Below are 57,671 nucleotides of genomic sequence, written 5' to 3' on the forward strand. Positions count from 1 at the left end.
GCTGACGCCTGTCTGCGATGCCAGCTCCTCGATCGTGATGGCGCGGTCCCAAGAGGCCTCGATGTACTCTTCGGCCAGCCGGACGATGCGCGGCACGACGTCCTTTTCGGCTCTCTCCAACAGCTCGCTGAAGTTGTGGCGGTGAGCCGACAGGAAGGAAACGATGAGAGCCTGCTCCAGTTCGACGAGCACCGTGCGTGGCAGCTCTGTCGCCGCCGCATCCAACTGATGAGCGAGGAACATCGCCAGATCGCGCAAGACCAGCGCGTTCGGCTGCACCGCAGCCGCTATGGGATCAAACTTGAGGACACCGGCTGGCTTTGCACCGAGCAGCGTCGTCAATGTCTGCTCCAACGCCCTCGCGCTTATTCGAAGAATGAGCTGCTCATAACCTGGCTCGAACACAATCTTGTTGGGCTCTCCCGGCGCCACTATGCAGGACTGCCGCTCGGTTACCGCGATCGCCGTGCCATTTAGAATGGTCGCAGCGCTGCCTTTGAGGCCAATTTGCAGGCGCGCGAAGTCGCCCTCCGGGAACTCGACGACTGACCTTGCGCCGCCATATGCACAAAAGCCAAGGCCGATGCTCGCAAGCTGAAGGTAGTTGCCCCCCTGGAAGCCATCTGCTTTGGAGACTGCGAAGCCAGTTGCCCCGTAGACCGTACGCAACGCGTGCTCCATCGCCTCCGGATCGTCTGTACGAATGACGGGAGCGCGGCTCAGCAGGCTCACGGATCGGTCGAGGTTCATCGGAGGATCGGTCCCCACTTATATGGCTTGTGTGAATAATGGAGCGTACGTCTTCCGGGCTGATCCAGGTCAACCTCCGAAACACCTTCGTCAGGCGGCAGGCGCCGCGGTTCCATCAGGTTCCCGTTTCTCACATGTTAATTCGAAAGGGTAATTGGCTAGTGATGCAGCTAATTCTGAGCAAAGTTTGCAGAGATTGGACTTGAGAATGACTTCAAAATCGCCGCGCGACGCGCTTCAATCTCGTTGAGATGAACAGGCCGCAGGTCTTCTCTGCGGCCGCAAGAGAGGAGACGAATGTGGCGGCACGGGACCAGTATTTCGGCCCGACGACGTGGAACTCATGAGGTCCGTGCTGGACGAGGCGGTGATCATCCTGCCCACTGGCACACCGCCAGTGTCTCACGTTTCCTATGGGACACAGTCCTCATGATTGGCTCTCAAGCTTGAGCGGGCGTCGTTCGCGTGCTGCTCGACGGCTTTGAGGGAATGGGGATCAGGTGATCAAGACAAGCGCCGCCCAACCGTCGACGCTGGGCGCTTGAGATACTCGATCTTGCGAAGCAGGTCACCGAAGCGATGAACTTATGACCTTGTCACAACGCGAGCCTGGCAACGTCCACACGCCTGTCGATATGAGGCGATATGAGGTGAGTCCTTATCATGCTTATCAAGACGGTCACGTTGCATTCTATTACTTATCTTGTAGGGATTACCAGTTCAGTGGCAGTGCACCAGGTCATCCCCTCGCCGGGCACAGCGATCATCTTCCAGTCCGGCACGACTGCAATACGTTATCAGCAGGTCGCCAATCGCTCGACCAAAAGCGATAAGTTGCCAATCAGGCACGCAAAGCGTCAACTCAACGTGCCAGGTTCTAAATTCGGAACCGACTGCAAACCGCCAATTGATGTCCCTGGGCGCTGCTTTGCAGACGCCGGAGGAACCCGCAAGGTCGCGTTGTCCGCTCCCGGCCCCCTTCGTGGCATACCGATTGCTTTGAACCAAATCGGTCCTGATGCGACGGGTCTGGTGTAGTCGTGGTGCAGAAAAAAATGACCGATATTCGAGGCGGCGACCTGTCCAATCAGGCTGTATTGAAATCGCTAAGTAGACTCCGCGCAGCAAAGCTGCGCCTCGATCGGCCGACGTCGCTCCAATCGACAGAGGCCACCCTGTTGTCGCAGATCGCGCTTTGCGACGTTCTATTGGACGAAATTCAGTCGATCGCTTGCAGCCTAAAGCGGCCGAGGCCGTACCCCGGTGAGCCGACGGCTGGTCGGAACCGGGCACGGCTGTGGTACCGTTCCTCAAACATGGGGTGCAGCGCCGGCACGCGGCGCAGCGATGCCGCCTTCCATCGCTGGAGACGGGGCCGCGTGCCGTCGATTGACGAGGCCGGTGCGGCCGATGGGTCGCAGGGTCCCCCACGCGCATCGCGGCCGCTCGCCGCAGAGTCTCGCAGCCTCCAAAAACTCCGCTGTCTTCCCGGCGTACGCAGGGACCCATAACCACGGGGGGATTGGTGACATGAGATGGCCCGACGCCCGCAGCCCAGCGGCCTTTCTTTACGGAGGATAGGTCCCGGGTCGGCGCCCCGCCGCCGCTTCGCGCCGTCGTGGCTTGCGCGGGACGACAACGGAGGTTGGCGGGAGAGCGGAGACGCGGATCAGTCGTCACGTAGCCCGGATGAGCGCAGCGACATCCGGGTTCACCGACACGGCACGTGAGACCCCGCATGTCGCTGGCGCCGACGCGCGTCCCGCGCGCCGGCTATCGCTCATCCGGGCTACGCGCCGCACCCAGACAGATCCGCCAGATCCGCGCGAGAAGCGCACCATCTCTCCCCCGTCATGGCGAGCGCAATGAAGCAATCCAGACTGCCGCCGCGGAACGATTCTGGATTGCTTCGCTGCGCTTGCAACGACGATCGGCCCGACGGTCTCGTGCGTCAAGCTGTCATTCGCACCGGGCGGTGGGCACGTCGCTGCGCGGCTTTCGCCGCGTAGCGCCTACACGACTACAACTACACATTCTCCAGATGGCACGCCACCCACTGGTCCTCGCCCTTCAGACGCAGCTCGGGTGCCTCCACTCGGCAGCGGTCGAATGCGAGCGGGCAGCGGGTGTTGAAGCGGCAGCCCTTGGGCGGGTTGACGGGGCTGGGAACATCGCCCTTGAGAATGATCGGGGTGCGCTCGGCGCCGGGCTCGGGAATTGGGACGGCTGAGAGAAGCGCCCTGGTGTAGGGATGGCCGGGGGACGCGAAGATCTGGCGGCGCGGGGCGAGCTCGACGATGCGGCCGAGATACATCACGGCGACGCGGTGCGTCATGTGCTCGACGATGGCGAGGTCGTGGCTGATGAAGAGGAGCGCGAGGCCGAACTCGCGCTGCAAATCCTGCAGCAGGTTGACGATCTGCGCCTTGACGGAGACGTCGAGCGCCGACACCGCCTCGTCACAAACGATGAGATCAGGCTTGGCGGCGAGCGCGCGCGCAATGCCGATGCGCTGGCGCTGGCCGCCGGAGAATTCGTGCGGGCGGCGGTTCACGGCGTCGCGCGGCAGCCGGACGATCTCCATCAGCTCAGCAATGCGCGCATCGCGCTCGGCCGCAGTCTTGGCGAGGCCGAAATTGTTGATCGGCTCGGCGAGGATGTCGCGGATGCGCATCCGCGGATTGAGGCTGGAGAACGGATCCTGGAACACGACCTGCACGCGGCGGCGCATCTCGCGCAGGCGGTGCGGGCCGAGATCGTCGATGCGCAGGCCGTCGAGCACGATCTGTCCGGCCGTGATGTCGAACAGCCGCAGGATGGCGCGGCCGACGGTCGACTTGCCGCAGCCGGATTCGCCGACCAGCGACAGGGTCTCGCCGCGCGCGATCTCGAACGACACGCCGTCGACGGCGTGCACCCGGCTCTTGGCTCGGCCGAACAGGCCGCTGCGGATCGGAAAATGCTTCTTGAGGTCGTTGACCTGCAGCAAGGGAGCGCTCATGCGGCGGCCTGCTCCTTGGCGGCGAAGTGACAGGCAGCGATGTGGTGCAGCGCCTTCTGCTCCAGCCCCGGCGCATATTGCCGGCACACATCGGTGGCGAGCGCGCAGCGGCCGGCGAACACGCAGCCCTCGATGCGCTGCTTGAGGTCCGGCACCTGACCGGGAATCTCCGCGAGCCGCTTGATCTCGCCCGACAGCGACGAGCCGAGCTTCGGCAGCGCGCCGAGCAGGCCCTGCGTGTAGGGATGGCGGGGGCTGCGGAACAGCTCCCTCACCGGCGCTTCTTCGACCTTGCGGCCCGCATACATCACCATCACCCGCTCGGCGACCTCGGCAACGACGCCGAGATCATGGGTGATCAGGATGATCGCAGCGCCGACGCGCTGCTTCAGTTCCAGCATCAGCTTGAGGATCTGCGCCTGGATGGTGACGTCGAGCGCGGTGGTCGGCTCGTCGGCGATCAGGAGCTTTGGATTGCAGGCGAGCGCCATCGCGATCATCACGCGCTGGCGCATGCCGCCGGAGAGCTGATGCGGATATTCGCGCACGCGCCGTGCCGGCTCGGGGATGCCGACCAGGGTCAGCATCTCCACCGCGCGCGCCTCCGCCTGCGCCTGGTCGAGCCCCTGATGCAGCCGCAAGGTCTCGCCGATCTGGCGGCCAACCGTCAGCACCGGGTTGAGGCTGGTCATCGGCTCCTGGAAGATCATCGAGATGTCGTTGCCGCGAAGCGCGCGCATCTCGCGGTCGGAGAGCGTCAGGATCTCCCTGCCCTCGAGGCGGATGGAGCCGGCGATCTTGCCGGGCGGCTCCGGGATCAGGCGCATCATCGACATCGAGGTGACGGATTTGCCGCAGCCGGATTCGCCGACGATGGCGAGCGTCTCGCCGGGATTGACGTGGAACGACACGCCGTCGACGGCGCGGTTGATGCCGGTGGGGGTGCGGAAATGCACCTGCAGGTTCTCGACCTCGAGCAATGGCATCATTTGAGCTCCCGGCGATCTCTGACTGCGCTGCTCATGGGCTCTTCGCCATGCGCGGGTCGAGCGCGTCGCGCAGGCCGTCGCCGACCAGGTTCACCGCGAGCACGGTGACCGACAGGAACGCCGCCGGGAAGAACACGATGTAGGGCTTGACCTGCCACAGCGCGCGGCCCTCGGCCATGATGTTGCCCCAGGACGGAATGGTCGGCGGCGTGCCGGCGCCGATGAAGGAGAGGATGGCCTCGGTGATCATGGCGCTGGCGCAGATATACGTCGCCTGCACCAGCATCGGCGCGGTCGTGTTCGGCAGGATGTGGCGCAGGATGACCATCGGCGTGCGCGTGCCCGAGGCGACGGCGCCATCGACATAGGGCTGCTCTCGCAACGACAGCACGACGCCGCGCACCAGCCGCGCCACGCGCGGGATCTCGGCGATGGTGATGGCGAGGATGACGTTGCCGACGCTGCCGCGCGTCAGCGCCATCAGCGCCACCGCCAGCAAGATCGGCGGGATCGACATCAGCCCGTCCATGCAGCGCATCAGCACGCCGTCGGCCCAGCGCACGAAGCCGGCGACGAGGCCGATGGTGAGCCCGATCAAGGAGGCGCCAAGCGCCACCGCGAGGCCAACCGTGAGCGAGACACGGGTGCCATAGAGCACGCGGGAATAGATGTCGCGGCCGAGCGCATCGGTGCCGAACCAGAAATCCGCCGACGGCAGCCGCGTGCGCTTGGCCGGCGCGATCGCGGTGGGATCGACGGTGAAGAGGAATGGCGCGAACACGCCGATGATGACGAGCAGCAGCAGCAGCGCGCCGCCGATCGCCACCGTCGGATGGTTGCGCAGGAAGCCGATGGCGCCGCGCCGGATCTTCGGCGCGGCCATCAGGTCCGGCAGGACAGGCGCGACGACGAGGCCCGGCGGCGGCGAAATGGATGTCGTGGCGGTCAATAGCGGATCCTCGGGTCGACTAGGGTGTAGGTGATGTCGATCAGGAGATTGACGAGCACGTAGACGAAGCTGAACAAGAGCACGATGCCCTGGATGACCGGATAGTCACGGCGCAGGATCGCATCGATGGTGAGCCGGCCGAGACCCGGAATGGCGAACACGCTCTCGGTGACGACGGCGCCGCCGATCAGAAGCGCGATGCCGATGCCGACCACGGTGACGATCGGCACCGCGGCATTCTTCAGCGCATGAATGAACAGGATGCCGCCCTGCCCCAGCCCCTTGGCGCGGGCGGTGCGGATATAGTCCTGCTGCAGCACCTCGAGCATGGCGGCGCGGGTGATGCGCGCGATCAGCGCGATGTAGACGCAGCCGAGCGCGACCGCGGGCAGGATCAGGTTCTGCAGCCACGGCCAGACGCCTTGGGCCAGCGGCGTGTAGCCCTGCACCGGAAGCCAGTCGAACTTCAGCGCGAACACGTAGGCCAGGATGTAGCCGACCACGAACACCGGCACCGAGAAGCCGAACACGGCAAAGGCCATGATGATGCGGTCGATCCACGTCCCTGCCTTCCACGCAGCGATGACGCCGAGCGGCACCGCGACGATGATGGTGAGGACCAGGGTCACCATCATCAGTGACAAGGTCGGCTCGATCCGCTGGGCGATCAGGGCCGACACCGGCAGGTTGGTGAAGATCGAGGTGCCCAGATCGAAGTGCAGCAGACGCCACACCCAACTGCCGAACTGGACCAGGAATGGCTGGTCCAGTCCGAGATTGGCGCGGATGCGCTCGACGTCGGCCGGACTCGCCTGGTCGCCGGCGATGACAACGGCCGGATCGCCCGGCGCGATGTACAGCAGGCTGAAGACGAACAGCGCGACGATCGCCATCACCGGCAGCGTCGACAGGACTCGTCGGAGCGCATAAGCGAGCATGAGACGTCTTTCGCTTTACGCCGTCTTCGACACGCCCCAGAACAGCGGGATCGGCCCCTTGGTCACGCCGGAGACGTTCTTGCGCCACGCGGTGTAGCCGAGGAAGAAGCCGGTCGGCGCGAACACGACGTCGTCGAGCGCGGCCTTGTTGATGCGCGCGGCAACCGCCTTCTCCTCGTCGAGCGACTTGGCGGCGAACCAGTTGGTGATCTCCTTTTCCACGGGCTCGCTGGTCGGCCAGCCGAACCAGGCCTTGTCGCCATTGGCCCGCAGCGCGGTGTAGGCGGCCGGGTTGATGCAGTCGGCGCCTGCGTGCCAGGTGTGGAACATGTGCCAGCCGCCTTGCGAAGGCGGCGTCTTCTGCGCGCGGCGGGCGCCGACGGTGCCCCAATCGGTGGCGACGAAGTCGACGGTCATGCCGAGCTTCTTCAGGAGATCGGCGGTAACGTCGCCGAACGCCTTGGTGATCGGCTGGTCCTGCGCGACGACGCAGGTGATCGGCTCACCCTTATAGCCGGCCTCCTCGAGCAGCTTCTTGGCCGCCGCGAAATCGCGTTTGCCTTTGAGGATGTCGCCGCCCGCCTCGGTATAGAGCGGCGTGTCCGGCGTGAAGAAGCCGGGCAGCGGCTTCCACAGCGCGTTGTCGTCGCCGACCAGCGCGCGCATATAATCTTCCTGGCTCATCGCCATCAGGATCGCCTGGCGCGCCTTCACGTTGTTGAACGGCGCATGCAGGTGGTTCATGCGGAACGAGCCGACATTGCCCAGGGGATCGCCGATGTCGACGCCGATGTTCTTGTTGCCCTTCAGCACCGGCACGAGATCGGTGATCGGGTTCTCCCACCAGTCGACCTCGCCGTTCTGCAACGCGGCGGCCGCGGTCGCGGGATCCGGCATGATCACCCATTCGACGCGATCGACCAGCACCTGCTTGCCGCCGGCGAGCCAGACCGGCTTCTCCTGGCGCGGCACGTAGTCGGTGAACTTCTCGAACACGGCCTTGGCGCCCGGCACCCACTCGCCCTTGACGAACTTGAACGGGCCAGAGCCGACATATTCCGACATCTGCTTGAACGGGTCGGTCTGCGCAATGCGCTCGGGCATGATGAAGGCGCAGGGCGCATTGCCCTTGCCGAGCGCGAACAGCATTTTCGGATAGGGCTGCTTCAACACCCATTTGAAGGTCTTGTCGTCGACGGCCGTGAGCTCGTTCTGTAGCGCCTTGAGCATCAGGCCCATCGGATCGCGCGCCGACCAGCGCGTGAGGCTGGCGACGACGTCCTTGGCGAGCACCGGCTCGCCGTCGTGGAATTTCAGGCCGGGACGCAGCTTGAAGGTCCAGGTCAGGCCGTCGTCGGACACCTGCTCGGATTCCACCATCTGGCGCTGCGGCACGAACTGGTCGTCGATGCCGTACAGCGTATCCCACACCATCGCGGCCGCGTTGCGCACGACATATTGCGTGCCCCAGATCGGATCGAAATTGGCGAGATTGGCCTGCGGCACGAAACGCAGCGTCCGTGCGGACGCGCCTTGCGCGATCGCCGGCGCCGCGAACCCCGTCAGCGCCAGGCCACTCGCGCCCGCCAATCCCTTCAATACCGTTCTGCGATCCATGTTCTCTCCTGATGCAACTTGCCTGAGTTCAATTGCCGAAATTGTAAGCAAGGCCCATGCCATGCGCGCGAAGGGGATTCATTTGAACGCAAATGAGGCATGAGGCGCAAGGGCGCAGGTGCCGTAGGGTGGGCAAAGGCGATGCGATAATCCCTCCACGTCCGAGGTCACCGTGGCGCCGTGCCCACCATCGCGCCGCACACTCCGCCGCAAGACGGTGCACACGGCGCCATTGCGGTCTCACATTTGGAAACAGCACGGCTGCGCCTTTGCCCACCCTACGCAGTGTGCCAGCTGGCCGCATCACGGCTTGCGCACCGGCGAGCCATCCGCCATCAGCCGCTCGCCCTTGCGTTCGACGATCATGCCATAGGCTTGCGGCTGGCGGTGGACGTCGAAATTGAAGATCGTCTGCTTATAGGATCTGCACAAATCGAGGTCACAGCGCGCCAGCGCGATCTCGTCGCCCTTGGTGGCGCAGGCCGCCACGATCTCGCCCGAGGGTGCGATGATGCAGCTGCCGGCGATGTGGTCGATGCCCTCCTCGATGCCGCCCTTGGCGACGCCGATCACCCAGGTGCCGTTCTGATAGGCACCGGACTGCATCACCAGGCGGTTGTGGAACAGCGAAAGGTCGTCATGCTCCGGTGCGGGCGGATTGTGCACCGGCGTGTTGTAGCCGATCAGCACCATCTCGACGCCCTGCAGCCCCATCACGCGATAGGTCTCGGGCCAGCGGCGGTCGTTGCAGATCGCCATGCCGATCACGCCGCCAAAGGCGCTGGCGACGCCGAAACTTTTGCCCGGCTCGAAATAGCGCTTTTCCAGATGTTGGAACTTGCGCCACGGCTCGTGCTCGGCATGGCCCGGCAGATGCACCTTGCGGTATTTCGAGACGATCGCGCCGGTCTTGTCGACGAGAATGGCCGTGTTGTAGCGGTGTACGATGCCGTCCTCGAGCGCCAGCTCGGCATAGCCCAGGCAGAAGCCGACGCGCAGCTCCTTCGCGAGCGCGAACAAGGCCTGCGTTTCCGGCCCTGGCATCTCGCGCTCGAAATAGAGGTCGATCTCGGCCTGATCGGCCATGTACCAGCGCGGGAAGAACGTCGTCAGCGCCAGCTCGGGATAAACGATCAGGTCGCAGCCATTGGCGTGCGCCTGCCGCATCAACGCCATCAGTCGCGCAACCACCGCGGTCCGTGTTTCGCTCTTGGCAATCGGACCGAGCTGACCAATGGCGACGTTGACGAAGCGCGGCATGTTTCCGTTCCTTATTTCGGAACTAAGTGATCGTTCCGTGGCGCGCAGCTCTTGCACCGATCATGCCATGCCTGCTCAATCGCGCAAGCCCGGCGCGTAGCCGAACGCCACGGCCGGCTCGGCCGCGGTCTCGACCCACACGCTCTTCACCTGCGTGTATTCGTAGAGCGCCTCGACGCCGGAGGAGCGGCCATGGCCGCTGTTGTTGTAGCCGCCGAACGGCGAGGCGACGTTGATGGTCTTGTAGGCGTTGATCCAGAACGTCCCGGCCTTGACCTGTGCTGCGACGCGATGCGCGCGCGCGACATCCCTGGTCCACACCGCGCCCGCGAGGCCGAACTCGCTGTCATTGGCGATCGCGATCGCCTCCGCCTCGGTGTCGAAGCGGATCGCGGCGACGACCGGACCGAACACCTCCTTGCGCGCGATGCCCATGGCGTTGGTGACGTTCTTGAGCACGGTCGGCTTGACGAAATATCCGCCGTCCTGCGCCACGCCATTTGCGCCAGCGACGACCTCGGCCCCCTCGGCCGCGCCTTCACGGATCATCGACAGCACGTGATCATATTGCTTGGCGTTGTTGATCGGACCGATCTCGGTGTCCGCCGACAGCGGATCGCCGCATCTGATCTTCGCCGCGCCTTTCGCGACCAGATCGACGAAGCGGTCATAGACCGCGCCCTGCACCAGCAGCCTGGAGCCGGCGACGCAGCTCTGTCCGGCGCCGCCGAAGATCGCGGCCTGCGCGCCGACGGCGGCGCGTTCGAGATCGGCATCGGCGAACACGATGTTGGCGGACTTGCCGCCGAGCTCGAGCACCGACGGCAACAGCCTGCGCGCCGCAGCCTCGCCGATCAGCCGCCCGGTCGGCACCGAACCGACAAACACGACCTTTTTGACCGCAGGCTGCGCCAGCGCCGCCTGCCCCGTGGTGTGGCCGAAACCCGCGAGCACGTTGACGACGCCCTTCGGCAGGCCCGCGCGTTCGGCGATGCTTGCCAGCGCCAGCGACGTCAGCGGCGTCAGCTCCGAGGGCTTGAGCAGCACGGCGTTGCCCATGCTGATGGCGGGCGCGATTTGCCAGCCCGCGGTGAAGACTGGCGCGTTCCACGGCGTGATCTGCAGCACCACGCCCATCGGCTCGCGACGCGTGTAGTTGAGATGGCTCGAAGGCACCGGGATGACGTCGCCGTGGAATTTGTCGGCCCAGCCGGCATAGTACTCGAACATCTCCGCGACCTTGGCGACTTCGCCCCTGGTGTCGCGGATCGGCTTGCCGGCGGACAGTGATTCCAGATGCGCCAGCGGCTCGGCCGCTGCGAGGATCGCCCGTGCCACCGCCTGCATCACGCGGCCGCGGCCCGCGGCGGTCAGATTCGCCCACTCCGCCTGCCCCGCCACAGCAGCTGCCGCCGCCTTGGCCGCCACATCGGCGCCGGCATCGGCATAGGTGAACAGCAATCTGCCGGTGGCGGGATCATTCACCGAGACCGTCGCGCCATCGCCGACGATGAGGTCACCGCCGACATGGGAGCCAACGGCCTCCAAGTCAGGCCAGAACGGTAGCGTCGCGGCGCGCAGGCGGGGATCGATGAAATGGGTCATGGCGGCAGGCTCACGGCTTCGCCATCGAACCGAGCTGCAGCTCGACGATGCGGTTGAAATCATCAGTGTCGGCAATGCTGGCGGCGCTGTCCGCCCAGATGCGCGCGGTGTCGGCGGCCATCGGCAGCGACAGTCCGAGCTCACCGATGAGCTGCGCCGCGAGCCTGACGTCCTTGCGCATCAGCTGCATGGTGAAGCCGGAATCGAAGGCGCCGTTGAGAATCCAATTGGGCACGTTGACGAGCGTGACGCCGGAGCGGCCCGAGCCGGCATTCAGACCTTCCAGCAGCCGCTCGGCATCGACGCCCGCCGCATCGGCGATGCGCAGCGCCTCCGCGGCGGTGAGCAGGTGCGCGGCGCAGAGGAGATTGTTGACGATCTTGGCGACGTTGCCGGCGCCGACGCCGCCGACATGGACGCGCTTGGCGCTCATGCGATCCAGCACCGGCATCACACGCGCCAGATCCGCGTCGTCGGCGCCGATCACCATGGTCATCGTGCCGCTCGCCGCGCCCTTCGGTCCGCCGCTGACGGGCGCATCGACGAAGCCCATGCCGCGCGCCTTGAGAAGGGCTGCGAGCCGGCGCGAGGTCTCGGGATGCGAGGTCGAGGTGTCGACGATGACGACGCCGGGCCTGGCCTGCGCGAGGATGCCGCCGGCGCCCTCCACGACATCGGCGACGATGCCGGCGGTCGGCAGCGACAGGATGACGATGTCGGCGGCGGCGATCACGCCGCCAATGCCGTCGGCAATCGCGATGCCCTCGGCCGCCAGCGCCGTTCGCGTCGCGGCGAGCGCGTCATAGCCGGTGACGGCAAAGCCGGCGCCCTTCAGCGTCAGCGCCATGCCGCGCCCCATCTTGCCAAGTCCGATGATGCCGATCGCCGTCACGTGGCCTCCTGCCAGGATTTGCCTCGGCAGCGTAGCCGCACCAATCCGGAGCAGACATCAGCGCCCTCCGCCGCTAGTGTTGCCCTGAGGTCAACAGTTTCCGAAGCCATGTCCGCCCTGCTCGATCGCCACCGCCTGCACTATCTGCACGAGGCGATCCGCCTCGGCTCGGTGCGCGCCGCCGCTGAAGCACTCGACGTCAACGCGTCGGTGATCAGCCGGCAGATCGCACTGCTGGAGAAGGAGCTCGGCCTGACCCTGCTCGAGCGGCTCAGCCGCGGCATCCGCGCCACCGAGGCCGGCGCGCTGCTGGTCGAGCGCTTCCGACAATGGCAGGCCGACCAGGCCGACACCGTCGCGAAGTTGCGCGAACTGCAGGGCCTCAAGCGCGGCCATGTCGACATCGTGCTCGGCGAGGGTTTCGTCAGCGACCTGATGTCCGGCCCGCTCGGCCGGTTCTGGCAGCGCCATCCCGACCTCACCATGGCGTTCGATCTCGCCGGCACCAACGAGGTCGTCAATGCCGTTGCCGAGGATCGCCATCACATCGGGCTGGTGTTCAATCCGGGCGCCGATCCCCGCATCCGGATCGCCACCGCGAGCCGGCAGCCGCTGTGCGCGATCATGCCTCCGGATCATGCGCTGGCGCGGCTCGGCCGTCCCTTGCGCCTGCGCGAGCTCGCCGACCACCCGCTCGGACTGATGCATCCGAGCTACGGCACGCGCCAGATCGTGGCGATGGCGGAAGCCGCTGAACGTATCGCTCTGTCGCCGAAGCTGACCACCAGCTCGATCAACGTGCTCCGCCACTTCGTCAAGAGCGGCCTCGGCCTGACGCTCTTGCCCGCCTTCTCGATCGCCGCCGATCTTGCCGACGGCTCACTCGCTGCCGTGCCGGTCGACAACCGCCTGCTGGCCTCGAGCGAAGCCTGCGTCATCACCCGGCGCGGCCGCGAGCTGCCGCATGCCGCCGGTCACCTGCTGCGCTTCCTGAGTGGCCAGATGCGGGCGTTCCGGGTCGGCGGAGCCGCCGGCAAGACCAGGACGCGCGGCGCCGGACGTTGATCCGCGCAGATCACCGCGGATCGTTTTCCGTTGCGCTCGCACGTGGGTTGCGATTGGATGTTGCAACCTCGGGAATCGACCTCATGCGCAACGTTCTCGCGATCGCGTTCGGCCTGTGGGCGGCGACAGCGGCCCAGGCCGAGACCTGCCAGTTCATCGGCAACCAGATCCTGTGCGACGACGGGACCTCGGGGCAGCGGATCGGCAACAACACCTATTGGAACGACGGCTCCTCGTCACAGCAGATCGGGCGCTTCACCTACAACAACGACGGCAGTAGCTCGCAGCAGATCGGCAACCACACCTACTACAGCGACGGCACGTCGGCGCATACGATCGGAAACACGACCTATTTCAGCGACGGCAGGACGTGCCGACGGATGGGCAACCGCGTCTCTTGCGACTAGGCGATTCGGCCAATGTGACCGACGCTGCAACGGCTTCTCGGAGCTGGAAATATTTGAAATAAAGGGAATTGAACCCTTGCATCGGGGCACGTCGGCTCCGGTCGACGGTCGTTCGACTGGCGTTTCACGAAGGTAGCCATCATGGAGTTCCGCTTTTCTTCAACGATCGAAGACGAGGCCTCACACGTCCGCTTCCAACTTGGAAATCTCGAATTCTTTCGAACCGAGAAATATGATGTGACCTGGCCAGATGCACTCAAAGCGGAGATCGAGCAAGGTATAGCTCAGTTTTCAGATGAGAGACTGCGCGACGCGATCGTGCGTCACGACTTGCCGGGCGCCAGTTTGGAGCGCGTCGTGCAGTCATGGCGGCGGGTGGAGGATCGATTTGCTTCCGATTTCGTTGCGCAGCTTACGCGACAGTTGCCAAAGGTCGTGCGCGTCCATGTCACCAAGTTTGGTCCGGGCGGGTCGCACAATGGCGCATCGATGGCGCCGCGGTTGGTCGTAAGCTATCCGGAAATGAAGGGATTGGATTTCAACAGCGTTCTCGTCCATGAGTTCATCGAAGTCTTGCTTTGGACAAGGTTCCACAGCGAAGAAGCCAGACTGGGAAAGAGAGCCGCTCATGCCATCAAGGAAGCTGTCGTCGACAAGTTCTGCTCCTGCGACAACCTGATACCCGTCGTTGGGAGCTACAGAAAACAAGCGAGCTATTCCCAACTGCCTCCGGATTGGGAAGGTTGGCTACCAGCTAAAGGGCTGACGTGGAGTTCGTAGCGACCAGGCCAAATCTAGTGCGGCGTCATGCTGGCTGGCGTTGACGCAGCGGTGGTGACGGCTAACAAGTAAGAGGTCACAGTTCGGGCCGGCAAACAGTCAACCACCCGACGAATTCACTCCACGACCAAACCTTGACCGAAAACCCGGCGCGATGAATTCTTGCGGCGAGCCGGGTTTCGTTTGTTACCAAAACATCAGACTCGTCCGCAGCCGTTGCAGCTATCAGCGCGTCTTCCGCGTGCTTCGTATTTCCTGCCATGTGCGCGACGATTGAGGCGTTGACTGCATTGCGGCCCCAACTGCATTCATCCCACTCTGAAACGTCCCAAATTGCGCCGGTTGTCGATACCTTCCCAGCCAGTCCGTATATCTCCAACAAAGCAGCGCGCTTCGGCTCTGGAGCCAGCGACAGCTCATCGCGCTGAACGTGGGTGCTAACGAGCGTCAATTGACCGTCCGCGATGCGCTCCTGAATCGCTCCGATCACAACCTGATCGGCCGCAACCAGATCATGCACATTACTGTCCAGCATGATTCTCATGGGTCAGTGTTCTATTTGAAAATGAATCGTCAGGTAAAATGGTTGCCACCATACTTGCCACCAAAGAGAACCTACCTTTGGCTAAGTGGCTGAAAATACTGGAGCGGGTGAAGGGAATCGAACCCTCGTATTCAGCTTGGAAGGCTGCTGCTCTACCATTGAGCTACACCCGCATCAGGGCGTTCCCTAACATGGTCCGCGGCGGGTCTCAACCTCTTCGGGGCGGGGTTTCGAAGCGGATGGGTCCCGGATCGGGCCTGATGGAACGGCCCGAAGCGATGGCAGCGCACGACACCGAGACCGCGGCGCGGCACGCCGGCGGCGGCCCGGTTCCGTAATCTGCCCCTACCCTCGCCGGCCGGACCGTCCTATATTGGCGTGACCATCAACAACGAAAGGAGGTGATCCAGTGTCTTTCACCAAGCGCTGTCACCTCGCTGGGATCGCCCGCTGAGCGGCTCTTCATGAGCGACGTTTAAGGGCGTGATTCGTCAGCGGATTGCGCCATCGCGGCTTGGCAATGGGGCGGTCTCGGCCCTGGACCAGCGAGTTCAAGAACGGAAGCGCGGCGGGTCTCACGGCTCGCCGCGTTTTTTATGGCACCTCCGCCCGTTCCCCGGCGGACGGTGCCGGGGGCGCCGGCTCACTGCGGACGAACCGCCGCGCCAGGAAGCCGCCGAAGCCGAGCATCCAGAAATACTGCACGTACTCCGGTGCAAGCGCTGCGATCACGATGCCCGGCACGAACACGATGACGGGAAAGATCGCGCCGGCGATCTCGGCATGGCGGCCGCTTGGAAGCGCGAGCCACCACAGCGCGGCGTTCAGCGACGCAATGATCGTCAGATGCAGGCCATAGAGGACGGCCACCGCGCTGCTCAGCCTGTAGCCGCCGTAGAGCCCGTTGGTCACCGGCAGCAGCACGATCGACAACAGGAAGAACAGATTCAGGATGACCACGGGCCGGCCCGCAAACGGCTGCCGGGCCAGCCGCCGGTGGTGGCTGATCCAGAACACGCCGGCGATGATGAAGCTGAGGACCAGCCCGGCGAGACGGCCGGAATAGGTATGCGCCAGGTCGATCCAGCCGGGCATATGCGCGAAATTGGGCTTCGGCAGGTCGTAGGCGAGAAGCGTCATCGCCACACCGAAGATGGTGTTGGACAGCGATTCCAGCCGGCGCATCTCGAACAGGTGGGACTGAGGCTCTGTCATGTCGAATCGGAAGCGACCGCGGCGGGGAACGGAGATGAAGACTCACGTTCTATAGCAGCTCCGGCGCCGCACCGCCCGACCTCGCTGCCGCCCTTGGGCGGCAGCGGTCACTTCACTCGCCACCCTCCAGACCACAATCGGCGATCGAGCGTCAGCCCTCACCGGCACGCATAGATGTGGCCATCGAAGCCGCGATAGCTGCGCGTCGCCGGGTTGTAGCTGCGGAACTGGACGCAGGCCGGCACACCCGCTGTGCGCAGCCGGGGCTTGTCCTCCGGATGCAGCCGGGCCGCGGTCGGGGTTGCGGCCGCAGGCCTCGCCATCACGATCATCGGCCGGCTGGCGACCATGCGCGATGTCCTGCCGCCATCCTTGACCGCTGCATCCCTGACGGCGACCACAACGGCCTGCGCCTGGGCCGCCTTGCCGGATGACGGCTTGCCCGATGAGGCCCTGGCTGGGGATGGCGTCGTCGCGGGCGGATTGGCCGCGGCCGTCTTGGCGGAGGACGGCTTGGCAGAGGACGGCTTGGTCGCTGCTGCCGCCGTCGACGGCGATTTCACGGACGGCTTGGTCAGGGACGGCTTGCCGGCGACTGGCTCTGCTGCGGCGGCCTTCGGAGCCGCATCCTGCTTGTCCGTAACTGCGGCCTGCTTCGGCTCAGCCGAGGCGGCGGATGTCGTCGCAGCCGCCTCCGCAGCCGCGACAGGCTTGACCTCGGCACTGGCCGAAATGTCGGCGCTGGCAGCCTGGCTCGGAACGGACGGCCCGGGATTGACCGACGCGGTCTTGTCGTCTGCAGGGATCTTGTCCTCGGCAACGGGCGCCTCGGCCGGCTTCTTGTTCAGCTTCTTGCATTCCAGCGGGAACACCAGCTCGCCCGACGCCGTCAACCCGATCGGCTCGCATCCGCCGAACGGCCCGCTGTCCTTGCCCTGATCCTTGGCCACCTCGCCTGCGGATGGTGAGGAGCCGCCCGGCTCGGCGCTTCGCGCAAGCGAAACGCCAACTACAATCTGAAATAGAACAACGCCGCACAACAATCCGGCCCGGCCGGCCTTCCGCCCCAATGTACGCATGACACGCTCGCTCGACGCATGAACTCCGACAAGGCCATCACGCCATTGAGGCAAGTCTGTGAAGGCACGCCGCGGATTCCCGCTGCGATGTCAATTCGATGGCATTGTGTCCTGTTTGCACGACCAACCGTGCCGCAGGAATCCCTCAATGCGGTTGCAATCGGAGCCTAACAGGGTCGCCCGCGTGCGGTGACCGTCGGGCATTGACGGCCTCCGCCAGATGCGAGCGTCCGGACAGCCCCCTTGAGCGCAACCGACTATCGTCCCGACATCGACTGCCTGCGCGGCTTCGCAGTGATCTCGGTGATCGCGTTCCACTACGACATCTCGCCGTTTCGCAGCGGCTATGTCGGCGTCGACATCTTCTTCGTCATCTCGGGCTTCCTCATCACGCGGATCATTCATGCGGAGGCGCGGACCGGAACGTTCTCGTTCGCGGCGTTCTACCGGCGCCGTGCCCGGCGCATCCTGCCCGCCGCCCTCGCGATGCTGTGCGTCACCCTGCTCGGCGCCAGCGTGATCCTGTTGCCGCGAGATGCAGTGTCCGTGGCGCACCAAGCGCTGGCCGTCCTCGTCTTCTGCTCCAACATCCTGCTGTGGTCGCAGCAGGGCTATTTCGACGCCGCCGCCATCACCAAGCCGCTGCTGCACACCTGGTCGCTCGGGGTCGAGGAGCAGTACTATCTGCTGTTCCCCACGCTGGCGCTCGCCGCCTTCGCGCTGCGGCGGTCGCTGATGCTTGCGAGCTTCGCCGCGGTCTGCGCGACCTCGTTCCTGCTCTGTGTGATCCAGACCCGGCTGCAACCCGCCGCCGCGTTCTTTCTGTTGCCGGCCCGGGTCTGGGAGCTCGCGCTCGGCGCGCTGCTGGCCGTGGAAGCCCTGCCGGCACCGCAAAGCCAACGGCTCAGGATTGCGGTGGCAGCACTGGGCTGGATCGCACTCGCCGCCGCCGTCAACCTGTTCTCGCCGCACACGCCCTATCCCGGCACGGCCGCGCTACTGCCGTGCCTCGGCGCCGCCGCCGTGATCTGGGCCAATCCGACCCCGAGCAAGGCCGTGCTGACCGCGGTCAAACCGATGATCGCGATCGGGCTGTGGTCCTACTCGCTCTATCTCTGGCACTGGCCCGTCGTCTCGCTGGCGACGGCCGTCTGGGGTCCGCCGAGCTCGATCGCGGACAAGCTGGCGCTGCTTGGAGCCTGCACCGTGCTGGCGCTGACGAGCTTCTATCTGATCGAGCAGCCGGCGAGGCGCGCGCAGTCGCCGATCGCGGCGCGCGCGCTGGTCGCGAGCGCATCGGTCGTGCTGCTGGCGTCACTCTCGATCATCGGACTTGCCGGCTTTCCCGCCCGCTTCTCGCCGCGGGAGCGGGCGATAGCGGAATTCATCAGCTACGATCATAAGTCCGTCTATGAGAGCGGCACCTGCTTCCTCGATCCGGGCCAGACGTTCGAGGCGCTGCAGCCGTCATGCCTTGCCAAAGGCCCGCGCCCGCGCATCCTGGTGTGGGGCGACAGTCACGCCGCTCACCTCATCCATGGCCTGACGCGAGCCATGCCCCAGGCCTCGCTACTGCGCGCCAGCCTTGCGCAATGCGTCCCTCACGCCGAAGCGGGCCAGTCCGCCGCCTGCACGAATTTCAACCGCCGGCTGCCTCGGCTGGTGCGCGAGCTCACGCCCGACATCGTCGTGCTCTCGGGCAATTGGACGCGCACCGCGACGACGCCGGCCGCACAGGCGAGCCTGCTCGCCACGATCAAGGCGATTGCGGACACCGGCAGCAAGGTGGTGGTGGTCGGGCCGGGCCCGCAATTCGATCGTCCGCTGCCGCATCTGCTGATCGCGGCGAAGCGGTTCGGCGTCGGTACCGACGGGCACATGCTGGATCTGCTCGGCGAGGTCGACGACTTCATGCGCACGCTGCTGACGGACGTGGCGCAGACCGAATACGTTTCGCTGCTCGCGCTGCTGTGTCCGGCAGGAGATTGCGTGCTCCAGACCACCGACGGCGCGCCGCTCGCCTGGGACGATGGTCACCTCACGGCGCAGGGCTCGGAGCTCGCAGGCGCACGGATCGTCGCGGCGTCGCCGGCATTGGCCGCGGCCGCAAGCGCCGCAACCGATAGCGAATAGCGCCACCTAATCGTCCGACAAGAACCTCGCGAACACCGGCGCGGCGCGCTCGCCCATGCGCTGGGCCCCTGCCACGGTGAAATGGCCGGCATCCTGGAACAGCCACACACCACCCTCCACGACCGGGCAATCCTGGTCGCAATAGACCTCCGAGGGCCTGAGCAGCGTCACCTTGGCGAGCGGCCTGATCGCCTCCAACAGGACGGCATCGATGATGCGGTTGGTCGCCACCGCCTCGCTCTTCGGCACGGCATCGCACGGCTTGGCAGGCGCATGCCAGCGCGGCCCGGGCAGCATGCGTAGCTGATCGAAGGCGCAATTCACCGGACGGACCTGGCCGCCGACGACGAGGAAATGCCGGCCCGGCCGGTCGAGCAGACGGATCGTCTCGGCAAGATGACCGGCGACCGCGGCGTTGCGGGCCTGTGCTGCCGGCCCATCGCCGAGATCGAGATAATGCTGCCACGCCTGCCCGATCACGACGAAATCGGCCTGCGACTGCCGGATCCGCGGCAGCTCGCTGTCGCGCAGCTCGGCGCAGACCTGGGCGCGCGGTCCCTCCGCGGTGAGCCCGGCGAGCGTGGGACATCCGCTCATGGTGGAGACGTGCCCAATCATGCCGCGCGCCTTCAGCGTCGCATCGAGCGCGGCGACATATTGCTGGACGTAGGAATCGCCGAGCAGCTCGACGCCGCGCGTGCCGTCGAGATCGCCGAACGCGCAGAGACGGCCGAAGGTGCGGCCGCATTTGTTGAGGCCGAAGCCCTGAAGCTGGAACAGCGCGAGCTGGTCGTCGGGCAGTCGCGACACGACGCCGTTGGCGCGGAACGTCACATGGGTGAGCGCGGCACCCACGATGAGCACGGTCGCAAAGCTCGCCACCTGCGCGACCCTCGGCCACGGCAGCCGCCGCAGCGGCCGCTCGACGATGACGAACATCAGCGTGGTCAGCACCGCCATCAGCGCGAGCTGCGCCGCCAGTCCCGCCGCGGTCTGCGCCGCATCGCCAAAGATGAAACGGACGAAGAAGATCACCGGCCAGTGCACGAGATACAGCGAATAGGAGGCGGCGCCGACGACGCGCACCGGGCGGACCATCACCAGCGATGTCGGCGCGTTGGCCGCAATGATGACGGCTGTGGCGATGCAGGGCAGCAGCGTGGTGACGCCCGCAAGGGACTGATAGCGGCCGATCACGAGGAGGCTGCCGGCCAGGACGACGTCGCCACAGGCGGCGGCGAGCAGGCGTGCGCGCGGCGACGCTGCCAGGCGGGCCTCGAGCGGAATGGCGAGCGCGCCGAGCGCGAATTCGAACACCCGGAACGGCGTCAGGAAGAACACGGCGTCCGGATCGCGCGATGACCAGAGTGCGGCCGCGGCAAGGGACAACAGCCCGATCGCCGCAATGGCACGGAACACATGCCGGCGCGTGCCGAGCCACATCAGCAGCAGCGGCGCCAGCGCGTAGAATTGAACCTCCGCCGACAGCGACCACAAATGCAGCAGCGGCAACTGATCCGCGCTCGGCGCGAAATAGGTGCTGGCCTCGCGCCAATATTGGATGTTGGCGATCGAGAGCAGCCCGTGGGTCGCCTCCTTGGCGAGCTGGCGCAGGGCTTCCGGCGACAAAAACAGCCAGCCGACCGCGAACGTCGCCGCTGTCGTCGTGACCAGCGCCGGCAGGATGCGCCGCGCCCTGCGCAGATAGAACTCCGACAGCGAGAACCGCTGCGCGGCGACGTCGCGCAGGATCTGCCCGGTGATGAGATAGCCGGAGATGACGAAGAAGATGTCGACGCCGGCATAGCCAGCCTCGAAACCCGTGATCTTCAGATGAAAGAGAATGACGATGACGACGGCGATCGCCCGGAGGGCATCGATGTCGGCCCGATGACTGCGTTCCAATGTCGTCCACTCCGCGCATCCCTCGAGGCGGACGAGTTGCACAGACACGGATGGCAACAGCGGGAAACAGTCATGACGTCATCGGACCCATCCGATGACACCGCGCCGGCGGTGGAGTGGCGGACGTGAAGAAGGATTGCTGAAGTCGGCCGCAAGTTCGGCAATTCGTTGAACCGTCTGCTCGAATGCGGCAATCTGGCGGCGCTCAGCGGCAATGCAGGGGCTGATGGTGGTGACGGGACTGTTGCGAGGAGAATGGCGGGCAGCCTTCGCGGGAATAGCTGTCGCGGCGATGTTGGTTGCGGCCACCTCAGCCGCGGCGCAAGCCCAGGCGCCTGCTCCCGACGCGGCAGCCCCGGCGCCCGGTCCCGCTCAGACCACGGTCGAACGCAACGCCAAGGGCGTCGCCGGCAAGCCGATCCAGGTCGGGATCTATCTCAACGTCCAGCCCGACTGCTCGTCCGGCCCCCTTCCCTCCATCCGTCTGCTGACGGCGCCGGGCAACGGCACCGTCACGATCAAGCGCGGCAAGGTCAGCGCGACCAACTACAAGCAGTGCCTCGCCCTGGAAGTGCCGGGCTTCATCGCCTTCTATCAGTCGAAGGCCGACTTCGCCGGCACCGACACGGTCACGCTCGAGGTCAAGTTCCCGCAGGGCCGCACCGAAGTGCAGCGGATCATGATCAACGTCGGCGTCGGGCCGGCGGGGCAGAAGATCTGAGCCGCAGCGCATCGGCGACGCCGCCTCCATGAGAAAAGGGCCGCCTCATGGGCGGCCCTTTGCTTCTGCTTGTCCCAAGCCGGCCGGGTCAGACGTGGACCTGCGTCTGGGCGTGGCTGTTGTCGATGATCATCTTGATCACGTCGTCGCCGGCCGTGAGGTTGCCGCCGGTGTCCTTGATCGTCGCGACGTTGTTCCAGCCGGAGCCGGCGTTGATCTGCAGCGTCAGGTCGCCGTTGTTCAGCACGCCACTGCCGTTGGCCGAGGCCAGGCTGGTGTGCCCGCCGCTGTCGACGAAGCGCACCGCGTCGGCATGGTTGCCGGACACGCTGGCCAAGAGGCCCGAGAGGTCGATGACGTCGCCGGAGGTCCCGGTCTGGAAATCCAGGATGGTGTCGAGCCCGCCGCCGGCGAGATCGCCGGCGTTCCACTTGAACGTGTCGGACCCGCCGTTGCCCGTGAGCTGGTCGGAGCCGGCGCCGCCGATGAGAACGTCAGCGCTGCCCGACCCATTGATCGTATCATTGTAGTTCGAACCGATCACTCCTTCCATATTCTTGTAGCTGTCCGTGCCGAGACCAGGAATGGACACATTCGTTGCGGTCGAGCTCTGAGTCAGCGTCAACGTAAGACCGGCCGTGGCATCCGAGAAGTCGAGCAGGTCGATCCCTGCCCCGCCATCGATGGTGTCGTTGCCGCCGCCGCCGCGGATGATGTCGTCGCCGTCGCCGCCATTGATCGTGTTGGCAGCACTGCTGCCGATCAGGATGTCGTCGCCCGAGCCACCGGTCAAGCGCTCGATATTGGCGATTGAGCCGAAGCCGGTGGCCGTGCCGGCTCCGAGATTGACCGTCACGTCCTCGCCGGTGATGTAGGTCAGCGTATCGCCGTTGTTGCCGCCGAGATCGGCGGTCACCGCCTCGATATTGCTGAGCTTGGTCCCGTTGACGTCGGTGATCACGCCGCCGGCAACCGTGACATAGATCAGATCCTGCGACGACGTCCCCTCGATGACGAACGTGTCGGTGCCGATGCCGCCGTCGACGGTGTCGACGCCGTCGTTGACGCCCCAATAGAAGGTGTCGTTGCCGGAGCCGCCGATGGTGACGTCGTTGCCGCTGCCGCCCCGGATGGAGTCATTGCCGGCGCCGCCGTTGATGTAGTCGTTGCCGGCGCCGCCGAGCAGCGTGTCGTTGCCGCCGAGGCCGTAGATGCCGTCATCGTCGGCGCCGCCGTTGAAGTTGTTGCCGCCGCTCGACCCGATCATCACGTCGTAGCCGTTGTTGGCATTGGCCTCGAGCGTGTTGTCGACCGTGGCGGTGATCGCGTCGCCGTCGTTGGCACTGTAGCCAGACAGCCACGGCGCTGAGCCGACCACCCACGACTTGTCCGACAGCGAGTTGATGGTGAGATTGAGCGCACCATTGTCGAGCGCGTTGAAGGCGAGATAGGTCGACACAGACGACACCGAATCGGTGGCCGTCACCTTGTAGATGTACAGGCCCGCATCGCTGTTGTTCGGATCGCCGGTGAACTGGTTTCCGGTCCGATGGATCCAGCTGTCGTCGCCGGTCGAGCTGTAGACGAGGCTGTAGGTGTAGGTGACCGTCCCCGTTCCGCCTGAGAACAGCGTTGCCGCATTCAGGCTGATCACGTTCGGCGAGTCGGTGTTCTGCGACAGCGCGTAGCGTCCGTCGGCGCTCGTGGTGTCCACGACGGCCAACGGCGCCGGCTCGTTCGTGCCGTTGATGGTCACGTCGATGACCTGGCTGGCCGTGCCGTCGACCGACTTCACGGTCAGCGTGTCGTGCTTGACGTCGCCATTGTTGAGCGCCTGGACGTTGGCGGCCGAATTGTTCAGCGTATAGCCCCAGGCCCCGGTCACCGCGTTGAAGGTGAAGGTGCCATACGTCCCCGCCAGTGAAGCGGGCGTCTGGAACTGGGCTTCCCCACTATCGACGTCGGTAACCGTCAGGGTCCCGCCGGCCGTCAGCGTGCCGTCCTCCTTGACCGTCCCGCTTGCCGTGCCCGCGATCGACGCCGCATCGTTGACGCCGTTCACCGTGACGGTGACGGTCTGCGTCGTCGTCCCGCCGTGACCGTCGTCGATCTTCACCGTGTAGGTCTGATCGATATGGTCGCTGGCGCGCAGCGACTGGATGTCGGCGTCATTGACGGTGAACGTCCAGTTCACCTTGTGGCCGGTATTGTCGACCGTGGCGTTGAACGAGCCGTAGTAGTTGCTGCCGGCCGGTGTCGTGTAGGTCACGGTCTGGGCATCGCCGTCTACGTCGGTGAAGGCGATCGCGCCGGACGCCCGCTCCACTCCCGGTGTCACGAGCGTGCTGGGTTGCACCGAGATGTCGTCGATGACGGCACCACCTGCGCTCGCGAACTTGATCGTCGTCGACGTCGAGGTCGCCGTGAACTGGTAGGTCTGCTCCGTCCAGCCAAAGTTCCAGGCGCTCGTCGTCAGAAGGGTCGTTCCGTCGACACCCGATGTCACGGCCGTACCGTAGGTCATCACGTAGAAGTCGACGGTATAGGTCATGCCGACGACGGTGCTGATGGTCTGGCTCATCGAGCTCGATGCGCCGTAGAAGTCGGCCGAGCCGCCGTCGGTGCGGCCGCCCACGACGGTGACGGCATGGGCGCCCTCGACCGTCCACGCATCCAGCGTGTAGAAGTTGCCGTTGTAGTAGCCGAACGAGCCGTTCTGGATCAGGTTGCCGCTCGGCGCCGCATAGGAGGCGTCCTCGGTGACGCTTGCCGTGGTCGTTCCGGCTCCGAAGGTCGGCGCGTGGTTCGGCGCCGTGACCGAGCCGGTCTGGCCGCTGGTCACGTTCTCGGCAAAGCCCTGGCCGTCGGTATAGGTAACGTTGGCCGAGATCTTGTGGCCGACGTCGTTGGCCCCCAGCGTGTAGGTCGAGCCGGTTGCGCCGTTGATGACGGCGCCGTCCCGCAGCCAGTGATAGACGACGTTCGACGCGGCGCCATCCGGATCGCTGCCGAGATTGGCGGTCAGCGTCTGGCCCTGCGTCGCCGTGCCCGACACCGTCACGCTCGCAGCACCGTCATTGACCGGCGTGATGGTCAGCGTGAAGGCGTCCGAGACGGCATATTCGCCGTCGCTGGCGTAGACCGTGACGTTGACCGTGCCCGCGAAATTGGCCGGCGGGGTGCCGCTGAAGGTGCCGGTCGTGGCGTCGAAGTGCAACCACGTCGGCAGGTTGCTGCCGTCGCTGAGGTTCGCCGACAGCGTCAGCGGGTTCGCGGTGCCATCGAAGCGGCCATCGACATCGGCAAACGTGTTCGACGGGATGGTGAAGCTGAACGGCTGATCTTCCGCCGAGCTGCGGTCGGCCAGCGCGTTCTGCAGGACAGGCGCATCATTGTTGCCGAGGATCTGGATCGTCACCGTCTTGGCGGTGCCGTCCTCCGTGTAGACCGTGAAGCTGTCGGTCAGCGTGGTCTCACCTTCCTTCAGCGCCTGGATTCTCGGGTCGTTGTTATAGATGCCGTAGGTCCACCTGCCATCGCTGCCGATGTCGTACCAGCCGTAGCCGTTGGCCGTGTTCGAGGACGTCGCCTGCCACACATCGTTGTGCCCGTCGACGTCGGTCGCATTGAGGTCGCCACGCGCGATGCCGTAGAGCGGGCTGCTCTGGCTGTTGGCGATGCCGCCCTCCTCGGCGATGGTGCCGGTGGCGTCGCCGCTGATCACGGCCGCGTCGTTGACGCCGGTGACCGTGATCTTGAGCGTCGCCGTGTTCGACACCGCGCCCGACGGATCCTTGTCGGTATAGGTGAAGGTGTCCACCGCGGGCACGCCCGCCGCCAGCGCATCGGCCTTGTCGGCGACATAGGTGTAGGAGCCGTCCGAATTCAGCGTCAGATGGCCGTAGGCGCCCTCGATCGAGGTGCCGACGCCCGCCCCCTGCGTCACGCTGCCGGTGCCGGCCACGACGCCGGACACGACGAGCGAGCTGACGGGGTTGTCGACGTCGCTGTCGGCCACCGAGCCGCCGGTCGAGCCGCGGATGACGCCATTCGCAACTGAGATGTTGAGCGTGTCATCCTCGAGCACCGCATGGGTGTCGGAGTTCGCCACCGGCGGGTGGTTGGCGGGGATGACCTCGACGCTGACCGTCTGGGTGGCACTCAGATTGCCGCCGCCGACATTGCCGTTGTCGTTGATGGTGATCGTGACCGACCCAGGGTGGTCGCTGTTCGGCGTGAACACCGCCGATGCCAGATAGGTATTCAGATCGTTGATCTTGAACCCGCTCATCGCGAGCGTCTGCTCGGCGTTGAAGACGCCGAGCGACGGAATGGACAGCGTGCCGCCGGAGATGTCGAACCTCACGGACTCGACGACATTGCCGTCCGCGTCGGAGAAGGTGATCGTGTTCGCGCCGGTGAAAGCGAACGACGCGCCTTCATCGGCGGTCACGTGCGTCGGGGCATGGATCTCCGGTGCATCGTTGACCGGCACCGCGTTGATCGTCAGCGTGCCGATGTCCGTCTGTCCGGCCGCATCACGCACCGTGTAATCCACGGTATCCGCGCCATAGAAGTCGGCCTTGGGCTTGTAGACATAGGTGCCGTCGGCATTGAAGTGAATCGTGCCGCCCTTGGCCGTCGCGAAGTCGCCCGCCACCACGCTCAGCGTGTCGCCGGTGTCCGGGTCGCGGTCGTTGTGCAGAACGCCCTGCGTCGGATCGGACACGGTCAACGTCGTGTCCTCGTTCACACTGGCCGTGTCATCCACGGCCGTGGGAGCATCCTCGATCGGGTTGATGTTGATCGTGATCGTCTGCGTCGCGCTCAGATTGCCACCGCCGACATTGCCGTTGTCGTTGATGGTGATCGTGACCGATCCCGTCGCATCGTTATCGGCTGATGGCGTGAACACCGCCGACGCCAGACAGGCGTTCAGATCGCTGATCTTGAACCCGCTCATCGCGAGCGTCTGGCTGGCGTTGTAGACGCCGAGAGACGGGATCGCGAACGTGCCGCCGGAGATGTCGAACCTCACGGACTCGACGACATCGCCGTCCGCATCGGAGAAGGAGAACGCGTTCGCGCCGGTGAAGGCGAATGGCGTATCCTCGTTCGTCGTCACCTGCGTCGGCGCATGGATCTGCGGCGCGTCGTTGACCGGGGTCACCGTGACATCGATCGTCTGCAGTGCGGTGTTGACGACGTCGGTGTGGACGTTGCCGTCCGACAACGTAGCCTGGTCGGTGACCTCCGCGACCACCGACAATGAGAACGTGCCGTTGTAGTTCGCGGGCGGCGTGATCTGCAGCGGGTGGCTGTCGAACGCGGCGATCGCGGCGGCGCTATCGATCACCCACTTGCCGGCGTCAGCGCCGGTTCCGGCATGGCCGACCGAGAAGGTCGCACCGGCCGGATAGCCCGAAATCAGCAGCCGCAGGCTTTCGGAGCCGTCGGTGTCGGTGACGGCGGCACTGATGAGCTTCAGGTTGATCGTGGTGTCCTCGGCACCCGAGGCCGGGCCGAGATCCATGAAGCCCAGCGTCAGCGCGTCCGCCTTCGGTGCGACGTCGACCGTGACATGCGCGGTCGCGGTCCCGCCATCGCCGTCGCTGACCGTGTAATCGAAGCCGGCGACGCCCGAGAAGTTCTTGTCCGGCGTGAACACCGGATTGCCGTTGGAGAGCGAAACGGTGCCGTGCGTCGCGTTCGACACGCCGGTGACGGTCAAAGTGTTGTTGTCGACGTCGGTGTCGTTGTTGAGCAGGCTGAGCAGCGCGTTGACGGTGAGCGGGCTATCCTCACTCCCCTGGACCGCGTCGTCATGAGCCACCGGCGGCGTGTTGAAGACGCCCGTGAGCGAACGGGTGCCGTCGGTGAAGGCAAAGCTCTCGTAATTCGTGAACGTATCGGTCAGGCCGTTGTGGGTGACCTGCACGCCGATCAGCGTCACGCCGTCCGTCGCGAACACCTTGGTGTAGGTCGCCTCGGCGAACTTGAAGCCGAACTTCACCGTGTCGCTGTCAGAGCCGCCGTCGGACACAACGCTGGTGTTGCCGGCAAACCGGACGAGATCCAGCGTGTCGTTGCCGGAGCCGCCGTTGAAGACGATGGTCGACGGCGCGATCGCCGTGCCGCTGATATCGGTGATCGTCACCGAGTCGCTGGCGGTGCCGCCGGTGATGGTGATGCGCTCGATCTCGTCGGCGCGGATCGTCGCGCCGTTCGGACCGTCATAGCGCACCAGAATGTCGGTGGCGTTGCTGGCGGACGGATCGTTCAGCGTCGGATTGATCTCGGTACCGGTCGAGGTCTTGCCGATGGTGAAATTGCGCGCATTTCCATCGCCCGTGATCGCGAGCACGTCGTAGTTCGGAAAGGTCGTGCCAGACTCCGAGCCGCCGTCGATGACGTCGCTGCCGTCGCCCACCGTGTAGAGGAAGGTGTCGTTGCCAGCGCCGCCGAACAGCCGGTCGCCACCTCCTCCGCCGATGATGATGTCGTTGCCGGCGCCGCCAAACAGGGCATCGCCGCCCACGCCGTTGCCGCCGACCAGAATGTCGTCGCCATTTGAGCCGTGGGCCTCGGTCACGCCGCCAAGCTTGTCGGTGCCGACCACCTTGTCCGTCACCGCGGCGCGGTCGGTCACGCTGTGAGCCCCGACCGTCTCGCCGAGGACCGTCGCCGCGCTGTCGCCGAGATTGACGAACACAGGCGAGTTCGGCGCGTCATAGCGAGTCGTCGTCACGGTGCCGGCAGCATCGACCCGGACGGTGAAATTGTTGGTGAAGACGTCGTGGTCGCGATCCTCGACCGCGAAGGCGAAATTGAGGTCGAGATACTGGTCGGCGGCGCTCGAGGTCCCGATCGGCGCGGGATGATCGAGCGGCTGCAGCAAGGTGAAGTTGTAGGAGCCGGTGCCGGTCTCCGACAGCGTCACCGTGAACACGGCCGCATCAGCCGCGTTGCCCGTCACCAGACCATTCTGGTCGATGTAGCTGCCACCGCTCATGCGATAGGCGGTCAGCGTGGAGTGATCGGCCGACATTACGTAAGTCAGGCCGAAGCCGAGCGAGGTCAGCCCGGAGAGCTGGTGGTTGGCCGCATCGTAGGCGCGCACCGGCGACGCGCCGAGGAAGGTCACCGACGGACCGGAGCTGTCGCCATCGGCCCCATAGGTGATGCGCAGATCGACCGCGCCGGTCGAGACGCTGCCGGCTGCCTCCGAGATCGCGACGGTGTCGACGTCCTGCGACTGCGGGCTGTCATCGTTGACGGTGACGATGATCTGATCGTGCAGCGCAACGGAATCGCCGTCGGAATCGGTGGCGGTCACCGCCGTCGACAGGTCGAGCGTCAGCGTGTTGTCATGGCCGGTGCCGACGTGGTCCAGCGCGCCCTTCAGACGGAACGAATACTGGCCGGTGTTGGCATCGACCTGGAATTCGAAGATCGTGACGCTGCCAGCCTTGGCGATCAGCGTGTTGTCGCCCCCCATGCTGTAGGTCAGCGCCACGCCGCCCGACGTCAGCGACAGCAGCTCGGGTGCGAGGTTGGTCTTCTCGACCGTATAGGTGCCGGGCTTGTCGGCGCCGAACGACACCAGCGAGCTCAGATTGCCGGTGAAGTAGGAATCGTTGCCGTTGCCGTCGCCGTTGAGGTCGCCGCCATGGTTGCCGGTCGCGGTCACCACCGTTCCGTTCGGCAGCTCGCTCTCGTAGACCGCCGCTCTCAACACCGTCGCGGTCGCGACGGGGCTGTCGTCGTCGATCGTCACGGCGAATGACGCGCTGGTGCTGTCGCCATCCGCATCGGTGGCGGTGAAGCCGAAGGTCAGCTTGACGTCGTTCTCGTTCTGGCCGGCCGGATGATCGACGTGCTTCAGCAGCGTGAAGCTGTAGCTGCCTGCACCGGAATCATCGAGCGAGACCTTGAACACCTGGCTGGCCACCGACGGCGGGTTGCCGTTGGTCGGATTGCTGCCGGTGTAGCCATAGACCGTATTGCCGACGACCCAGAGCTTGACCTGGACGCCCCCGACCGTCAGCGAGCCCGCGTCCGAAGTGGCGTTCTGGCCGTTGATGATGCCGCTGAACGCGACCGCGCGGTTCACGCCGCCGCTGTTGTTGTCGTCGGCGCCCCAGGAGATCGCCAGCGAGCCGTTGGCCGTGACATTGGCACCGGCGACGTCGCCGGTGGCCGCTCCGGTGTTGCCGCCGGAAAGCCCATCCTCGTCGACGGTCCCGGCATCAGACGTGCCGATCGCGGGCCGGCCGTTGCCGTCATTGATGGTGACGGTGAAGTTGCCGCCGGAGGCGATATCGCCATCGGCATCGGTCGCGGTGAAGCCGAGCTTCAGCGACAGTGCATTGGTCTGGCCCGAGCCGACGTGATCGACATTGTCCAGGAGCTCGAAGGTGTAGCTGCCGGAGCCATCGTCGGACAGCGTGATGTGGAACACCTTGCGGTCATTCGTCGTGAGCTGGCCGCCATTGTCGTTGGCGACGCCCCAGATCTCGGTGTCCGACACGCGGATGAACTGCACCGCCGTGCCGTTCGACGTCAGCGTCGGGCTGCCTGCGCCGGTGGTCTTGACCACGTCGCCGGTATGGATCGCGCTATCGAATGCGACGCTGCGATTGGCCGCGCCCGAATTGCTGTCGTCGGCACCCCAATTGATATTGAGCGCGACATCGGCCGCGGTCTGGGTCTGAAACACCTCCGCGCCAGCAGAGCCGGTGGCGTTCTCGGTCAGCGTCGCGGCGGTCGGCGAACCGAGCACCGGCACGTCGTCCTTGACCGAGACGGCGAAGCTGTTGCTGGACGTGTCGCCGTCGCCATCGGTCGCCGTGAAGCTGAACGACAGCTTGACGATGTTCTCGCCGCTGCCGGCGGGATGGTCCAGAGTGCCGAGCAGCTTGAAGTTGTAGGAGCCGTCGTTCTGGTCGCTCAGCGACACTTCGAACACGCGGGCGCCGTGGGCGAGATCGCTGCCGGTGTAGCCGACCAGCACGCCGTTCTCGAAGGTGTACTTCACCGTCTGGCCATCCGACGTCAGCGTCAGATTGCGGCCCGAACTGTCCTCGGCGTCGACATTCGCGCCCGCGCTCGTGTAGCGGAAGCTGACCGAGCGGTCGCCGAGCCCGCCGCCCGAGGTCTTGTTGCTGTCGTCGGAGCCCCAGCTGATGTTGAGGTCGCCGCTGACCGCGGTCGGCTCCTTGGAGACATCCGTGCCGCCCGGCAGATCGTCCTCGTCGACGGTCCTGGCATCGCCGGCCGCCGCCACCGGCGCGGTGTCGAGCACCGTGACCTTGAAGCTGCTGGTGACGCTGTCGCCGTCGGAATCCGTGGCCTTGAAGCCGAACGTCAGCGGCAGGCTGTCGTCGTTCTGGCCGGACGCCGGGTGGTCGATGTTGTCGTACAGCGTGAACTTGTAGCTGCCATCGCCGCTGTCGGACAACTGGATGGTGAAGACGGTGCGGTGATCCGCGGTGATCGCCGTCAGCAAGGTGCCGTCGCCGGAGATGGTGTAGCTGATCGCCGAGCCGTCGGAGGTCAGGCCCGTGGCGCCGGCGGCGGTCGTGAAGGCCACCGCGCGGTTGTGCCCGACACCCGTATTGTTGTCGTCGGCGCCCCAGGAGATGTCGAGGCTGCCGGTCTGGACCGTCGAGTTCGATGCATCCGGATGGCTGGTGTCGTAGCCGTCGGTCGGCAGGCTGACCTCGCTGACGGTCTCGTCCTCGGCGCAGCCGACGGTCGGCACGTCGTCGGTCACCGCCACCGTGAAGCTGCTCGCGGAGCTGTCGCCGTCGGAATCGGTGGCCTTGAAGCCGAAGCTCAGCGCCAGGCTGTCGGTGCCCGACTTGCCATGGTCGAGGTTGTCGAGCAGCGTGAACTTGTAGCTGCCGTCGCCGTCATCGCTCAGCGTGACGGTGAAAACGGTGCGGTGATCGGTGGTGACCGCGCTCAGCGTGGTGCCGTCGGACGAGACCACATAGCTGATCGCATAGCCGTTGGACGTCAGCCCTTCCGGTGCGGTCGTGTCGAAGAACGCCACCGAGCGGTTGTTGGTCGCGCCGGAATCATTGTCGTCGGCGCCCCAGGAAATCGCGAGGCGGCCGGTCTGCACGGTGGAGTACGGCGAATCCGGGAACAGGACGTCGTAGAGATCGGTCGGAAGGTTGGCTTCGCTGACGGTCTCGCTCTCGGCGTGCCCGATCGTCGGGACGTCGTCGACCACGGTGACGGTGAACGTGCTGCTGCTCGAATCGCCGTCGGAATCGGTCGCGGTGTAGTCGAACGTCAGCTTGACGACGTTGCTGCCCTGCCCGGCCGGATGATCGAGATTGCCGAGCAGCTTGAAGGTGTAGGTGCCGGTACCGTCGTCATCGAGCGAGACTTCGAACACGCGCTGCCCGAAATTGAGGCTGTTGCCGGTGTAGCCGACCAGCACGCCATGATCGAAGGCGTATTTCACCTGCTGACCGTCCGAGGTCAGGCCGCTGAGGCCGACATCGCTGCCGTTGGTCACATGGACGTCGGCGGCAGCGTTGGACGTGTTGGCGAAGCGGACCGAGCGATCGGCGGCGCCGCTGTCGTTGTTGTCGGCACCCCATTTGATGTTGAGCGCGCCGGTCACCTGGGGATCGCGGCTGCCGCCATCGTGGCCGCCGAAATCGGGGCCGCAATCGCCGCCACCGGAGTTGAGATCGGCTTCGCTGATGCTCTTGGCCGCCCCGGTATGCGCCTCCGGGCTGTCGTCGTTGACGCTGACCTTGAACGTGCCGCTGACCTGATCGCCGTCGGAATCGGTGGCGACGTATTTCAACGTCAGCGCGATGCTGTCCTCGGTGTTGGGCACCGGGTGGTCGAGATTGTCGAGCAGCGTGAAGCTGTAGGACCCGGAATCGAGGTCGGACAGCTTCACAGTGAACACGGCGGCATTGGCCTTGTTGCTGGTCCAGTTGCCGTTGCCGTCGATGTAGTGCTGTCCGTCGAAGCGGTAGGCCGTGATCAACGTGCCGCCTTCGCTGACGCCGTAGGTCAACGCGACGCCGTTCGAGGTCAGGTGCTGCGCGGCGAGCGTCGTGGTGGCGTCGGATGCGAAGGTGACGGCGCGGTCGCCGTTCACCGATGACGCACCGGTGATCCCGACATTGCCGAGATTGTTGGCGCTGTCGCTGCCCCAGGAGATGCCGAGATCGCCCGTTGCGACCGTGTTCTGGCCGGGAACATCGCCAGGTCCGCCGGCGAGCCCGGTGGCTAGCCCGTCCTCATCGACCACGCCGGTGGCCATCTCCCGGTTCAGCACTGGCGCGTCGTCGTTGATCTTGACCTTGAAGGTGTCGGAGACCGCATCGCCATCCGAATCCGTGGCGACGAAGCCGAGGGTGAGCGTGACGTCGTCCTCGGTGTTGTGGGCCGGATGATCGATGTTGTCGATCAGCGTGAAGCTGTAGGACCCCTGCCCCTGGTCGGACAGCGACACCGTGAACACCGCAGCCGTGGCCGGATCACCGGTGGCATGGCCCTCGCCGTCGACGTAGGTGTGATGCGCTTCATCGTAGCGGTAGGCGGTCAGCATCGTGCCGCCGGCGGACACGGTGTAGGTCAGCGCGACGCCGTTCGACGTCAGATGCTGGGCGGTAAGCGTCGAGACCACGTCGACGGCGAAGGTGACGGCGCGGTCGCCGTTGACCGGCGCACCGTTGATGCCGCCGTCGACATGGCTGTTGGCGCTGTCGGCGCCCCAACGGATGCCGAGAAAGTCGGTCACCGTCAGATTGGCGCCCGCAGCGTCGTTGCCATCCGCGTAGGAATTGCCGGGATTGCCGAGACCATCCTCGTCGACCACGGAGTAGCTGACGCGCTCGCCAAACACCGGGGCGTCGTCATTGACCTCGACATTGAAGCTGCCGTGGATTGCGTCGCCGTCGGAATCGGTGGCAACGAAGCCGAAATACAGCCCTTGATTATCCTCGCTGCCGTGGACCGAATGGTCGAGATTGCCGGTAAGGTTGAAGGTGTAGGAGCCGTTGTCCAGATCCGACAGCGAGACGGTGAACACCGTGGCGCTGGCGAGGTCCTCCGTCGGCTTGCCGTTCGCGTCGACATAGGTCTCGTGGGCGGCATCGTAGCGATAGGCGGTCAGCAGCGTGCCGTTCTCGGAGACCTGATAGCTCAGCGCAATCCCGTTCGACGTCAGCCCCAGCTCCTCGAGCGAGGGAACCGTGTCCGCGGCGAAAGTGACGGCGCGATCGCCCTTGACCGACGCGCCATCAATGCCGCCGTCGACATGGCTGTTGGCGCTATCGGCGCCCCACAGGATGGCGAGCGTCTTGGTCACCGTCAGATCGGCGCCGGCGACGTCGCTGCCTTCCACGTAGCTGTCGCCGGCATTGCCGAGGCCGTCCTCGTCGACCACACCGGCGCTCGGCGCATCGCCGAACACCGGCGCGTCGTCGTTGACTTTCAGGGTGAAGCTGTCGGTCACCGCGTCACCGTCGGAATCCGTGGCGACGAAGCCGATGTTGAGCGTGATGTCGTCCTCGGTGCCGTGCACCGGGTGATCGAGATTGCCCTTCAGCTCGAACGTGTAGGAGCCGTGATCCTGATCGGACAGCGCCACGGTGAACACCGTCGCGTGGGCCGAATCCGTCGGCTTGCCGTCGGCGCCGACATAGGTCTCATGCTCGGCGTCGTAGCGATAGGCCGTGAGCAGCGTTCCGTTGTCGGACACGACGTAGGTGAGACCGAAGCCGTTCGAGGCGAGATTCTGGGCGTCGAGCGTCGCGACCACGTCGGCCGCGAAGGTCACGGCGCGGTCGCCGTTGACCGGCGTGCCATCGATGCCGCCATCGACATGGCTGTTGGCGCTGTCGGCGCCCCAGCGAATGCCGAGCGTATCGGTGACCTTCAGGTCTTCGCCATAGGCGTCGCCGTCATCCTTGTAGCTGTTGCCGGCGTTGCCGAGGCCGTCCTCGTCGACCACCGAATAGCTCGGCTTCTCGCCGAAGCTCGGGGCGTCGTCATTGACCTTCACCGTGAAGGTGTCGGTGATCGCATCGCCATCGGAATCGGTGGCGACGAAACCGATGTTGAGGGTGATGTCATCCTCGGTGCCGTGCACCGGGTGATCCAGGTTGCCCGACAGCGCGAAGGTATAGGAGCCATGACCCTGGTCGGACAGCGACACCGTGAACACCACGGCGCCCGACAGCCCCTCGCCTTCCAGCGGCTTGCCGTTGGCATCGACATAGGTCTCGTGCGCGGCATCATAGCGATAGGCGGTCAGCACGGTGCCGTTCCCCGACACTTCGTAGCGCAGGGCAAAGCCGTCGGAGGTCAGATCCTGCGCCTCGAGCGAGGCCACCACGTTTGCGGCGAAGGTGACGGCGCGGTCGCCGTTGACCGGCGTTGCGTTGATGCCGCCGTCGACATTGTTGTTGGCGTCGTCGGAGCCCCAGCGGATTCCGAGCGTATCGGTGACCGTCAGGTCTTCGCCATAGGCGTCGCTGCCATCGGCGTAGCTGTTGCCGGCATTGCCGAGACCGTCTTCGTCGACCACCGAATAGCTCGGCTTCTCGCCGAAGCTCGGGCCGTCATCGGCGACATTGACGGTGAAGGCGCTGTTGACGGGGTCGCCGTCGGCGTCGGTCGCGACCACCTTGAAGGTCAGCGGCAGCGACGCGTCGTTGGCGCCGTTGTGGTCGATATTGTCGGACAGGGTGAAGGTGGCGCTGCCGGAGCCGGTGTCGGACAGCGACACGGTGAAGATGGTGCGCGCGCCCTCACCCTCACCTGCGGTCGCGATGATCTCGGTGCCGTTAGCCGACAGCGTGTAGGAGATGGCCTCGCCGTTCGAGGTCAGGCCCAGCGCCTGCAAGGTCGCGATCTCGGACGCGTCGAACACCAGCGAGCGGTCGCCGTCGACCACGGTCCCGTTGGAGCCGCCATCGACCTTGCTGTTGCCGTTGTCGGCGCCCCAGCCGATGTGGAGATCCACGCTCGCCGTGGTCGGCTCGAAGCCGTCGCCGCCCACGACCTTGGCGACGAGCTCGCTCTCGCCGCCGCCTTCACTGGCGCCGCCGGTGTGCTCGGCGACATTGATCGCCTCGACGGTGCCGGCGACCGGCGAATCGTCGTTGACGCCGATCACGATCGTCACCGGCGCGGTGTCGCCGCTGCCGTCGATGGCGATGACGTTGATGGTGAGGTTCAGCGTGTCTTCGGTCCCGAAGACCGGATGATCGAGCGGCTGCAGCAGCGTGACCGTATAGGTCCCCGCGATCGTCGCGTTGGCGTCGAGCGTGACGGTGAAGACCTGGTTGGCGACGATCGAGGGATCACTGCCGATATAGCCGATCAGCTCCGGCTGGCCGTTGACGGTGGTGATCGCAAAATGCACCTCCTGGCCGCCGGACGTCAGCCCGGCAAGACCAGGCTGTGACGCCGCAAACGCAAAGGCGCGGCCGATCACGTCGGTGCCGAAGTCGACGTTCAGCGAACCGGTAAAGCTCGTCGCCACGCCGCCGATGTCGCCGCTGCCGCCGGGCCGGCCCTCGGACAGCCCGTCCTCATTGAGCACCACGCTGTCGGCGACGCCGGCAATCGGCGTCGGATTCGGCGTGACCGGATTGTCGCCGAATTTGGTGGTGGTGTCCTCGGCTCCCAGCAGCCCAAGCGGCGTGCCGCCGATCAGCGCATCGATCTTGAACGTCCCGAAGTTCGCTCCGGCAGGCACGCCCGGCGCACCGGGCGTTCCCGCGGCGGGCAGCACCGACTGGTCGGTGGTGATGGGAAACAGCTCGGCGAACTGATCGCCATTGATGATTCGGTCGGGGCCGACCTCGAAGCTGACGTCCTTCAGCGGGGCGCCGTTGGTATCGAAAACCGGGTCGATGGACACCGTCGACTGATTGTCGAACAGGATGATGAGGCGGTTGCCGATCTTGATGAAGGTCAGCCGCTCGCTGGCGATGTCGCTGAAATCGATCTGGCTCTGACCGTCGAGGTGAACCGTAATGGCTTGGTTGCCCGGCGGTTTGCCGATCTTGAGGTGCTTTGCAGAGGCGCTGGATGGCTGCGAGGACGTGCCGGTCAACTGGGCCAGCAGGACAGGAGCATTCATGCGCCAAAACCTCCAAATATGGGGCGCTTTGGTGGCGCTCCCATTTCTATCGTTAAACTATTATTAAACGAGAATACGGGTCAATATTACCGGTTCTTGTTAGTCAGACTTTAGGGACTTTGGGTAAATGCAGTCAAGTGCAGCGGCATTTATGAAGGTAAATTAGTCCGCGCCTATGCTTCCGCGCTACGCATGGCGCAGCCGGAAAGACAAGATTAAATCGGGTTTTGGCCTGGAGAATTACTACTGATCCGCAGTTGTTCCGCGCGCAATACTTGCGGAACACCACGCACGCTGTCGTGAATATGAGCTGAGCGCCATGAAATGGCCGAAATGGAACTCCGCCTCTCGCGAATTATTTGCGAAAGGCGGAGCCTATTCTTGAAAGAGGTTGTGCAGCGGCAGAATGCCTCAGATGCGGCTGACCACGCAGGCGACCGGTTCATATTTGCGCAAATACAACAGCGCCTGGTCACCGATACCATCGAGCCACACGCCGCGGCCTGCGTAGCGATAGCCGTCGCCCATCGGAACGAGACGGACCGGAATCGCGTGGCGAGGATGGAGGTAGAGCTGCGCGGTGACGATCTCGCCCGGCGCGAGCACGGGACGAGAGCGCAGCACGTAACTGCCGCCATTCTCGCAGGCGATCGCAAACGCCGCGCCCGGCAGCACCACGGCGTCGGCCCGCGCGATGCCGATCATCCCACCGATCGCCGACAGGACCACTGCCCCGCAAACCATGACTTGCTTGATATTCACCGCGGCCCCCTGCTCGCCAGCTTCCCGGCGTGCATTAAGACCGCAAACGGCGCCGGCTACAAGTCGTTCGGCTGCGACATTCAGAGCAGCAACGGCCGGCCCGGATCACGGCCGCCGCCGATGTCGGCTTCGGCCGCCGGCGTGACGTCGCTCTCGCTTTCGTGGTGCGGCCGCTCGGCATAGGGCGCCGCGAACAGGCTGACGCCGCGGTGATCGATCGCAAACAACGGCATGAAGGACTGCAGATCTCGTCCCTCCATCAGAGCGGCCCGCCGATTGTCGAGCACGAACCACTTGCCCTCGAGCCGGACTGCGACGACGGCGTGATCCTGCCGCACGGCGAGGTCCCGGACCAGCAGCAGCTTGAGGTCGGATTCCGGCGTTCCCGCCGCCAGCAACAACGCGTATTTCGCGATCGCGTAGTCCTCGCAGTCACCGAGGCCGCTGCGAAAGGTCTGCAGTGGCGAACTCCAGACGTCCGGCAGGCCGTGTTGCTGATCGTCGCTGACGTAGCGCACCGCCTGGTTGACGCCGCGATTGATGATTTCCGCGCGTGCACGACCTTCGCTGGCGGCAGCCGCCGACCGCATCAGCGCGACGAAGAAGCGCTCCGACGCCGAGCAGCGCGCGTCATCGCCGTTGCAGCGCTCGGTCGACATCCGCTCGCTCGCCATCGCAGCCTGGATGCCGTGCCATTTCACCCACAGCACGCCTTCGGGTGCGCGGAACGTCACCAGGCCGAACGGCTCGTCGCTGGGATTAGCGACCGCCGGCCCCTGCGGGGCGTCGCTGACTGATCCGGCGCGGCCGGCCGGGTCGGTCGATGCCACTTCCACAGGCCCGGAGGCCGCGCGACGCAGGCCGTCGTGCTTGGCGAGCACGGCATTGATGGTGAAGAAACGGACGGGCGGCGGCACCGGCAGCGCGCTATCCGCAGTGCCCTGCGGAGATCTACGATTTGAAGTCTCGGCAAACGCAGCGCCGGCACAACCGGCCACGACCGACAACACAAGCGCAAGCCCCAGCGCGCGCGGGAGAGCCCGCGGCCGATCGATCCGCAACATCCGTGACGCCCCGTATGCTCCGGGGCATCGGCCGACGTCATCGCGTCGATCCCTGTCCCGGTTGTTATCGGATCAGGGATAGGGCCGGCGCGGCTTCGGGCCGGTTAAACCGCGGTGATGTTCGCGGCCAAGCTGCGAACGCGACTAACCGCGGCCGACCAAATCGCGTCGCATTTGAACGATTCAGAATTTGGTAACGCAGGCCGGCTCGCTCAGCCGCGGATCAGCGCAGCGACTTCTGGGATCTCACATACTTTTCGCGGAGAACCGGGTATCGCTGCACTCACACGAGCTGGCCGCGCCTGCGCTCAGCGCTCGCGCAGCGCCTCGTCGCGCAGCATGCGGGCAGGCTTGACCAGATAGTCCAGCACCGATTTCTTGCCCGTCAGGATCTCGACGGTCGCGACCATGCCCGGGATGATCGGAAGCGGCTGCTGGGCGGTGCCGAGGTGGTTCTTCTCGGTGCGCACCATCACCCGATAGAAGGTCTCGCCGCGCTCGTTCTTGTCGCCTTTCTCGTCGGTGATGGTATCGGCGCTGATGCGCTCGACGCGCCCGTGCAAGGAGCCGTACACTGAGGAATCATAGGCGCTGAGCTTGACCACCGCCTCGTGGTTGGGACGGATGAAGGCGATGTCCTGCGGACGGATGCGGCCTTCGACCAGCAGCGTGTCATCGAGCGGCGTGATCTCCATCAGGCTGGCGCCTGGCGCGACCACGGCGCCGATGGTGGTGACGTTGAGCCTGTTGACGATGCCGCGCACGGGCGAGCGCAGCTCGGTGCGCCGCACCCGGTCCTGGGCCGACTTGATGTTCTCTTCGAGCACGGCGAGATCGCCGCGCGACTTGGCGAGATCGTCCTCGGCCTGGGCGCGAAACGCCGTGACGATGTTGAGCCGGCGCGCGCGCGCCTCCTGCACGGCGGCCTCGGTCTTCACGATGCTCGCCTGCACCACCGCGAGCTGCCCCCGCATGTCGGTGGCCTGGCGGTCGGCGCGGAGCATCTCGATCTCCGGCACCACCTTCTGGTCGAACAGCTTGCGGGTCAGCCCCAATTCGCGATTGAGCAGTGCCAACGTCTCCGAGAAGCGCTTCTCGGTTGCCCTGAGCTCGTCGATCTCCTTGCTCTTCTGCTGCTCCTGCTGCTGCACGACGTCGATGTCCTGCGCGAGCTTGCGCGCATGGGCGTCGAACACGGCGCGTTCGCTCTGCACCGCGCGCGGGGCGTCCGCGACGAGCTCCTCGGGAAACTCGACCGGGCTGCGGCCCTCGGTTTCCGCCGCCAGCCGGATCACCCGCGCCGCCATCGCGCCGCGGCGCTCGCGGATCTCGCCGAACTGCGACGCAAAATTGGTGTCCTCGATCCGCGCCAGCGGCTGATCCTTTTCGACGATCGCGCCTTCCTGCACCAGGAGATCGGCGATGATGCCGCCTTCCAGCGATTGAACCACCTGGGTCTGGCGCGACGGCACGACCTTGCCATTGCCGCGCTTGACCTCATCGAGCACGGCGAAATGCGCCCAGATCAGGAACGTGAAGAACAGGCCGAGCGAGGCCAGCAGCAGCATCCGCGCCGTCTTCGGCGTGCGCAGTTCGACGGCAGCCCTGATGTCGTTGGAGAACGCGAAATCGCTGAGCGCCATGTCACCGCGTCCCCTGGACCGGCTTCATCGCGGGGCTCGCGGCCGGCGCCGCCGCGGGCTGCTGCGGACGCAGCATGGTGAGGATCTGCGCGGTCGGACCGTCGGCGACGATCTTGCCGGAGTCGAACACCAGGATGCGGTCGACCAGCGACAACAACGAAGGCCGGTGGGTCGAGACGATGATGGACATCTCGCCTTTGGCCAGCGACTTCAGGCGCTCGAGGAATTCGCCCTCGCTGCGGACGTCGAAATGCGCAGTCGGCTCGTCGAGGAACAGCACGCGCGGCTTGCGGATCAGGACACGCGCCAGCCCGATCGCCTGCTTCTGCCCGCCCGACAGGCTGCGGCCGCCTTCGGCGATCATCATCTCATAGCCCTGCGGGTGGCCGGCGATGAAGGTTTCGACGCCGGCGAGCCGCGCTGCCTCGAGCACCTCCTCATCGGTCGCCGCCGGACGGCCGAGCGTGATGTTGTCGCGCAGCTTGCCGTAGAACAGGTCGGTGTCCTGCAGCACGAAGCCGATGCCGGCGCGCAGATCGGCCGGGTCGTACTGCTGGATGTCGATCCCGTCGATCAGGATGCTGCCTTCGGTCGGCGGATAGAACGCAGTGGCGAGGCGGCCGACGGTGGTCTTGCCCGAGCCGACCCGACCGATGATGCCGATCTTCTCGCCCGGCTTGATATCGAAGGAGACGTTGTCGAGCGCCTTGGTCTGGCTTCCCGGATAGGAGAAGCTGACGTTCTTGAACTGGATGCGGCCCTGGTTGATCTCACGCGCGACGTAGATCTTTTCCGGCGGACGCTCACGGTCCAGGGACATCAGCCGGTCGATCGAGCGCAACGCCGACGTCGTCTGGGTGAAGCGCGTCATCAGGCCGGCGATGCCTGCGATCGGACCGAGCACGCGACCCGACAGCATGTTGGCCGCCACCAGCGCACCGACCGAGAGCTTGCCGTCGAGGATCAGGAACACGCCGACCACGACCAGCAGCAGGCTGCAGAACTGGCTGGCGACGCTCGCCGCGGTCATGGCCATCGACGCCCAGAACTGGACGTCCTCGCTGGAGCGCGCCTGCGCCGCCACCGAGCGCTCCCACACCGTCTGCACCCGGCTCTCGCCGGCCACCGCGCGGACCGTCTCCATTCCGTTCAGCGATTCCACCAGAATGCCGTGACGCGCGGCGGACTGCGCCTGCATCTGCCGCATCGCGCGTTCGAGCGGCCGCTGGATCAGCAGCCCGACGGCGATCATCACCGGCAGCATCAGCAGCGGAATCCATGCGATGGGACCCGCGATGATGAACAGCACGATGATGAACACGACCGCGAACAGCATGTCGGTCGCCGACACCACGGTGCCGGAGGTGAAGAACTCGCGAACCGAATCAAAGTCGCGCAGCTGGTTGGCGAGGATGCCGACCGATGGCGGCCGCTTGTCCATCTTCAGCGACATCACGTGCTCGAAGATGTTCGCGGCAAGCACCACGTCGATCTTCTTGCCTGTCATGTCGATGATGCGGCTGCGCACCACCTTGAGCAGGAAGTCGAATCCGATGGCGAGGAGAAGGCCGATGCCGAGTGCGACCAATGAGGGGATCGCGCCGTTCGGGATCACGCGGTCGTAGACGCTCATCGTGAACAGCGGCGCGGCCAGCGCCAGGATGTTGACGATGAACGCGGCGATCGCGACATGGCCGTAATTGGCGCCGAAGCGGCTGACCACCGACCAGAACCAGTGCGTCTTCGGCACCTCGCCGGCGGCCGCCACGCGCGGATCGGCGACTGTGGCGGGCCGCACCAGATAGGCGAAGCCGACATATCGCGCCGCGACCACCTCGAAGCGCTCGATCGCCGGCTGTTCACGACGCGAGGGATCGACGATGGTGAGGCGGCCGGCGGCCTCGTCGATCGTCAGCAGGATGCGCGTGGTGCCGTCGTGAAACATCAGCACGCAAGGCAGCACCAGCGCGGGGATCTCGCTCAGCGGCCGTTCGACCAGTTGCGCCTCGAGCCCGGCCCGCTGCGCGGCGCGCTCGTAGAGCGCGATGCTGAGCACGCCGCTGTCGAGCGGCAGTCCGGATAGCAGCGCGCTGCGGCTCAAGGCGCGGCCATGATGAGCTGCGAGGTAAAGCAGACTGTCGCTGAGAGGATCAGTTGCTGCTGCGGCTGCGCTCATCTGCGGCATCACGTGGGCCGTCTCTTCGAGCTCGAACCTTGTCGGACGAATATTCAACGACGCCTCGAAAACCCATCTGGCCCACCGAGCAGCGCGGACCTGCACCCATTGCTTCTTGCTAATAATTTGCCTTAGCCCAATTCTTTGGCTCGCACCTGGCTTTTTCAAGATTTTTGCAGGTGCTTCTCGACAATCTCAGCGCAAAGTAAATGCGTATGGTGAAAAGCCGGCGCGACATGCACCGGCTTTGTTAGTCTCACCTATTTCGGCGCGTGCCCGTTGGGGCTCTGAGCGAATCCGCCGTACTTTCCGGACGCGACGAATAGCGTCGTATCCTCAGGATCGCTCGAGGCCCACCGATCGCCGAAGGTAATCGGCGCAGGATGCTTCGGCGTACCATCATGCAGGCCAAACATCGGCACCGGACCGGCGGAGCTCAGCGGCTGCGGTCCGGGCGCAGGCGCGCTCAGCCGAACAGGCGCCAGGCTATAGCCGATGAAGCCGCTCGGCGTGTCCACCGGCTCGGTCTCCGGAGGATGCCCGGTCTTCAGGTAGTTGAGCATCTGGCCCATCGCGGCGAGCAGCTGATAGTCAGCGAACACAACCACACCGCGCGCCGACACCAGCGACACGTTGGCATTGAAGTACTGGTTCTGTGAGTTCAGGAGATCGATCAGCGTGCGCTGGCCGAGTTCGTATTCCTTGTTGTAGGCGACGAAGGTGCGACGGGCCGCTTCGACATCGCGTACGAGGGCGGCGACGCGATCGGCGGTGATGATCCGGGCCGCCCAGGCCTTGTCGATCGACTCCAGCGCATCGCGCTGCAGCCGAGCGTGCTTCTGCTGCTCCTGGATCATCCGCTGCGCGGCTTCCTCACGGCGCCAGCTGTTCTGACCGCCGTTGAAGATATCCCAGGACGCAACGACCTTGCCGCTGACCTCGTCGTAGCGATTGGTGTAGGTGATCGATTCCTTGCCGGTCGTCGCGCGGCCTTCGAGCGAAAGCGTCGGCAGGAAGGTGCCGGTCGTCGCATCGAAGCCCCGCTTGGCAGCCGTCACATCCGCCGCGGCGGCGCGCAGGGTCGGATTGAACTTGTAGGCGATGTCGAGCGATTCCGCCTTGTCTCTCGGCATGTCGGACAGCCGGCCCGGGAAACGCAGGTTATAGGGCTCGACGCCGACGACCTTGCGATACTTCGCCCGCGCCACTTCCAGGCTGAGACGGAATTCTTCGAGCACGGCCTGCGCTGCAGCGACCCGCTCCTCGGCCTGCTGGGTGTCGCCCTCGCCGGCCCGGCCGCCCTGGAAACGGGCCAGCACGTTCCTGCGCAGCTCGAGATGAACCTTGAGGTTCTTCTCGGCCAGCGCGACCAGCCTGGAGTAGCGCACCACGTCGACATAGGCCTCGGCGGCATCAAGACCGATCAGCTCGGTTCGCTCCAGCACGCGGTACGCGGCGGCATCGACCCGCGCGGCCTGGCGCCACACTTCATTGATCGAGGAAAAGCCATCGAACAGCAGCTGACGGACCACCACGCCGGCCTCGCGGCCGCGCAGGTAGCGGCCATTATTGGCCGGCGCCGGTGAAACATACTGCTTGAGCATCTCGGGCCCGGCGCTCGCATCGAGCCGGACCTGCGGCAGCAGCGTCCCCTGGGACTGGCGAAGCTCGGCTTCGGTGGCCCGCCGGCTGGCGGCGGCCTCCCCGACACCGGGATTGGTCTTCACCGCCTGGTTGATGGCGTCCTGGATGGTGAACGGCTCAGCGCCCAATGCCGGGCTAAAGCTCATTCCCACAACACATATCAAAATCGGTGTATATATGCTCTTGAACATATGGAACCGATAACAAACGTGAGATCAGCTCGCAACGCGACTCGCCACAGTTGCGACGAAAAACCGCCCGGTTGTGGCAGAATAGCTACGCTCCGCCACATTCTTCGAGGCGAAAGATTCAGGATTCTGAAGCAAAATCAATGTGGTGGGAATGACGCGAAGCCGACGCGGTTGATTTAAAGCCAGCTATTTTTTCTTTCATAAAGAAAATCTCGCGACAGAGAATGTCGCGTTTTCCGTGGTTGCTTCAATATATCGATCGCTTTCGCGGCATTAACTCGGCTGTGGCAGCCGGAACGTCACCCTGCGAGGGCGGACCGGCAATAAGCGATTAGTAGCCTACCGTTGCCAAGCCGGCTTGTCCGGAGCCTGGGTTCTGGCGCGTCGTCATGGCAGCCGTGAGCGATTGCCGCCGAGGGATCGAGGAACAACCAAGGATACAATGGAGGTCACGATCGGTCGTTGGATTTCCGGATCTCGCCATGACCCAGATGCGACCCATTGATTTCGGCGCTCCATCTGCAGGGAATGCGGCGGCAATGCCCAGGGGGTCCCCGATCCTTGCAAAATCTCATCGAGCTGAGAGGCAGTAAATTGGTGGGGGAGGCAGGACTCGAACCTGCGAAGCCATGAGGCGGCTGATTTACAGTCAGCTCCCTTTGCCACTCGGGACACTCCCCCGTATCGACGGCAATTCGGGCCGGCCGCGGAACAGCAGCGTCGGGACCATCAGCGCCATGGAGACGGTAAGACCGCGGGGCCCGGATGAGTGGGCGCGCGCGGCCGGGGTCGTTATGATCGAACCCGCCCCTCGAAGTCAACCAAGGGACGACGAATTTTCCCGTCTCAGCGGTGCCAAATTGCCAGAATCCGCAGGCCGTGACAGAAGCTCGGGCCATGAGCGAACGCGACCGAAAGCCACCTTTTCGCCGTCCGGGCGGTAAATTCTCCGGCAAACCGCGCGGATTCGAGCGCCCCCAGCCGTGGCGGGAGCGCGGTCAGGACTCGGATGGCCCCGTCATTCTCTATGGCTGGCACACCGTGACCCTGGCGCTGGCCAATCCGAAGCGGAGGATTCGCAAGCTTTACCTGACCGAGAACGCTGCCCGCCGGCTCGCCGACGAGGGGATCGAGACACGGGTGACGCCCGAGATCGTGCGTCCCAGCCAGATCGACCAGCGGCTCGGCCCGGACGCCGTGCACCAGGGCCTGTTGGCGGAGGCCGATCCCCTGCCCTCGCCGGACATCGACACGCTCGCCGCCGAGGGGCTGATCCTGGTGCTCGACCAGATCACCGACCCGCACAATGTCGGCGCCATCCTGCGCTCGGCGGCGGCGTTCGGCGTGAAGGCCGTCGTCACCACCGGGCGCCACAGCCCCGAGGCCACCGGCGTGCTGGCCAAGTCCGCCTCCGGCGCGCTGGAACTGGTGCCGATCGTCACGGTGCAGAACCTCGCCCGCGCGCTGACGCGGCTGAACGAACGCGGCTTTCAGACAGTGGGGCTGGACAGCGCGGGCGAGGAGGACATCGCGGCGGTCGCCTTGCGCGAGCCGCTCGCGCTGGTGCTCGGCGCCGAGGGCAAGGGCCTGCGGCAGTTGACGCGCGAGACCTGCAGCGTCGTGGCACGGCTCGACATGCCCGGCGCCATCAAGAGCCTCAACGTCTCCAATGCCGCCGTGCTCGCACTCTATGTCGGCGCGACCCGCATCGGATTGATGCCGAAATGACGAAGCGCCCGCGCGCATGCGGCGCGCGGGCGCTGGCGTGAACGAAGGTGCGGCTGATCAGTAGTAGCGGCGCAGCACGCGCTGGCCGTGATAATAAGGCGAGGCGCCCCAGCGATAGGCGGGGCGGGGCTGGGCATATACCACTTCGGGGGCGACGCGGGTCGCCTCATAAGCATGCCGGCGGTGGTGATAGCGATAGACCGGGAGCGCCTGCTCCTCATAGGCCGGATACGGCGCGAAGGCGCCGGGACCGCTGTAGGTCGGACCCTGGTTGACATAGTAGTACTGCCGCGTCGGCTCGGGCAGCCGCTCATAGCTCGCGCCGCAGGCACCGCAGCCGTGGCCATAGGTGTAGCCGGGCTGATAGAAGTATTGCGGCTGATACGTCACCGTGGGCTGGTAGGTCACGGTCGGCTGATAAGTGACCGTCGGCTGATAGGCGACCTGCGGCGCGCACGGCGTGGCGTAGCCGCACGGCGTGCAGGCGGAGGCGCCGCAGGCGGCGGCCGGCGCGCTGCCAGCGGCGGCCAGACCGGCAATGGCGACAAGTCCTGAAATTATTCCACGCATAACTCTCTCCTGTTGACCTATTTTTGCTTGATTTGACTGTTGATGGCGAGCTGCTCGCTAGCGGCGGTAGGCCGGCGGTGAATTAGAATACCCGCGCGGGCCGCCATCAGGCGGAGCCAGGATGACGGCAGGCGGATACATCGGCACCGCCGGCTCCGGCGGCTGCATCTGCGACTGGGCACCCCATGAGCGCGAATAGCTCTCGGCCGGCTTCGGCAGCTTGCGATCGGCCGGCGGCTCGATCTCCATGCGGCCATAGCCCGGCCTCGCTCCGAGAGTCGGATAGTAATGGCCGACATGGGGCTCGGGCTCGACCGGTCGACCGCCATAGATCGTCGGCTGCATGTAATTGCCCCTGCCAAGACCGTACTGGCCTTCGACAACGGCGTAGGACGCATCGATGCCGTTGATGACGACGGGCACGCCGGGCCGCTGCGGAATGACGATCTCGAAGCCTTCGCTGGCGAGCGCGGCGGAAGACGCTCCAATCAGAATCACAAGAGCCGTTGTAATACGCATGAATTCACGCCCCGGTTGCCATCCTACCAATACCGCAACGCGCGCCCCGATGGGTTAAACGCGCACATCAATCTGCTGGTAAGACTAACGCGCGAGCCACCATTCCGGGTTAAAGCCCCGGTGGGGTTCGAGCGCGAGGGTTAATGACTGATCATCAGCCGAGAGCGACAATACTGCCAGCATCAACCCCGCCTGCCCTGTCCGCGGGACTAACAGCCTTCGGGTCGGAGCAAGCCGGACCGCAACCGCTGCTCCGGCCTCGCAAAGCGATGGCCTCATGTCGTTCCAAAACATTCCCGGCGCGGCGGGAACGACGGGGCCGGCTTGCGCTTAGCAGGTGGGGCGCAACGACGGAGTATTCCATGACACGATTTGCTATTCTCGGGGCTGCTGTACTCGCAACGGCGCTCGCCGGCCCGGCCATGGCGCGCGACATGCATCACCGGCATATGAACCACCAGCAGGAAGGAATGATGCAGCATCGGCACATGGCCCGCCAGGACGGGGCGATGATGCAGCAGCGCACCGATGCCGGGTGGAATACCGGATGGAACAACAACGGCTGGGATCGCCGCAACAGCGGCTTCTGGCCGGCTGACGTCGCCGCTGGAGCGGTCGGCACCGCTGCTGGCATCGCAGGCGCAGCCATCGGAACCGCCGGCGCCATCGCCACGGCGCCGTTCCGGACCGCGGATGCCTATGCCTACAGTCCCGGCCCCTCTTACGGCCAACCGAGCTATGATCGCGGCCCGAACGGCTACTATGGCGACTGGAACAGCTACGCGACCCGCAACGGCCTGGTCTGCCGCCCCGGCACCATGTTCAAGGGCAGCGACGGGCTGATGCACATCTGCCAGTAAAGATCGCGCCGGAGCGGCTTCGATAATCGGCTCCGACAAGGGCGGCCCAACGGCCGCCCTTTTTGCTGGGTTGATGGGAGAGGCGGCCCTCACTCGGGGAGTAGCCGGACTGCATCAACTCTGGTAGGAACACCGCGCTTCGCGAGACCTCGTCGCAATCTGAGGACGAGATCTTCGCCACCAATGTGCATTCGCCGGCTTAGCTCAGCGGTAGAGCAGCGGTTTTGTAAACCGAAGGTCGGGGGTTCAATCCCCTCAGCCGGCACCAGCTTCCGTGAAGTTGGGATTTGCTGCGGCAATCGCTATCACCGGCCTTAGGCGTCAATTCACCCTCGTCCTGACCGCTGGCTTGGCGATACCGGTCGCCGACGGCGGCTTGGGCGCAGTCCACTCTGGATCCGGCAACGGCCCGCCGCCCTCGCCGGTCGCTCCGATGAGTTGGCCGGGCACCTGATCCGTCACCAGCACCCAGCCTTGCGTCGCGCAGAACAGCCCGAGCAGACAGCCCTTGACCGCCAGCATCTTCGGGCTCTCGCGCCAGATCGAGACGGCATAGGTCTTGCCGTCCTCGGCGTTGTAGACCTCGCCGCTGTGGCGGCCGTCGGCGTTCAGCTTCAGGCCGAGCAGCATCTGGTGGCCGAGCAGCAGACGGCCGCGCCTGGCCGGATCCGGATTCAGCCGGTCACGGAACGGCTGCCCCTTGGCATCCGCCGTCTCCTTCATCCAGACGATGTAGCCGCAGACGCGATCGGCCATGGCACCACAACGCTCGACGCGGACGCGGGCGCGGCCGTCCTCAGTCAACCATGTGCCGAGCGGATCGCTGACGGGGGCGGCGTGACCGCGGCCCTCCGCCATCGACAGCAGCAGGCTGACGACGATGCGCAGGCCAACGCGCAGAACGAATCTCAATGTCATGTCCAGGGACCCCGTTGTCTCCACGGCCTCGATCCACGCGCTCGTACGGCGAGATTGACGTCGCCAATGGCTGCCGGACATTTGCCGGTGCCCTCGATGCGAAAGCACGCGAAAGACGGCTGCGCGGCGGGCCGCCTTCTGGGGCCCCTTCGCATGCGTCTGCACTGCTCGCTCACTGGAGCTGCGCGACCAGGGCATCGGCCCCCTTGTCGATCCCGGCTTCTGCGGCCGCGAGCGCGCCGACGCTGGCCTTGATGTCATACGGAGAGGGATATTGCTTGCTGACGAAAGCGTTCAGCAGCCGCCCGCTCGCGGCATCGAAGATCTCGGCCGCGTAGAACACCGAGCCGGTCAGCAGCCCCTCGCCGTCGCGGGCGCTTTGCACACCGTTGTAGACGGCGCCGGCGAGATCGAAGCGCGAGGCGGTGCCGAGCACCGGCGTGTTGGCGACGGCGCCGGTCAGGGTAAGCCGCACGCGCAACGTGGCCGGCCCTCGCTGGCTCACGACCCGGAAGCGCGCCGACAGATTTTCCAGGAACCGCGACCGCATGTAGGCGGCGAGCCTCGCCTTGTCCTGCTCGGACATGTCGCCGAACTGGTGATCCCTGCCGCGATAGATCACGACCGGATCGAGCATCACCTTGTCATAGCTGCGCCAGTCCGCGGCAGCCGCGTAGCGGTACGGCACCCGCCCCGACAGGTCGGCGGAATTCGGCGCCAGATAACGCGCCGAGGCCACCTCGGAATAGGCCACCGGCGTCACCGTATTGCAGCCGGCGCAAAGACCCGCCGCGGCAATCGCCGCAAAGCCGGACACCCGGACTCGAATCGTCATTCCCTTTCTCCTCACCTGCGCGGCTTGTTGCGAAGCACAACCAGCGCCCAATCAATAAAACCGACCAGACGGTTTGTAAAGAAGCTCGGTGAAGATTGCGTTAATGTCTCGGTGGGATGCGACCCGGCGCCTGCCGAAGAAGCGGCTTTCGAGGCAGATCAGCGGTCGGACGGGACGCGGTGCTCGAACCCCGTCCATTGGCGGTCGTCGAGCAGGCGCGCAAACAGGCGGTCCAGGTCCGGCTGCTCCAGCGGCGAGACGCGCAGCATCGTCATCAACGCAAGCCCACGGGCCGCCGCCCATCTTAGGACCGCGAGATCGGCGTCCTCGGCCTCGCCGCGGATCTCGGCTACTCTCTCGGCATCCTTGGCACGGGCATCGGCCAGCAATCCCGGCTCCTGGGCGAGCGCGCCGAGCATGGCCTGCGCCACCGAATATTGCTGGGCGATCAGCTCCCGCGAGATCGCGATCTGCGTCGCGAGCTCGGGCTGATCAGCCGCTTTGCCGGCTTCAGCCCTGTATCTGCTGGCGAATTCGTCGAAATGCAGGAATTGCTGTTCCAGCAGAGCCTTGAGCACCGCTTCCTTGTTGGGGAACTGGTGCATCAGCCCGCCCTTGCTCAGCCCGCTCTCGCGGGCGATGGCGTCGAGCGTCAGCCGCCCCGGACCATCGCGGGCGATGATGGTAAGGGCGGCGGTGAGCGCGGCCTTGCGCGACCGCTCGGAGCGTGAAGGGTTGTCCATCAAAGACTGCGAAGTGCCCGGGCGGCGCACGAAGGTTGCGAGCAGGAAGATGCCCCGACACCGAGGCGGCTCCGTCATAGGGGCGAGCCACCCTCCTCTGTCAAGAAGAGCTCCGGAAAAAACCGCCGCGCCTCAGGAACCATCTGCGCGGGATTGAATTTCTGGTATCACCTTCCGCGGGTGGGGGACGAAACGAGTTCAGACTGTGGCAACATTGTTGTCACATCTCATCTAGAACTCCTGCTTATCCCCAGAAGTCACTGGTCTTCAACTTGATTTCGTCAGCCGCTTTTGTTGCAATTGAGGCATCGGGGGACAAGCGTCATGACGTGGAAGGAAGAGCGTGATGCACTGATCGCGCAGACCATGGCCTTCGTGCAGTCGGTCACCGGAAAGCCTGCCGACTTCGCCCAGTTCGAGCTGCCTGCCGTTCCAGCCGACACCCCCGCTACGCCGCAGCAGGCTGCGGTCGAGCGACCGACGCATGTCACCTTGGAGCGTGTGCTCGCCGCCCGAGCCGAAATCGGGGCATGGCGTGGCGGCAACGCGCAAGGCGAGATCCCCGGCGCGGTCGCGGAGGCTGCAAGGCCGAGTGCGCCCCACTCCATCGCGTCCGAGGCTTCGTCCTCAGCCCTGAGCCCAGCCCCCCCGGAGCGTTTCACGAGCATCGCCTCGCAGCTCGATCTGCAGCGCGACATGCAGGCAGAGATTCGTGCCCGAGTTGCTCGCTTCCGGGCCCACCAGGAGCGCTTCAACCGGGAGCGCCAGGAATATTTCAGCGCGACACTCGCGCGCCTGAAAGCATCGGCCGAACGGAGCGCCCTCCCTGAGGACTAAAGCCGGCCGCGCCAGAGGTGCACAACGGCCGAGAGTGCACAAAAGAACGAATCCCGCAATCGACGCGCCCGCTCACAGCCAGGCGCACAGCAGCGCCACATTGGCGACGAAGGCGAGCAGCAGCCCAAAGGCGAGCGTCAGCTGGATCCGCCCGCAAAAGATGTGGAGATCGGTTCCCATGAGCTTAACCATCTGGCGATTCTAGCCCCGGAGTCCCACGGATTCTTTTTTCAAAAATTTAGGACTCGTTTACGACTCGGCCGCGCCGAAAAGGCCCCTTTCCTGCCCCAGGCGCGCCAGTGTCTCGCTACACGTGCCGTTCATTCTCGGTTCATCCTTCGCTTCTCTGGAGCTGCTTGGAATGCCCTACGCGCTATTTTGCAACGACGCCAAGTTGAGCAAAGCCTATCCGACCGAGGGGGATGTCTGGCGGCTGGCGCGGCAGAGCGGGCTTGTGGTGGACGTGATGATCAATGCGCGATCGACCGCGCATCTGCAGCTCGACAATGATTACGAGATCAGACCCTGCGCCGCCGAGCCCGAGGAAGATCCCTGGCAGAACCGTGCCGAGGCCGAGCAGGAGTTCAACATCCCGTTCGCATCCTGACCGGCTGCGGCGGAAGCCCGCCTTGGGTCACACGCGGCAGAAGAGATGCACGCCGTTATGCCCGTCCGCTCCCGCGGACGGCTTGCTTTCATCAAAGATTTTTCGACAGACAGACCCGCGATCAGCGGGCAGCCGGAGCTGCAGCTGGAAGGTCGCCATGAAGCCCGTTCTCAGGGCGTCGCCGTCGCCAGCGATACCGTCTCGGCCGGAAGGGCGACACAGGCGCGCTTGCGGCTGACACCGCGGATCGCACCGGTCACCTTCAGAACCTTGCCCGACGGGCAGGACGCGGTTTGCACCAGCGCCACCTCGTAGGGGGCCAGCATCAACGGTTCGGACTTCAGAACGGTCTGGGCGGAGCACGGCAAAACAGCCGCCGACAACAACAGCACGGACACCAAGATACGCATGTGGGATGATCCATCAAACCAGCGGACTGATAATATCAACTGATGGCGAAAGTTTCACGAAGGTTTGAAAATTTTTTTGCACTGCGTGAGCGATCCCGAAACCATCGACGGCCAACCGCCGGATAGCAATACACCCGCACCAGATGGCGCGGGCGTGTTGGAAGTGAGGCGTGAACCGGTCCCCGCCGGGAGCCGCCGGCCGCGGGCTCGGTGACCGCGCTTAGTACTTGCTGGCGGCCGGTCCGCCCCAGCCGAAGCGGTAGTTCACGCCGACCTTGACCGTGTGCTCGTCGCTGTTGAAGCGGCTGCCCACAACCGGAGTCGGTCCACCCGTGAAGGTCGTATTGCCGAAATTGTAATATTGATACTCGGCCTTGGCCGACCAGTTCGGTGCGAACATGTATTCGAGGCCGGCACCGACGGTGTAGCCATCCTTGGTATTGCCCGACGTGGTGAAGCCCGTCGGCACGCCAGCGACGCTCACCCCGAGATTGTTGCCGTCCCGCCAGGCGTAGCCGCCCTTGGCATAGAGCAAGGCCGGTCCCCAGGTGTAGCCAAGACGGCCGGTGACCGAGCCGAGCTGGTTGGCGCCGGTCGAGGTCACGACCGCAGCCCCCGGGAAGCCGAAATTGGTCGTGTTGCGATCCATCCAGCTGTACTGGGCTTCGATGCCGAGCACCCAGTTCGGGGCAAACTGGTAGTCGAAGCCGCCCTGCACGCCGCCGAGGAAGCGGCCGTTGTTGCCTTCCAGGCTGCTATTGCCCGCGAAGGCGCCACCAAGGTGACCACCGAGATAGAAGCCGGTCCAGTTGTAGATCGCCTGGGGCGGCGTGTAGACGGGCGCCTTGGTGTAGGTGCGCGGAGGCATGTCGGCGGCGAAAGCCGGGGCAGCCAATGTGGTCAGGGCCACTGCACTGAATAAAAACCGCTTCATGGGACGTCCCCGTTATTCGTCTGCGACATCTATCGAACATCATGGCCGCATTTGGGTTGCCCGGCGGCGGTGACACAGCTGTGATTGCTGCTGCGGTGTCACCAGAGGGCAACAAAGGCCTTTTGTTCCATAGGCTTCCCGAATATTTCGTGAAGCTGACGCCGCGCCCGATATTTGGTCGCCGCGAGGCGGCAAAGCGTTCGGGCCATCCCCGATTTGTGATCGGGCAAGCCGCTTGGCAAGGTGCTGCGACGACGTGGCAGGCGGCCGAAGACGTCGCGGCCTAACGCGTGAGGCCGGCAAGCTCCGGGAATGGCGCGTAGGTCGACCCGGCACAGACCTCGCCTGCATCCTCGACCAGACGATCGAACCGGCCGTCGACGAACACCGCCGCGCGCTCCTGCGCCGGACGGTAGCTGCCGTCGGACTCGCGCGCCGCATAGCGGAGGCAGCTCACATAGCGCAGCCGGCCACCGACCGTCCGTTGCACCGGCTCCGCCATGACGCCGTCGCGCACCCCGACCGGATTGTTCAGGTAGGTCCTGAGATAGGACAGGATCTCGCTGCGGTGGTTGGCCGGAAACGGCTGGCTGCCGACGCCACGATCGCCGGTGTAGGAGATGCCGCGATTGTCCTCGCTCATGAACGCGGCGGGACCTCCGCTGGCGCACCCCGCCAACAGCAGCGCCAGCGCGGTTGCCGGCCACCAGCTCGTTCTCCCCATCCCCAAGGCGCCCAACTCTTGAAAGCCAATCCCGCGGCCGTTCTAGCTCAAAGCCGGAGGCCGGGAAATCCGTCCCGGCTCACGCCTTCGTCAAGCCGCTGCCGCCGGAGCGCTCTGGCGCGCTCCGGCGGTCAACGACCAGATCGGCTCTGCGTGACCTTGGCCGGATCAGCCGCGGCGGGTCGCCGGCGTCACGCGCTTGAAGCTCACCTTGTTGTGATGGCTGAGATGCGCCACGTGGCGATGCTTGTGGCGGACAAGCGAGGCATGCGGCTTGGTCTTCGTCTTGCCGACGGTGGGCTTCATCTCGTTCGCCTTGTCGCCGGCCTGCGTCGCGCCCGGCTTGGTGGCGTCGGTCTTGGCCGCATCGGTCTTGCTCACATCGGTCTTCGCGGTGCCAGTGGTCTGGCTGGACTTCGCGGACGTGTCGGTTTTTGCAGGACCAGCAGCGAACGCGGGCGCAGCCAGGATCGACGCGGCGAGCAGAGCAACAGACATTGACTTCAGCATGGTCGTCTCCGTGATGTGAAGATCTGGAGGCACCATCCAGTCTGGATGGGCTCGTGATCATGGAGGCGACGATAGGGAACCGGCACTGAACCGCCCCTGAAGTAAAGTGGTGTTTTCAGTTCATGGACATGAAGGGATAGTCATCGAAGTGACTGGTCTGTCATCATGTCGTCCGTATAATGCACCGATCGCGGCGCAAAATCCGCGCAAATGGCCGGGAATATTTCGCAGCTGCGGGAGTTCTTCTCCGTACGCAGTCACCTGTTGGATCGACAACTCGGGAGATACGAATGAAAAAGTCTGCGATCAGGATTGCCACGCTGGCGCTGTTCTCGATGGCCGTGGCCTCCGGGCCGCTGCTTCTGTCGAAGGCCTATGCCGCGGGCAGCGATACCCCCTCGTCGCCGCCGGCGTCGGATTCGTCCAAGAAGAAGAAGGACAAGAGCTCGAGCATCGAAGATCCGAAGTTCCTCGCAGCCTATCGCACGGCCTACACCTCGATCTATGATCGTGGCGACTACACCACCGCGATCCAGCAGCTCAAGGCGCTGAACCGCGAGGACGTCGCCGACGTCGCCAATCTGATCGGCTACTCCTACCGCAAGCTCGGCAACTACCAGGCCTCGAAGCAGTACTACGAGCAGGCCCTGGCGGACGATCCGAACCACGTGCGCACCTGGCAGTATTATGGCCTGTGGCAGCTCGAACAGGGCAACCGCGAGCAGGCCAAGTACCACCTCGACAAGGTGGCGCAGCTCGCCGGCACCAACAGCGCAGAATATCGCTCGCTGGCCGACGCGCTCGAGAAGCAGCCGGGCACCGGCCTCGTCTACTAAGACGCGATCGGACCAGATCCGATCTCGACAGTGGCGCAACCCGAAGGGGTTGCGCCATTTTCTTTGTCCGCTGCCCTTCGTCCGCTATGGATGGGATGTCGTGCAGTCCATTTTCATCACGTCTTTTGAACGGGAGATTGCTCGTGGAGTCCTGGCTGGGCGCAGCACTCGATTACATCAAGGATTGGCTGGCCTTTCAGGTCGCCGTTTCGGAGCAACCCGGCTGCATCCTTGCGATTGCCCATCGCGGTGAGATCGTCCTGGAGGCGGCCTATGGCCACGCCAATCTCGACAGCGGCGAGAAGCTGACGCCGCGGCACCGCTTCCGTATCGCCTCGCACACCAAGGCGTTCACCGCCGCCGGAATCATGCGCCTGCGCGAGCAGAAGCGGTTGAAGCTGGACGATCCGGTCGGCGGCTACGTCAAGGATTTGCATCCGGATGTCGCCACAGCAACATTGAACCAGCTGCTGTCGCACACGGCAGGCCTGATCCGCGACGGCAAGGATTCCGGCCAGTTCACCGACGGCCGATCCTATCTCGACAAGGACGAGCTGCTGGCCGAGCTGAAGCAGCCGCCGGCGATCGATCCCAACAGCCGGTTCAAATATTCCAACCATGGCTACGGCCTGCTCGGCCTGGTCATCGAGACGATCACCGGCGAGCCCTACCCGGCCTGGCTGCAGCGCGAGATCATGACGCCGCTGGCCTTGCGCGAAAGCGCGCCCGACATGACGCTGCTCGGCAAGGGTGTCCCGTTCGCGCGCGGGCATTCGCGCATCGTGCCCGTGGGCCGCCGGGTCGTGATTCCCGGCGACAATCCGACCAACGCGATCATGGCGGCCGCCGGCATCGTCGCGACCGCGGCCGACACCGCTCGCTTCTTCGCCCAGCTTGCCCCGAATGCGAAGAAGAGCCTGCTGTCGGTCGCAAGCCGCCGCGAGATGATCCGCCGCCAATGGCGCGTGCCCCAGGACGTCGAAGAGGCCTATTACGGCCTGGCGCTCATGAGCGGGACAACGGCCGGCTTCGACTGGTTCGGCCATGGCGGCGGCTTCCAGGGCTACATCTCGCGAACGTCGGTCATTCCCGCGCGCGAAATTGCGATCACCGTATTGACCAATGCCGTCGACGGCTGGGCGCCCGGCTGGGCCAACGGCGTCAAGTTCATCCTGCAGGCCTTCGCCACCCATGGCGCGCCGTCGCGCAAGACGCGCGATTGGACCGGCCGCTGGTGGACGCTGTGGGGCGCAGTCGATCTCGTCCCGTTCGGCGAGCAGGTCATGGTCGCCAATCCGGTGTTCATCAACCCGTTCCTCGATGCCGCCCGCATCGAGGTGACCGGACGCGACACCGGGCGCATCGTGCAGGCGGCCGGCTATGCCAGCCATGGCGAGGCGGTCAGGCGCGTGCGCACCAAGTCCGGCGTCGGCGAGATCTGGCTCGCCGGCGCACGGATACGGCCCGAGCGCGTCGTGAAGGCCGAGATGGAGCGGAAGTATCCGAAGGGCCGGCGCAAGAAGGACTCATAGCCCGGGTGTCGCTGCACTCATCGGGCCTCCTCCCTGCCCTCCTTCATCAACGCCTCGGCCTCACCGCGGAACGCTTTCCGCGCATCGTCGCGGGAATAGAACATGTGCCCGCCCGGATAGACCACGAGCTTGACCCGCGGCGGTCGCGCGAAGGCCGGCAATTGGTCGAGCAGTATCTTCGAGCCGTAATACGGCGTGGCGAGATCGAACAGGCCGTGGCCGACCAGCAGCTTCAGCTTGGGATCGAGCGCGAGGATCTGCCGGAGCTCGCCGGTGGACTCCGGCGGGCTGATGCTCCGGCCGAAATCCCATGACCGGTTCACGGCCCCGCTCAGCAGCTCGTAGGAGCCGTCGGGGTGCCAGTTCAGCCTGCGCGTCAGCTCAACCGCGGCACTGGTCAGCGGCGCGGTCAGCACATCCCCGGATGGATCGGAGCTGCGTGAACGACTCGAATCCGGATAGGGATCGATGCCAAGCACCGAGCCGTCATAGCGTCCGGCGATGCGGCCGTTCTTGCGGTCGAACTCGCGGCGAAACTCCGAGACGTCGAACCGGCCGGCCAGCCTGCGGCTGACCGCCTGGTCGATGCCGGTGAGGCTCGCGACCCTGTCGGCGAGCCGGTTGGTCGCTTCCGTATCGGCCTCGCCC

The 57,671-nt window shown here is 65.2% G+C and carries 42 protein-coding genes and 3 tRNA genes (1 of these 45 running past the window's edge); 13 read left to right on the plus strand and 32 right to left on the minus strand.

Features of this window, described 5'->3' with window-relative positions:
* Positions 1 to 750: AraC family transcriptional regulator (locus QX132_RS22455; protein ID WP_316162925.1), on the minus strand; the 750-nt coding region annotated here is incomplete at its 3' end.
* 663 nt (positions 751 to 1,413) lie between these two features.
* Between QX132_RS22455 and QX132_RS22460 the strand changes: the two genes are divergently transcribed.
* Positions 1,414 to 1,788, plus strand: coding sequence for a hypothetical protein (locus QX132_RS22460; RefSeq protein WP_316162926.1), 375 nt, complete (start codon positions 1,414 to 1,416; stop codon positions 1,786 to 1,788).
* 988 nt (positions 1,789 to 2,776) lie between these two features.
* On the opposite strand, the gene QX132_RS22465 is transcribed toward QX132_RS22460, so the two are convergent.
* From QX132_RS22465 to QX132_RS22500, 8 genes are all read right to left on the minus strand, one after another.
* Positions 2,777 to 3,751, minus strand: a complete 975-nt coding sequence (locus tag QX132_RS22465) for an oligopeptide/dipeptide ABC transporter ATP-binding protein (RefSeq protein WP_315737560.1) — start codon at positions 3,749 to 3,751, stop codon at positions 2,777 to 2,779.
* Positions 3,748 to 4,737 carry an ABC transporter ATP-binding protein gene (locus QX132_RS22470; protein ID WP_316163001.1) on the minus strand — a complete coding sequence of 330 codons (990 nt, stop codon included), beginning with the start codon at positions 4,735 to 4,737 and terminating at the stop codon, positions 3,748 to 3,750. Before QX132_RS22470 ends, QX132_RS22465 begins: the two co-directional genes overlap by 4 nt.
* 34 nt (positions 4,738 to 4,771) lie before the next feature.
* The gene (locus QX132_RS22475) at positions 4,772 to 5,689 is read right to left on the minus strand and encodes an ABC transporter permease (RefSeq protein ID WP_316162927.1); all 918 of its coding nucleotides are present in this window, start codon (positions 5,687 to 5,689) and stop codon (positions 4,772 to 4,774) included.
* Positions 5,686 to 6,627 carry an ABC transporter permease gene (locus tag QX132_RS22480; RefSeq protein ID WP_315754136.1) on the minus strand — a complete coding sequence of 314 codons (942 nt, stop codon included), beginning with the start codon at positions 6,625 to 6,627 and terminating at the stop codon, positions 5,686 to 5,688. The genes QX132_RS22475 and QX132_RS22480 overlap by 4 nt, the downstream gene beginning before the upstream one ends.
* A 15-nt stretch (positions 6,628 to 6,642) precedes the next feature.
* The gene (locus QX132_RS22485; protein WP_315811504.1) at positions 6,643 to 8,244 is read right to left on the minus strand and encodes an ABC transporter substrate-binding protein; all 1,602 of its coding nucleotides are present in this window, start codon (positions 8,242 to 8,244) and stop codon (positions 6,643 to 6,645) included.
* A gap of 303 nt (positions 8,245 to 8,547) precedes the next feature.
* The gene (locus tag QX132_RS22490; protein WP_316162928.1) at positions 8,548 to 9,504 is read right to left on the minus strand and encodes an N-carbamoyl-D-amino-acid hydrolase; all 957 of its coding nucleotides are present in this window, start codon (positions 9,502 to 9,504) and stop codon (positions 8,548 to 8,550) included.
* 75 nt (positions 9,505 to 9,579) lie between these two features.
* Positions 9,580 to 11,109: an aldehyde dehydrogenase family protein gene (locus tag QX132_RS22495; protein WP_316162929.1), complete on the minus strand. Its 1,530-nt coding sequence runs from the start codon at positions 11,107 to 11,109 to the stop codon at positions 9,580 to 9,582.
* A 10-nt stretch (positions 11,110 to 11,119) separates the two neighbouring features.
* Positions 11,120 to 12,001, minus strand: a complete 882-nt coding sequence (locus QX132_RS22500; protein WP_315776655.1) for an NAD(P)-dependent oxidoreductase — start codon at positions 11,999 to 12,001, stop codon at positions 11,120 to 11,122.
* 108 nt (positions 12,002 to 12,109) lie between these two features.
* Between QX132_RS22500 and QX132_RS22505 the strand changes: the two genes are divergently transcribed.
* The 3 genes from QX132_RS22505 (at position 12,110) to QX132_RS22515 (ending at position 14,253) form a co-directional block, all read left to right on the plus strand.
* The gene (locus QX132_RS22505; RefSeq protein WP_316162930.1) at positions 12,110 to 13,066 is read left to right on the plus strand and encodes a LysR family transcriptional regulator; all 957 of its coding nucleotides are present in this window, start codon (positions 12,110 to 12,112) and stop codon (positions 13,064 to 13,066) included.
* Positions 13,067 to 13,149: 83 nt separating this feature from the next.
* Positions 13,150 to 13,473, plus strand: coding sequence for a hypothetical protein (locus QX132_RS22510; protein ID WP_315754125.1), 324 nt, complete (start codon positions 13,150 to 13,152; stop codon positions 13,471 to 13,473).
* 141 nt (positions 13,474 to 13,614) lie between these two features.
* A complete protein-coding gene (locus QX132_RS22515) occupies positions 13,615 to 14,253 on the plus strand; it encodes a hypothetical protein (RefSeq protein ID WP_316162931.1) in 639 nt (212 codons plus the stop codon).
* A 76-nt stretch (positions 14,254 to 14,329) separates the two neighbouring features.
* Here QX132_RS22515 and QX132_RS22520 read toward each other — a convergent pair whose 3' ends face one another.
* The 4 genes from QX132_RS22520 to QX132_RS22535 form a co-directional block, all read right to left on the minus strand.
* Complete coding sequence (locus QX132_RS22520; RefSeq protein WP_315737550.1) at positions 14,330 to 14,797, minus strand: hypothetical protein; 468 nt, start codon at positions 14,795 to 14,797, stop codon at positions 14,330 to 14,332.
* A gap of 99 nt (positions 14,798 to 14,896) precedes the next feature.
* Positions 14,897 to 14,970 (minus strand) — tRNA-Gly (locus tag QX132_RS22525).
* Between the two features lie 421 nt (positions 14,971 to 15,391).
* Positions 15,392 to 16,012 carry a TMEM175 family protein gene (locus tag QX132_RS22530; RefSeq protein ID WP_315737549.1) on the minus strand — a complete coding sequence of 207 codons (621 nt, stop codon included), beginning with the start codon at positions 16,010 to 16,012 and terminating at the stop codon, positions 15,392 to 15,394.
* Between the two features lie 158 nt (positions 16,013 to 16,170).
* Positions 16,171 to 16,962, minus strand: a complete 792-nt coding sequence (locus tag QX132_RS22535) for a hypothetical protein (protein ID WP_316162932.1) — start codon at positions 16,960 to 16,962, stop codon at positions 16,171 to 16,173.
* 372 nt (positions 16,963 to 17,334) lie between these two features.
* Between QX132_RS22535 and QX132_RS22540 the strand changes: the two genes are divergently transcribed.
* A complete protein-coding gene (locus QX132_RS22540) occupies positions 17,335 to 19,224 on the plus strand; it encodes an acyltransferase family protein (RefSeq protein ID WP_316162933.1) in 1,890 nt (629 codons plus the stop codon).
* A gap of 6 nt (positions 19,225 to 19,230) precedes the next feature.
* On the opposite strand, the gene QX132_RS22545 is transcribed toward QX132_RS22540, so the two are convergent.
* Positions 19,231 to 21,129, minus strand: coding sequence for an acyltransferase family protein (locus QX132_RS22545; protein WP_316162934.1), 1,899 nt, complete (start codon positions 21,127 to 21,129; stop codon positions 19,231 to 19,233).
* A 226-nt stretch (positions 21,130 to 21,355) separates the two neighbouring features.
* Between QX132_RS22545 and QX132_RS22550 the strand changes: the two genes are divergently transcribed.
* Positions 21,356 to 21,850 (plus strand): hypothetical protein, encoded by a 495-nt coding sequence (locus QX132_RS22550; protein ID WP_316162935.1) that lies wholly within the window; start codon positions 21,356 to 21,358, stop codon positions 21,848 to 21,850.
* An 88-nt stretch (positions 21,851 to 21,938) separates the two neighbouring features.
* Here the strand turns inward: QX132_RS22550 and QX132_RS22555 are convergent, their stop codons facing one another.
* From QX132_RS22555 to QX132_RS22585, 7 genes are all read right to left on the minus strand, one after another.
* Positions 21,939 to 36,980: a VCBS domain-containing protein gene (locus QX132_RS22555; protein WP_316162936.1), complete on the minus strand. Its 15,042-nt coding sequence runs from the start codon at positions 36,978 to 36,980 to the stop codon at positions 21,939 to 21,941.
* Between the two features lie 411 nt (positions 36,981 to 37,391).
* A complete protein-coding gene (locus QX132_RS22560; protein WP_315737544.1) occupies positions 37,392 to 37,742 on the minus strand; it encodes a hypothetical protein in 351 nt (116 codons plus the stop codon).
* Positions 37,743 to 37,822: 80 nt separating this feature from the next.
* A complete protein-coding gene (locus QX132_RS22565; RefSeq protein ID WP_316162937.1) occupies positions 37,823 to 38,659 on the minus strand; it encodes a transglutaminase-like cysteine peptidase in 837 nt (278 codons plus the stop codon).
* A 455-nt stretch (positions 38,660 to 39,114) separates the two neighbouring features.
* Positions 39,115 to 40,449, minus strand: coding sequence for an HlyD family type I secretion periplasmic adaptor subunit (locus QX132_RS22570; protein ID WP_316162938.1), 1,335 nt, complete (start codon positions 40,447 to 40,449; stop codon positions 39,115 to 39,117).
* A gap of 1 nt (position 40,450) precedes the next feature.
* A complete protein-coding gene (locus tag QX132_RS22575; protein ID WP_316163002.1) occupies positions 40,451 to 42,634 on the minus strand; it encodes a type I secretion system permease/ATPase in 2,184 nt (727 codons plus the stop codon).
* Between the two features lie 251 nt (positions 42,635 to 42,885).
* Positions 42,886 to 44,415 (minus strand): TolC family outer membrane protein, encoded by a 1,530-nt coding sequence (locus tag QX132_RS22580; RefSeq protein ID WP_315737541.1) that lies wholly within the window; start codon positions 44,413 to 44,415, stop codon positions 42,886 to 42,888.
* Between the two features lie 640 nt (positions 44,416 to 45,055).
* Positions 45,056 to 45,141, minus strand: a tRNA-Tyr gene (locus QX132_RS22585).
* Positions 45,142 to 45,357: 216 nt separating this feature from the next.
* Here QX132_RS22585 and rlmB point away from each other — a divergent pair.
* Positions 45,358 to 46,188, plus strand: a complete 831-nt coding sequence (rlmB, locus tag QX132_RS22590) for a 23S rRNA (guanosine(2251)-2'-O)-methyltransferase RlmB (RefSeq protein ID WP_315737540.1) — start codon at positions 45,358 to 45,360, stop codon at positions 46,186 to 46,188.
* 57 nt (positions 46,189 to 46,245) lie between these two features.
* On the opposite strand, the gene QX132_RS22595 is transcribed toward rlmB, so the two are convergent.
* Both QX132_RS22595 and QX132_RS22600 read right to left on the minus strand, forming a co-directional pair.
* A complete protein-coding gene (locus QX132_RS22595) occupies positions 46,246 to 46,758 on the minus strand; it encodes a hypothetical protein (RefSeq protein WP_315780763.1) in 513 nt (170 codons plus the stop codon).
* A gap of 57 nt (positions 46,759 to 46,815) precedes the next feature.
* On the minus strand, positions 46,816 to 47,277 hold the full coding sequence (locus QX132_RS22600; protein WP_315780761.1) for a hypothetical protein: 462 nt from the start codon (positions 47,275 to 47,277) through the stop codon (positions 46,816 to 46,818).
* A gap of 362 nt (positions 47,278 to 47,639) precedes the next feature.
* On the opposite strand from QX132_RS22600, the gene QX132_RS22605 reads away from it, so the two are divergent.
* Positions 47,640 to 48,137: a hypothetical protein gene (locus tag QX132_RS22605; protein WP_315780759.1), complete on the plus strand. Its 498-nt coding sequence runs from the start codon at positions 47,640 to 47,642 to the stop codon at positions 48,135 to 48,137.
* A gap of 193 nt (positions 48,138 to 48,330) precedes the next feature.
* Positions 48,331 to 48,405 (plus strand) — tRNA-Thr (locus tag QX132_RS22610).
* Between the two features lie 53 nt (positions 48,406 to 48,458).
* Here the strand turns inward: QX132_RS22610 and QX132_RS22615 are convergent.
* From QX132_RS22615 to QX132_RS22625, 3 genes are all read right to left on the minus strand, one after another.
* Positions 48,459 to 49,055, minus strand: a complete 597-nt coding sequence (locus QX132_RS22615) for a DUF2147 domain-containing protein (RefSeq protein ID WP_316162939.1) — start codon at positions 49,053 to 49,055, stop codon at positions 48,459 to 48,461.
* Positions 49,056 to 49,227: 172 nt separating this feature from the next.
* Positions 49,228 to 49,890: a DUF3313 domain-containing protein gene (locus tag QX132_RS22620; RefSeq protein ID WP_316162940.1), complete on the minus strand. Its 663-nt coding sequence runs from the start codon at positions 49,888 to 49,890 to the stop codon at positions 49,228 to 49,230.
* A gap of 158 nt (positions 49,891 to 50,048) precedes the next feature.
* The gene (locus QX132_RS22625; protein WP_316162941.1) at positions 50,049 to 50,663 is read right to left on the minus strand and encodes a TetR/AcrR family transcriptional regulator; all 615 of its coding nucleotides are present in this window, start codon (positions 50,661 to 50,663) and stop codon (positions 50,049 to 50,051) included.
* A 294-nt stretch (positions 50,664 to 50,957) separates the two neighbouring features.
* Between QX132_RS22625 and QX132_RS22630 the strand changes: the two genes are divergently transcribed.
* A complete protein-coding gene (locus tag QX132_RS22630) occupies positions 50,958 to 51,470 on the plus strand; it encodes a hypothetical protein (protein WP_315737534.1) in 513 nt (170 codons plus the stop codon).
* Positions 51,471 to 51,542: 72 nt separating this feature from the next.
* Here QX132_RS22630 and QX132_RS22635 read toward each other — a convergent pair whose 3' ends face one another.
* Positions 51,543 to 51,662, minus strand: coding sequence for a glucose transporter (locus QX132_RS22635; RefSeq protein WP_315737533.1), 120 nt, complete (start codon positions 51,660 to 51,662; stop codon positions 51,543 to 51,545).
* A gap of 169 nt (positions 51,663 to 51,831) precedes the next feature.
* Here QX132_RS22635 and QX132_RS22640 point away from each other — a divergent pair, with 169 nt between their 5' ends.
* Complete coding sequence (locus tag QX132_RS22640; RefSeq protein ID WP_315714645.1) at positions 51,832 to 52,077, plus strand: hypothetical protein; 246 nt, start codon at positions 51,832 to 51,834, stop codon at positions 52,075 to 52,077.
* 170 nt (positions 52,078 to 52,247) lie between these two features.
* Here QX132_RS22640 and QX132_RS22645 read toward each other — a convergent pair whose 3' ends face one another.
* From QX132_RS22645 to QX132_RS22660, 4 genes are all read right to left on the minus strand, one after another.
* The gene (locus QX132_RS22645; protein WP_315737532.1) at positions 52,248 to 52,487 is read right to left on the minus strand and encodes a DUF6719 family protein; all 240 of its coding nucleotides are present in this window, start codon (positions 52,485 to 52,487) and stop codon (positions 52,248 to 52,250) included.
* Positions 52,488 to 52,707: 220 nt separating this feature from the next.
* Positions 52,708 to 53,421, minus strand: a complete 714-nt coding sequence (locus tag QX132_RS22650; protein ID WP_316162942.1) for a porin family protein — start codon at positions 53,419 to 53,421, stop codon at positions 52,708 to 52,710.
* 283 nt (positions 53,422 to 53,704) lie between these two features.
* On the minus strand, positions 53,705 to 54,151 hold the full coding sequence (locus QX132_RS22655; RefSeq protein ID WP_316162943.1) for a hypothetical protein: 447 nt from the start codon (positions 54,149 to 54,151) through the stop codon (positions 53,705 to 53,707).
* Positions 54,152 to 54,313: 162 nt separating this feature from the next.
* On the minus strand, positions 54,314 to 54,655 hold the full coding sequence (locus QX132_RS22660; protein WP_315771107.1) for a hypothetical protein: 342 nt from the start codon (positions 54,653 to 54,655) through the stop codon (positions 54,314 to 54,316).
* Between the two features lie 290 nt (positions 54,656 to 54,945).
* Between QX132_RS22660 and QX132_RS22665 the strand changes: the two genes are divergently transcribed.
* Both QX132_RS22665 and QX132_RS22670 read left to right on the plus strand, forming a co-directional pair.
* On the plus strand, positions 54,946 to 55,491 hold the full coding sequence (locus tag QX132_RS22665) for a tetratricopeptide repeat protein (RefSeq protein ID WP_316162944.1): 546 nt from the start codon (positions 54,946 to 54,948) through the stop codon (positions 55,489 to 55,491).
* 143 nt (positions 55,492 to 55,634) lie between these two features.
* Positions 55,635 to 57,023 (plus strand): serine hydrolase domain-containing protein, encoded by a 1,389-nt coding sequence (locus QX132_RS22670; protein ID WP_316162945.1) that lies wholly within the window; start codon positions 55,635 to 55,637, stop codon positions 57,021 to 57,023.
* 17 nt (positions 57,024 to 57,040) lie between these two features.
* Here QX132_RS22670 and QX132_RS22675 read toward each other — a convergent pair whose 3' ends face one another.
* Positions 57,041 to 57,671, minus strand: the 3' end of a protein-coding gene (locus QX132_RS22675; RefSeq protein ID WP_316162946.1) for a S10 family serine carboxypeptidase-like protein. The gene runs 959 nt beyond the window's last position; only the last 631 of its 1,590 coding nucleotides appear in the window; its start codon lies beyond the right edge, outside the window — the gene reads right to left on this strand; it ends in the stop codon at positions 57,041 to 57,043.

It is taken from the genome of Bradyrhizobium sp. SZCCHNRI20481 (assembly GCF_032485055.1).
GTDB lineage: Bacteria > Pseudomonadota > Alphaproteobacteria > Rhizobiales > Xanthobacteraceae > Bradyrhizobium.

What these genes read in the sequence shown, in the direction of transcription:
- QX132_RS22485 (WP_315811504.1), bottom strand. Translation starts at nt 8,244, where the DNA reads ATGGATCGCAGAACGGTATTGAAGGGATTGGCGGGCGCGAGTGGCCTG.
- QX132_RS22470 (WP_316163001.1), bottom strand. Translation starts at nt 4,737, where the DNA reads ATGCCATTGCTCGAGGTCGAGAACCTGCAGGTGCATTTCCGCACCCCC.
- QX132_RS22630 (WP_315737534.1), top strand. Translation starts at nt 50,958, where the DNA reads ATGACGTGGAAGGAAGAGCGTGATGCACTGATCGCGCAGACCATGGCC.
- QX132_RS22645 (WP_315737532.1), bottom strand. Translation starts at nt 52,487, where the DNA reads ATGCGTATCTTGGTGTCCGTGCTGTTGTTGTCGGCGGCTGTTTTGCCG.
- QX132_RS22515 (WP_316162931.1), top strand. Translation starts at nt 13,615, where the DNA reads ATGGAGTTCCGCTTTTCTTCAACGATCGAAGACGAGGCCTCACACGTC.
- QX132_RS22580 (WP_315737541.1), bottom strand. Translation starts at nt 44,415, where the DNA reads ATGAGCTTTAGCCCGGCATTGGGCGCTGAGCCGTTCACCATCCAGGAC.
- QX132_RS22600 (WP_315780761.1), bottom strand. Translation starts at nt 47,277, where the DNA reads ATGCGTATTACAACGGCTCTTGTGATTCTGATTGGAGCGTCTTCCGCC.
- QX132_RS22605 (WP_315780759.1), top strand. Translation starts at nt 47,640, where the DNA reads ATGACACGATTTGCTATTCTCGGGGCTGCTGTACTCGCAACGGCGCTC.
- QX132_RS22615 (WP_316162939.1), bottom strand. Translation starts at nt 49,055, where the DNA reads ATGACATTGAGATTCGTTCTGCGCGTTGGCCTGCGCATCGTCGTCAGC.
- QX132_RS22620 (WP_316162940.1), bottom strand. Translation starts at nt 49,890, where the DNA reads ATGACGATTCGAGTCCGGGTGTCCGGCTTTGCGGCGATTGCCGCGGCG.
- QX132_RS22465 (WP_315737560.1), bottom strand. Translation starts at nt 3,751, where the DNA reads ATGAGCGCTCCCTTGCTGCAGGTCAACGACCTCAAGAAGCATTTTCCG.
- QX132_RS22570 (WP_316162938.1), bottom strand. Translation starts at nt 40,449, where the DNA reads ATGGCGCTCAGCGATTTCGCGTTCTCCAACGACATCAGGGCTGCCGTC.
- QX132_RS22660 (WP_315771107.1), bottom strand. Translation starts at nt 54,655, where the DNA reads ATGCTGAAGTCAATGTCTGTTGCTCTGCTCGCCGCGTCGATCCTGGCT.
- QX132_RS22575 (WP_316163002.1), bottom strand. Translation starts at nt 42,634, where the DNA reads ATGCCGCAGATGAGCGCAGCCGCAGCAGCAACTGATCCTCTCAGCGAC.
- QX132_RS22640 (WP_315714645.1), top strand. Translation starts at nt 51,832, where the DNA reads ATGCCCTACGCGCTATTTTGCAACGACGCCAAGTTGAGCAAAGCCTAT.
- QX132_RS22495 (WP_316162929.1), bottom strand. Translation starts at nt 11,109, where the DNA reads ATGACCCATTTCATCGATCCCCGCCTGCGCGCCGCGACGCTACCGTTC.
- QX132_RS22555 (WP_316162936.1), bottom strand. Translation starts at nt 36,980, where the DNA reads ATGAATGCTCCTGTCCTGCTGGCCCAGTTGACCGGCACGTCCTCGCAG.
- QX132_RS22635 (WP_315737533.1), bottom strand. Translation starts at nt 51,662, where the DNA reads ATGGTTAAGCTCATGGGAACCGATCTCCACATCTTTTGCGGGCGGATC.
- QX132_RS22665 (WP_316162944.1), top strand. Translation starts at nt 54,946, where the DNA reads ATGAAAAAGTCTGCGATCAGGATTGCCACGCTGGCGCTGTTCTCGATG.
- QX132_RS22550 (WP_316162935.1), top strand. Translation starts at nt 21,356, where the DNA reads ATGGTGGTGACGGGACTGTTGCGAGGAGAATGGCGGGCAGCCTTCGCG.
- QX132_RS22480 (WP_315754136.1), bottom strand. Translation starts at nt 6,627, where the DNA reads ATGCTCGCTTATGCGCTCCGACGAGTCCTGTCGACGCTGCCGGTGATG.
- QX132_RS22460 (WP_316162926.1), top strand. Translation starts at nt 1,414, where the DNA reads ATGCTTATCAAGACGGTCACGTTGCATTCTATTACTTATCTTGTAGGG.
- QX132_RS22510 (WP_315754125.1), top strand. Translation starts at nt 13,150, where the DNA reads ATGCGCAACGTTCTCGCGATCGCGTTCGGCCTGTGGGCGGCGACAGCG.
- QX132_RS22530 (WP_315737549.1), bottom strand. Translation starts at nt 16,012, where the DNA reads ATGACAGAGCCTCAGTCCCACCTGTTCGAGATGCGCCGGCTGGAATCG.
- QX132_RS22505 (WP_316162930.1), top strand. Translation starts at nt 12,110, where the DNA reads ATGTCCGCCCTGCTCGATCGCCACCGCCTGCACTATCTGCACGAGGCG.
- QX132_RS22490 (WP_316162928.1), bottom strand. Translation starts at nt 9,504, where the DNA reads ATGCCGCGCTTCGTCAACGTCGCCATTGGTCAGCTCGGTCCGATTGCC.
- QX132_RS22520 (WP_315737550.1), bottom strand. Translation starts at nt 14,797, where the DNA reads ATGAGAATCATGCTGGACAGTAATGTGCATGATCTGGTTGCGGCCGAT.
- rlmB (WP_315737540.1), top strand. Translation starts at nt 45,358, where the DNA reads ATGAGCGAACGCGACCGAAAGCCACCTTTTCGCCGTCCGGGCGGTAAA.
- QX132_RS22595 (WP_315780763.1), bottom strand. Translation starts at nt 46,758, where the DNA reads ATGCGTGGAATAATTTCAGGACTTGTCGCCATTGCCGGTCTGGCCGCC.
- QX132_RS22650 (WP_316162942.1), bottom strand. Translation starts at nt 53,421, where the DNA reads ATGAAGCGGTTTTTATTCAGTGCAGTGGCCCTGACCACATTGGCTGCC.